Raw genomic sequence first — 56,289 nt, forward strand, 5'->3', positions numbered from 1 at the left:
GCCGTGGTCAACGTGACCGATCGTGCCCACGTTCACGTGCGGCTTGGTGCGGGTGAATTTACCTTTTGCCATTTTTCGACTCCGAAAAAAACGATTTCAACGTATGCAGATGGGTTGCAAACCTGCTGTTGCAACCCCCAAAAACTGGTGCCCTTTGCGGGAATCGGACCCGCGACCTCTCCCTTACCAAGGGAGTGCTCTACCACTGAGCCAAAAGGGCTTTGTCTAACCAATCGCTTCCGGCGTCGAACCGGGTCTCTGGAGCGGGAGACGGGAATCGAACCCGCGTCATCAGCTTGGAAGGCTGGGGTTCTACCATTGAACTACTCCCGCATCGGGGGCACTCAAAGGCACCCAAAGCGCTAGATCCAATCGCTCTTAGAAACCAAATTCATCGCTGGTGGAGAGGGCTGGATTCGAACCAGCGTACTCGTAAGAGGGCAGATTTACAGTCTGCTGCCATTAACCACTCGGCCACCTCTCCGGCGAACCTCGAAATATAGCACGGTTTTGTGATTTCACAGAACCTCCAGCACCAATAAGACGCAGGAACTGCACGAGGCGAACTGGCGGGAATTATCCGCGAAATCAGCCGCCCTGCTGGCGCGCCTCCCTCCAGGCACGCGCTTCGCCGAAATGCCCGCAGCCGATGAAAGGCACCGGCGGGCGCATCGCCGAAAGCGGCGAGGGGTGGTTCGACATCAGCACCTTGTGGCGGTTGATGTCGATCAACGCGCGCTTGCTTTGCGCATGCGAGCCCCACAGCATAAAAACAACAGGTTTGGCACCGTCTGATACATGCCGGATGACTGCATCGGTCAGCACTTCCCAGCCGCGCCCCGAATGGCTGGCCGGCTGCCCCTCCTCCACCGTGAGGCAGGTGTTGAGCAGCAGCACCCCGTGGGTCGCCCACTTCACCAGGCTGCCGCCGGGGTTGGGAAACGGCGGCGGGGGCGTTCCGAGGTCGCGCTGAAGCTCCTTGAAAATGTTGCGCAGCGACGGCGGCAGCGCCACGCCGGGCGCTACCGAAAAGGCCAGCCCCTCCGCCTGGCCGCGCCCGTGGTACGGGTCCTGGCCCAGGATCACCACGCGCACGTCGTCGGGCGGCGTCAGTTCCAGCGCCCGCAGCGGCTGGGGCGGAAAGATCACGGCACCGGCGTCGAGGCGCTCACGCAAAAAGCCCAGCAGCTTCTGCCCGACGATGCCGCCGAAGAATCCGTCGACCAGCGGCTGCCAGCCCGGCGCCACCGGCCAGTCGGCAGGATCGCTGCTCGACAGCTGATCGGGCCGGCTCATCTGAACAATGCGGCGAGTGCCTCGCCCGGCTCCTTGGCGCGCATGAACGCTTCGCCGACCAGGAAGGCGTGAACGCCGGCCGCGCGCAAGGTGGCGACGTCTTCACGCGTGGCAATGCCCGACTCCGTTACGGCCAGCCGATCCGCCGGCAACCGCGGCAGCAGGTCGATGGTGGCCTGGATCGACACCTCGAAATTGCGCAGGTTGCGGTTGTTCACACCGATGAGCGGCGTCTTGAGCTTGAGCGCGCGGTCGAGCTCGGCTGCATCGTGCACCTCGACCAGCACCGCCATGCCCAGCCCGCGCGCAATGGCTTCGTAGTCCTTCATCTGCGCGTCGTCGAGGCAGGCCGCGATCAAGAGAATGGCGTCGGCGCCCATCGCGCGCGATTCATAGACCTGGTAGGGGTCGACGATGAAATCCTTGCGCAGCACCGGCAAGTCGCAAGAGGCACGCGCCTGCTTGAGGTAGTCGACGCCGCCCTGGAAAAACTGCTTGTCGGTCAGCACCGAAAGGCACGCGGCGCTGATTTCGCCATCGCCCTCCGCATAGCTCTGCGCAATGTCAGCCGGAATGAACTCTTCGCGCAGCACGCCCTTGCTCGGGCTCGCCTTCTTGACCTCGGCAATCACCGCAGCCCGCCCCGCGGCGATCTTGGCGCGCAAAGCGCCTTCGAAATCACGCGTCAGCACGCGGCTCTCGGCGTCGAACCGCACGGCTTCGAGCGGGCTTTTCTTCTGCGCCGCAGCGATTTCCTGCCGCTTGACCGCGATGATCTTGTCGAGGATGTCGGACATGTTCTGTATTCGTCTTTAGCGGTTGTTCAAACCGATGTGGAAGCCTTGACCAGCTCGGCCAGCTTGTTCCGCGCCGCGCCGGAGGCCACGGCTTCGCGCGCGCGGTCGATGCCGGCGGCCATCGAATCGGCCACGTTGGCGGCATACAGGGCCGCGCCTGCGTTCAGCAGCACGATGTCGAGCGCCGGACCGGCCTGATTGTCGAGCACCCCCAGCAGCATGGCCTTCGACTGCTCGGGCGTTTCCACGCGCAGCGTGCGGTTGCTCGACATGGCAAAGCCGAAGTCTTCAGGATGCAGTTCGTACTCGCGAATTTCGCCGTCCTTCAGTTCACCCACCATGGTGGCCGCGCCGAGCGAAATCTCGTCCATGCCGTCGCGTCCGTACACCACCAGGGCGTGCTCGGTGCCAAGCCGCTGCAGCGCGCGCACCTGAATGCCCACCAAGTCCGGATGGAACACGCCCATCAGGATGTTCGGTGCGCCCGCCGGGTTGGTCAGCGGCCCCAGGATGTTGAAGATCGTCTTGATGCCGAGCTCCTTGCGCACCGGCGCCACGTTCTTCATGGCCGGATGGTGGTTCGGCGCGAACATGAAGCCGATGCCCACCTCTTCGATGGAGCGCGCAATCTGTTCCGGCTGCAGGTTGATGTTCACGCCGAGCGATTCCAGCACGTCGGCGCTGCCCGACTTGCTCGACACGCTGCGCCCGCCATGCTTGCTCACCTTGGCGCCCGCGGCCGCCGCCACGAACATCGAGCAGGTCGAGATGTTGAAGGTGTGCGAGCCGTCGCCGCCCGTGCCGACGATGTCGACCAGGTGCGTGGTGTCCTTCACCGGCACCTTGGTGGAGACCTCGCGCATCACCTGCGCCGCGGCCGTGATCTCGCCGATGGTTTCCTTCTTGACGCGCAGGCCCGTGATCAGTGCCGCCATCATCACCGGCGAGCACTCGCCGCTCATGATGAGCCGCACGATGTGCAGCATTTCGTCGTGAAACACCTCGCGGTGTTCGATGGTGCGCTGCAGCGCTTCCTGGGGGGTGATCATGAAGAGTCTCCTCGGTGTTTTCAGGGGCCGACGCGACCGGCCGGCGCGTCCGTAAATGCAAGCTTGAGGCCGAAGCCGATGAACAGCACGCCTGCCGCGCGATCGAGCCAGTGCATGCCCTTCTGCACGGCGCTTCTGCGCGCCATCCAGCCGGCGAATGCGGCCCATCCCACGACGATGGGAATGGAGTTGAGATTGAACAGCACGCCCAGCATGACGAAGTAAAGGCTCTTGTTGTCTGCGTCGGGTGCGATGAACTGCGGCACGAAGGCCAGGAAGAACAAGGCCACCTTGGGGTTCAGCACATTGGTCCAGAAGCCGCCGAGAAAGATCTCCCTGAGCCCGCGCTCGGCGGAGCCCGCAGCAGCCGCTTGCATATCCGCCGGCGGCTTGGCGCGCGACAGCACCATGCGCACGCCAAGGTACAGCAGGTAAGCCGCGCCCACGTACTTGAGCACGGTAAAGGCCGCTGCCGAGGTGGCCAGCAACGTGCCAACGCCGACTGCCGCCGCGAAGATATGGACGAAGCAGCCGGTGAGAACGCCGAACCCGCCCACAATGCCGGCGCGCACGCCAGAGCGCAGCGAATTCGTCACGATGTAGAGCACATCAGGCCCCGGGGTCAGGTTCAGCAGCCAGCCTGCGGCAATGAAAGCGAGCAGATGCGGAAGATCGGGCATCGCGGGCTCCTTGGTTCCCTGGTGTCAGGCGTTGAAGAAGCCGCGGATGGCGGCAACGGCGCGGTCCACGCCCGCCGCATCGACATCGAGATGCGTCACGAAGCGCAGCCGATAGAGGCCCGTCGCAAGAACGCCCTGCTGGTTGAGGTGCGCGAGCAGTTCCGAAGAACGCGCCTGCGCTTCGCCCGTCAGGTCGACGAACACGATGTTGGTGTGCGGCGCCTCGACCTTCAGGCCTTCGATGCCTTCGAGCCCCTGCGCCAGGCGCTGCGCGAGCGCGTGGTCATTGGCCAGCCGGTCGATGTGATGGTCAAGCGCGTGCGATGCCGCCGCCGCAAGCAGGCCTGCCTGCCGCATGCCGCCGCCCGCCATCTTGCGGACGCGATGCGCCCGCGCAATGAACTCGCGCGACCCCACCAGCGCCGAGCCGATCGGCGCGCCCAGGCCCTTGCTGAAGCAGACCGACACGCTGTCGAAGCACTGCGCAATCCGGCGGGCTTCCGCCCGGATGTCGTTGCGCTTGTTCAGCGCAGCCTGCGCTGTCGCGGCGTTGAAGAGACGCGCGCCGTCCAGATGCCGCTGCAACCCCTTGCTCTTCGCAAGATCGGTCGCGGCTTGAACGTAGTCGAAGGGCAGCAACTTGCCGCCCAGCGTGTTCTCCAGCGCGAGCAGCTTCGTACGCGCGAAGTGCGCGTCATCAGGCTTGATCGCCGCTTCGATCTGCGCGAGCGGCAGCGTGCCGTCGGGCGCATGGTCGAGCGGCTGCGGCTGCACGCTGCCGAACACCGCAGCGCCGCCGCCTTCCCAGCGGTAGCAGTGCGCCTGCTGGCCGACGATGTATTCGTCGCCCCGCCCGCAGTGCGAAAGAATGGCGCACAGGTTGCTCTGCGTGCCGGTCGGCACGAACAGCGCCGCCTCGAAACCCAGCAGCGCGGCGATCTTTTCCTGCAGCGCATTCATGCTCGGATCAGTGCCGAAGACGTCGTCGCCGAGCGGCGCCGCCATCATGGCCTCGCGCATTGCCGGGGTAGGCTGCGTGACGGTGTCGCTGCGCAGGTCGACGACGGAGGAACGGTCTGTCATGGCGGGTCAGTCCAGGAAGTTCTTGAGCATGGCGTGGCCATGCTCGGTGAGGATCGATTCCGGGTGGAACTGCACGCCTTCGATGCGCACGTCATGCGCAAACCCGGTGTGCCGCACGCCCATGATCTCGCCGTCGTCGGTCCACGCGGTGATCGCCAACGCCTTCGGGCAGCTCTCGCGCTCGATCGAGAGCGAGTGATACCGGTTGACGATGAACTTCTCCGGCAGCCCCGCGAAAACGCCTTCCTGGGTCGTCGTGATCTCGCTGGTCTTGCCGTGCATGAGCTGCTGCGCGCGAATGATCTTGCCGCCGAAGGCTGCGCCGATGGCCTGGTGGCCCAGACATACGCCAAGAATCGGCAGCTTGCCCGCGAAGGCCTCGATGGCCGCCACCGACACGCCCGCTTCCGCCGGCGAGCAAGGCCCCGGCGACACCACGAGCCGCGTCACGCCCGAAGCGATCAGCTCGCCGATCTGCGCCACGGTGATCTCGTCGTTGCGGTGCACCTGCACATCCGCACCCAGCTCGCCAAAGTACTGGACGATGTTGTAGGTGAACGAATCGTAGTTGTCGATCATCAGCAGTTTCATGGCTTGCTCACAATCCGGTGCACGCCCTTGACCACGGGGAACACGTTGAAGTTGATCAGAAGACCCAGCTTGAGGCCCGAGAGACGCAGCGCGGCAAGCACCTGCGCGCGGTGCAGGTCGGTCAGCACGTCGACCGCCTTGAGCTCCACGATGACCGATTGCTCGACCACGAAGCCCGCGCGGTACACCTCGCCGAGCGAACGGCCCTTGTAAGTGGCCGACAGCGCCACGCCCTGCGCAAAGCCGATCTCGCGCTCGGCGAGTTCAATGGCCAATGCGGCGGCATAGGCGTCCTCGCTCAGGCCCGTGCCGAGCACGCGCTGCACCTCGACTGCGGCGCCGATGATCTCGTGCGAAAAGTCGTTTTGAATATCAGGCACGTTGCTCATTCCAGCCCCTCCTCGACCAGTTCGGCAGCGCGCAGCAGTGCGCGCGCCTTGGCTTCAGTTTCTTTCCATTCCAGCTCGGGCACCGAGTCGGCGACCACGCCGGCCGCAGCCTGCACGTGCAGCATCTGGTCCTTCACGATGCCGGTGCGAATGGCAATGGCCACATCCATGTCGCCCGCATAGCTGATGTAGCCGCAGGCGCCGCCGTAGAGGCCGCGCTTGGTGGGCTCGAGCTGGTCGATGAGTTCCATCGCGTGCACCTTGGGCGCGCCGGTCAGCGTGCCGGCCGGGAACGTGGCCTTGAGCACGTCGATGGCCGTCATGCCGTCCTTCAGCGTGCCTTCGACGTTGCTCACGATGTGCATCACGTGGCTGTAGCGCTCCACCGCGAAAGCCTCGGTCACCTTCACGGTGCCGGTCTTGGCGATGCGGCCGATGTCGTTGCGCGCAAGGTCGATCAGCATCACGTGCTCGGCGCGCTCCTTCGGATCGTTGATGAGCTCTTCCTCCGCGGCCTTGTCGAGCTCCAGCGAAGCGCCGCGCGGACGCGTGCCGGCCAGCGGGCGGATGGTGATCTTCTGCTCGCCCTCGCCCGTGTTCTCCTGGCGCACCAGAATTTCAGGCGAAGCGCCCACCACGTGGAAATCGCCCAGGTGGTAGTAATACATGTAAGGCGACGGGTTGAGCGAGCGCAGCGCGCGGTACAGCGACAGCGGCGATTCGGTGTACCGCTTGCTGATGCGCTGCCCCACCTGCACCTGCATGAAGTCGCCGGCGGCAATCATGTCCTTGGCGCGCTCCACCGCAGCAAGGTAGTCGGCCTTGGCAAAGCTTCGCTCCGGCGGATGCGGCTGCGTGGGCTTCACGATGGGAGCGCTCACCGAGTACTTCAGTTTTTCCTTCAGCTCGCGCAGGCGGCGCTTGCCTGCCGCATAAGCCTCGGGCTGCTTCGGATCGGCATAGACGATCAGGTACAGCTTGCCCGAGAGGTTGTCGATGACAGCGAGTTCTTCGCACTGCAGCAGCAGGATGTCGGGGCAGCCCAGCGCATCGGGCGGGCAGCTTTTTTCGAGCTTGCGTTCGATGTGGCGCACCGTGTCGTAGCCAAAGTAGCCCGCAAGACCGCCGCAAAAACGCGGAAGCCCCGGACGCAGCGCCACCTTGAAGCGCTTCTGGTATTCGGCAATGAAGTCCAGCGGATTGCCTGCAGCGGTTTCGACCACCTGCCCGTCGGTCACCACCTCGGTCACTGCATCGGCACCAAAACCGCTGGCACGCAGCAGCGTGCGTGCGGGCAGCCCGATGAAGCTGTAGCGACCGAAGCGCTCGCCGCCCACCACCGATTCGAGAAGAAAGCTGTGCTTGCCGCCACCCTGCGAATGGGCCAGCTTGAGATAGAGGGAAAGAGGGGTCTCGAGGTCGGCAAAAGCCTCGGCCATCAGCGGAATACGGTTGTAGCCCTGGGCGCTGAGGCTCTTGAATTCAAGTTCGGTGATCACGGATTCGTTCTCCAGTTGCCTCGCGGCGCTTCTTGGCCGGTGGCAAGGTCATTCACTGGTGGTCCGGAGTCTGCAGCGATCCGGTACCGCGGGCGCACGGCGTGCGCCGTGCAATCAAACAGTCAGCGATGTATGGCTACGCCAGGGCCAGGCTCCCCGGCTGCCTTGACCTGTTTGAATGATGTGATGAACGAACATGGAGCGTGGAGTTTAGCCCACGAAAACGCCGCTCGCGCAATGGCCGCCTTCAGGGTTCCCCCGGAGAAGCAGGAGTAAAACGAAAAGATACATTCGAACGACCGTTCGCAAATCGAGGAGATCACGTGCCCGCTGTTTCGCTTTCATTCCTGCCGTTCTCCCGCTTTGCCGTGCTTGCCTGCGCAGCCGCCATCGCAACCACCGCCTCGGCCGCACAGGTCGACGTGGCCGGCGTGAAGCTGGACGACACCCTCGCCCTTCGCGGCACCACCCTGCAGCTCAACGGCGCGGGCGTGCGCTACAAGGCTGTCTTCAAGGTGTACACCGCCGGCTTCTACGTGGGCAAGAAAGTCTCCACGCCCGAAGAGGCGCTGGCGGCGCCCGGCCCCAAGCGCGTGGCCATCACCATGCTGCGCGACATCGAGGCCAATGAACTCGGCAAGCTCTTTACCAAGGGCGTGGAAGAAAACTCGCCCAAGACCGAAATGGTCAACCTCATTCCGGGGCTGCTGCGCATGGGCCAGATGTTCGCGGACCAAAAGCAGCTCAAGGCCGGCGACACCTTCACCATCGACTGGCTGCCCGGTACCGGCACGCTCATTACTGTGCGCGGCGTGCCTCAGCCCGATCCGATCAAGGAACAGGCTTTCTTCAATGCGCTGCTGCGCATCTGGCTCGGTCCCGTGCCGGCCGACTGGAAGCTGAAGGACGCGCTGCTAGGAAAGCAGTAGCCCGGCAACCAAGCGAGCACGCGCCGCGCGCGCTTTTCAGACGGCCGCGCGGCCCAGTTCGGCCAGCGAATCCACGAAGCCATCGGCATCCACGCCGCGCACCGGCTCGCCATGGTTGTAGCCGTAGGTCACCAGCACCACCGGGCATCCGACGGCACGCGCGGCCCTCGCGTCGTTGCTCGAGTCGCCGACCATCAGCGTGCGCGCGGGATCGGTGCCCAGCGCCTCGCAGGTCTTCAGCAGCGGCAGCGGGTCCGGCTTCTTGCGCGCGAAGGCATCGCCCCCGAACGCGAATTCGAAGAATCCGTCGAGCCCTTTTGCAGCCAGCAACGGCTTGGCGAACGAGGTGGGTTTGTTGGTGAGGCACGCCAGGCGCAGCCCGCGCACGCGCAGCGCCTTGAGCCCCTCGGGCACACCGGGGTACACCGCCGAGTGCTGCCCGTTGATGGCCAGGTAATGGTGCTGGTAGCGCTCCCAGGCGCGATCGAAAAGCGCCTCTGCCCGCGCGCGCAGCGCATTCGCGCCGGCCTCCGAAGCGCCATCGCCGCCGGAGTCCATCACATGGGCGAGCGCGGAAAGGATCAGGTGCTCCGAACCCTTGCCCACCATTTTTTCGACTGCCGCCGGAGGTACCGGCGGTAGCGAAAGATCAGTGAGCATGTGGTTCAGCGACACCGCGAAGTCGCCGAGGGTGTCGACCATGGTGCCATCGAGATCGACGATGGCAGCGTCGAAGCGGGTGTGGTCGAAGCTAATAGAGTTCAAAACAAACAAATAGAGTTCAAAAAACTGCTCGGTACTTTACCGGGCATGAAGAAATAGAGTTCAAAACATTTCGATGGCGTAGATGGAAGGCGAAGGTTCTAGACGTAACTCATCGACGATGGGAGAGCCGAGCCGCGTGAAGTGCTGCTTTCGCCGACGCAGTCACAATTAGACGATCAGATTTCGCACGTCGCCCGACTTGAGGAGGACGCGCGACGCGACATGTGACGAGCAAGTTGCGCGCACCGACCAGGCCCTCCCGAGAAACCGGTAGGCCCCGACCGAGAACCGAGGTTGAAGACGCCTTGATGTCACTCACTGACAAGCCAATAAGCCCTGGCTACGCCACCGCGCTTCGCGTAATCAACACCGAACATCATCAGGTCAGCCAAATGGGCGTCGACCGCCTCGCGACTTATGCCCGGTTGCACTCCAACAACGGTAAAGCTTCGTTTTGTGGCCACCGTATCTTGCAGCAGTTGAGCAAGTTCCGGGAGATTTCCGACAACGAAGCTAGAGGGAAACCGGTGTCGCTGATGCATACGGTCCCGCATATGAGCCAACAGCGTGGCTACATCACAGTAGTAAACCGATTTGACCAGTTGGCCGGCGACTTCGTATACATCACCGACTCGCCCTCCGGTCGGAGCGCCGCCGGCTCCTTTGCAGTGATAGAGACCGATATCAACATCTCCCTCAGCTGAGACGGTCACGGCAATGTAGTCCGCCGCCTCTCCAGAGCGATGATCGTAGAACAGAGCCACCAGACCCGGTACAGCCCGCAAGTGCTGCTCCAGATGCTCTTGAACCGTGGTTTGGCCAGCGAGCGCTGCACGCTTCCGCGCCGCGTCAGCCGTTCCATCGTTGGGTACAAACTCGACTCCGATGGAGCACCCGTTCCAGTCAATGAACTCTGCATCTCCAGGCGTCAATGCCGCGGCTTGAATTTGCGGTGCAGCCATAAGATTCATTCCCTCAAAAGAGGACTTGTCGGCCGCATAAAAAACCGGCGGATGCTCTCGCAACCATTCGTCGAGCGGCATCCAATCGTCCATTGCCGACTCGACCTGGATCTCTATCACCTCGTCCAGGAGAGAGACCATTGGGCCGTTCTGGATCGAGAATCGCATGAGAATGGAGTCTTCTTCATGGATGACCTTGAAGTCCATTCTTCCTTCCGCCGGCAAAGGGGCGAACTCAGCCAGCTCGCAGTCGGTGAGTCTCTTGTAGGAAGCATCGCCCCCGGCCCGCCAGTACCGTATGCGCGGATTCGTCTTGAACCCGGCTTTGGACCAGCTCCCCGCTATGACCACTTGGGGAATTTCTCGCAGTTGTGTTGCAGCGCGCACGATGTCCAGTTGCGTTTGGGCGAACGGGGCGTTCCCAACAAGCCGAGCATTCATCCGCTCGACCCAATCCATAAATTCGGACACCGAGAGATTCTGATTGCTCCATATGCGCGAACTGCTGCTTGCGCCGATGGTCTCCTTTTCGTTGCCGGCCATGCCGCTGCCGAAGAAGTGCCCCTGCGAATAGGCTCTGCCATCTCCAGCCGTGACCGCACGTTCCGCGGCGGGCCCCGTGAGGGTCCGATACGTCTCACCTTGAGAATTGAAAGTGGTGTTCTTCAATCCGACGTTGTAAAAGCGCACCTCATCCAGGCCAGCTCGAGCTCGACTGGTTTCCTCGTAGCTCAGGGGTCGCGAGCTTTCACAGACTTCGTTCATGAGGCCTTGATAAATTTTCTCGGTTCGCCTTGTTGACCCGATGTAGCAGAGCCCGCCGACTGGGAAATACATCAACAAGAATGCGTCGTGCCGGATGTTCATCAACACGTCAGAAGTCGCCCACTTGGGTGGATTCTCATCGACCGTCAGCACAAGGCTGACCGTTCCGTCCTCCGTTACCCATTGCTTGACGGCACGTAGTGCCTTGCCCACCGTATCGCCAATCTTCGAGAAGTCGGGGGCCTCTGAGCAACGAAAGACGCGAACGTGCGCATAGAGCTGAAGGACGAGCGGAGACACTGCGTCGTAGTCGGATTCTGCGACCTTGCTCACGGAGAATCGCTCAAGAACTGCCTGCTCCTCCGCATTTCCTTCAAGTTCTTCTTGAGCCGCGTTGTCAATCATGAGGGCAAGGTCAACGCCTTCTTTCAACAGCGCATTTGGAGCGTCAACAATACGCGCGAGAGGTGCGATCAGCGTTGCATCTCCGGTGGTGTCGTCGCTTCGAGCAAAGCGTCCTATGAACTGAATCGTCGGCACCAGGGAGCGGTGAGGCGCGTGCAAGGCGGCGACCTTCAACTTGGGAAAATCGTACCCCTCGCCAAACATGTCGACGCACACAATGCCTTGCAGCTCTCCAGACAGAAGCTTCTTTTCGTATTCGTCCTGCTTTCGCTTGCCAACTTTGCTGTCGATGGCTTCGACCGCGACCCCAAGGCCGCGGTAGATTGGTACAAGCTCCCGCGCGGTTTTGATGTTCGCCGCTCGAACAAACAATCGATGGTCCTTCCCCTGTTGCGCATCGGCTTCCAATTGAGCGACGGCGGTCACGGCGATGGATCGATCAATCTCAGCGTCGTTGAGGGGGTCAACAACCGGAGCAGCGCGGAACGACACTGGACGGAAAGCTCCTTCGTCAACCGCACGTGTCACTGGGTAGCGATAGACCAATTTTCCCGGAATAACGCGGCCGTCACGCCTGAATGGTGTTGCCGTGAGAAAGAGGAATCGAGCGCTCTTGAAATGCGCCAAGAAGGCGGCCCACGTATCTGCAGGGGCATGGTGAGCCTCATCAAAAACGATGAGGTCGAACAGATCTTCGCGCGCACCTGGCGCCAAGGAGGGAGAAGCGCTTGACGGCGTCGAGACTACAACGTCCTGTTCAGCAAGCTGCTCCCACGCGGCAGCATCTTCAGGCCGCCCTTCGAGCCTGGCGACCATTGGATTTGGAAACTCCGCGGGAATAGCACCGATTCTTCGAAGCGTGGAGAGCTCACGAAAATGAGAGGTGACTTGTTTACGCAGCGCATCGGAGGGCTCAACGATGAGAACACGCTGCGCGCCTGTAAGCAGCGGCAAGGCCATCATCAACGACGTCTTTCCGTAGCCAGTAGGCAGACACACGATGGCTGGGTCATCGTGAATAGTGGCGTGGGCAAGTACCGCATGAAGCGCGCCAAGTTGCCCGAGTCTGAAACCTTGATTCGGCGTCGAGCCCTGCTTTGCAAGGTTCAATGCGTCGCAATGTGCCGCGAAAAATCCAGCCATAGCCCCTCCAATATTTCTTCTTGTTTATACGCGCTACATAGGATGTAGGGACCTCCATTCCCATCAATATCATTTCAATCGCCTCTGACTCAACCGTCGTGCACTTGCAGGCAAACACCTGTTTAACCCATCCACCGGGTCAGTGTGCCGTCCCCCGGCCTTGCTGCTGGCCTCGCCCGCTTCCAGCTACATGACCGGGGCGATCATTCCGGTCGATGGTGGTACCTCCGCGCGATAGGAGACAGGAACCCCGCTACTTCAACGCGGCGCCGCCTCGCGCGAGGTATTGCACCGAGAGGCGCGCGAACTGGCCTCCGTCTGTGCTGATCGAGGTTTGGTGACCGCCGCCAGCGCTGAAGACCATTCCGATGGTATGCATCTCGCCGTATTCCTGGGTGTTGGTCAGCATGTAGTCGACGTGGTTGTCGCGGTAGTGCTGGTCGGTGCCGCCGGGCGTATCGGAAGGCACGCCCATCGGCGTCTGCCACCACAGGATCGGCAGGCCGTTGCCCAGGGCCGTGCGGTAGTCCGAATACTGCTTCTGGTTGTCGTGGAAGCTGGGGCTGGTCTGGTTGCTCACATCCCAGTAGAACGGGGCGCTTCCGTTCTGGCATTCTGCGGGTGGCGATGCTGCCTCCCGGCAGCCCGCGTCGCGGTCGCTGGTCTGCGCGACGATGAAGTCTGCCTGGTTCGCGCCGACGGCACGCATCATCGCGGCGACTTCGACGGGCGTGCCGCTCCAGAAGGCGGGCGGAAACCCGATCAGCGCCTTCGGGGCGACCTTGCGCCCCATCTGCACGAAGCACTGGCCGAGGCCCGCGACGGTGTCGGGCAGCGTGGCGCATTCGGGCTGGCCGCTCACGGCGGCGGCCATCTTCGTCAGGTCGCGGCCGGGCGCCTGCGATGCGGCGAAGCCCCAGAAGTCCGGCTCCACGTTGACGAGCGCAGGCTTGCCCCATTCCGCGATGCGCTGGTACATCAGGCGGACCTGGCCCCAGTACTTGTTCATGAAAGTCGCATCGCTGATGCCGCTCAGGTTGCCCTCACCGTTCGCGGTCATCTGGTAGAGCGTGAACATGGGCACCGCACCATAGGCATCGGCAGCCTGCGCGGTGTAGGTGACATAGGCCCCATCGGGGCTGTTCCAGGTGGGCCATGCACCCGAGCCGACGCCCACCAGGTACTGATCCACGATGTCGGGATGGATGTCCTGGCTCTTCATGTCGTCGATGGATGTCGTCCCCAGGCCGACCAGCACACGAGAAGGTTTGCCAAGCTTGTTGGCCATGGCGACGGTGGCAGGCACAGGTGCGGAGCCGCCGCTCGTGCCTCCATTGCCACCCTGGGTACCGCCGCCGGAGGTGTTGCCGGCCACCTGGCCACCGCTGTTCTGCCCGCCGTTGCTCTGGCCGCCATCAGATTGACCGCCGGTGCCGGACTGGCCCGCCAGGCTGCCGGCCAGCGGAATGCCGGCCCCTCCACCGCCGCCACCTCCACCGCCACAACCAAAGAGCAGCAAAGAGACCATTAGCGCGGAAGCGCACCGCCGAGAAAGAATGTCCATGAGAGAAATCCGAAAGGTCGAAGTCAAGCAAGCACCGGCGCGCCCGTGCATGCGCGCGCCGGTTCGGGTTCAGGGTGGTCCGGGCAGCGCGGCTGCCGGATGGCGCTCAGCGGGCGAGGTTCGCGATGAAGGCCGCGTCCTGCGCGCCGCTGTAGATGCGGAAGTCCTGCATGCGGCCCTTGAAGTACGGGTCGCCGCCGTACTGGGAACGGCCCAGCCAGGTCTGCGTGGTGCGGCCCAGCTGGAAGGGATTGATCCAGATGCCATCTGCGGTGGCGACCTGCGTACCGTCCACGTAGAGCGTGCCGACGGTGCCCGCGAGCGTGACCGCCACATGCACCCAGCGCCCAGCGGGCAGCACGTCGGTCGTCACCGACTCTTCGTTCCAGAACTGATTGCGCGAACTCGAGAAGCGCAGCTTGCCGCTGCCGTCGCGCGGGATGAGCCCCATGTAGGCCACGTCGTTGGAGCCGAAGTCGAAGATGCGCGCATTGACCACCGAAGCATCCCAATAGACCCACACCGCCACCGTGAAATCGCCCAAGGCCGACACAGCCCCGTCGGGCAACTGGACGTGACCGCTGCGGCCGTCGAGCTGCACGGCGCTTTCGCCGTTGCGTCCTTCGCCCCAGCTCGTGCCGCCCATCAACTGCCCATGCAGCCCGCGGCTGCTGGCATCGTTGGCATCGCCGTTGAGCGGCAGGTGCAGCCACAGCTCACCGGGCACCGCCACGCGCACGGTGTCCGCACCGGTCATCTCCCCGGCGTCGGTCACCGCGTCGATCCGGTAGTACCAGGTGCCTTGGCCGGGATCGTCGGTGTAGCTGCGCGGGTCGGTGACCGGTGCAAGGGTCGTGAACGGACCGTTCGGCGAAGCCGCCCTCTGCACGAGGTACTGGGAAGCGCCTGCGGTGCCCCACCAGGACAGCTGCACCTTTGCATCGCTCAGGAATGCGCTCAGGCCGCTCGGCGCTGCGGCAGGAACCGGATCGCGTGCATAGAGCAGCGTGCCGATGCCCGGCTGGTCGCCGCCATCGACGCGCTCCGGCCGTATCTTGTCGAGCATCGCCTTGGTCCAGGGTGCCGAGAGCCCCTTGCGGCTCACATAGTGGCTGTAGATGAGATCCCAGTTGGGCCGCAGCTGGTTTGTGCCCGCCGCAGCGGTGGCGGCCTGGTCGAATCCGTGGACGCCTTTGTAAGGAGCGAACGGCATCGTGAACCGGGCATTGCCGTTGGCATCGGCCAGGTTCGTCTTGGCCACATACTCCGAGCCGGCCAGCAGGCGGTTGTTCCCGTAGCCGAAGAGATCCTCACCTTGGTTCCAGGCCATTTGGCACAACATCCCGGCCAGCGCGATGCCGAGGGTCGAGTGGCCCTGGTCGCGATGGCTCTCCTGCCATTGCCCCAGATAGCCAGGATGCACGTAGTAGACGTTGTTGGCGCTCGCGCCGCTGCCACGGCCGCTCTTGTAATAGTTGCTCGCTTCGGCGATCAGGTCGCTCCGATCGCAGAACACGCCGATCGCGTAGACGGTGCAGATGTTGGCCAGGTCCCAGTTCGCCCAGTAGTGGGTGACCTTTCTGGTCTCCGTGCCGTTGTGGTTGACCAGGAAGTCGTGCGCCTTCGGGTAGAACACGTTCAGCAGCATGGTCTGGAAACGCGCGACGTCCTCCTTCGCCCAGCCGGGGTAGGTCCGCATCAGTTCCGCGGCGTTGGCCCATTGGTTGCCGTAGAGGCCCGAGGCGAGGTAGACGTTGGAGTCGCCGCCCAGTTCGGTCAAGGTCGACGACCATGCGTTGAGGAACTCCACCGCCTTCTTCGCGTAGCTCTCGTCGTTCGTGATCTTCCAGCGCAATGCGAGGTGAAGGGCGCGCACAAAGTCGCCGACCATCTGCCAATAGTTCTCGCCGTCGACACCGCGCGTCACCAACGCCAGGGGGCGCGGCTTCGCATCGAGGTTGGTGTTGTTCGTCTTGAGCATCATGTTCAAGCCGCCCACCCAGAGCTCCGCTTTGGCGGCCAGCTTGTCTCGGATGCGCTGCAGGTCGACCTCGGTGACCAGCAGGCCGGGGTGCGTGATCTTTTGTACTCCGGGCTCAGGGGTGGTCGGCCCGGGCGCTGGGGTGTCGGGAGTATCGACACCTGCGACGGCATCAGGGGTGGCACCCGGTGGCTGCTGCGCGGCAACTCCCCCTATCGGCGAAAAACTTCCGCTGCTGCCACCACCGCAAGCCGTCGTGCCAAGGGCGAGTGCACTCGCGGTGCCGATGAAGAAGGTGCGGCGATCCAGCAGGGCGACATCTTTGTCGTCATTCGAAAAGTGCGTCATTTGTCTAAAATGTGTAAACAAATAATTCTGCAAACTGCATGCCATCCGCCTCGATGGCCCGATGAAATGAAATCGGTAAAACCGATGGACGCATTGCGCGCGTTGCGAGAGACATGCAGCGGCAAGAAGTGACATTCGTTGTCACATGAGACGCCGACGACACGACATTGAATGTCACTGCCTCTTGCCATGTACGCACCGATTCAGAAGCCCGTGCGGTATCGACCTGCGCGACAGGACAAGGCGCTCATGAGTGTGAGCTGTACAGAGGCCGCAATGAGCCTTGAATTGCCTCTGAAAATGAGCGACTGAATTTCATTTTCGGAATGACCAAGAGCACTGCAACTTGCTTGCGTTCTCTCCATTTCGATGACGCAGCGATGCCGATGCTGAACACTGGCTCACCCGTTCGCGGTATTCGGGAACTCCTCGATGTATCCAAGCACTTCCTCCGCCGAGAAGCCGTTCGTCGCTGCCGTGTCGAGGTTGTACCGTGCTTCCTCATGAAAGAACTGAAGCGCCGAGTCGAGTCTCAAGCAGCCGATGGGACTGAAGGCGCCGACCATGAAGAGCGGCAGGACCAAGCTATCTGAGTCCCGCAGTCCTGAGCGCTGGAGAATGTACTTTCTCCCCTCGCCTTTCGTTGATCGCCTTGGAATCCGACCTCCGCAAGGAGTCCTCAATCATGCAAAGCAGTTCGCCCAATATTTGGAGACTGCACTGGCCGATCTTTCCCCTGCCGATGAAGATGACCGAGTTTGGTTGACCGCGAGGGTCTCCGGCCCGCATAGCCTTTTGGCAAATCGAGCTTCTACTGGTATTCGTTGTACCAGCCCTTCAAAGAACCCTTTGTTGGATAGCCCAGTTGCCGGATGGTGGGTCTGACGCGCTCTCCCAGCTTGATGTAGAGCTCAACGGCTCGAATCCGACCTTCGTAGGAGTACATGAACCACCTCCTGGCAGTCCAATTTTTCGTCCGCTCCCCGATCCGGGGTCGGGCCATCATTCGCCATCAATGCTGGTATGTCTACTTATCACCAATGACCGCGACAGCAGACACCTCGATCATCATTCCGACGAAAGGCAGGCTATGCACCGTGATAGACGTGCTCGCAGGGAAGTTGCCATCGGGCCAGAACTCGTGGCGAATCGGAATGAGCGGCTCCAGAAGCCTAGGGTCGGTCAGATAGACAGTGATGTTGACGACGTCTTTCATGCTGCCACCAGCGCGTTTGACCGCTGCGTCGATGGCTCGGAAGATCACGCGAGCCTGGCCTTCAAAGTCGCCGGCCATCGATTTTCCCTGTTCATCCCTTATGCCGACTTGACCCGATATCCAGACAGTCTTTCCACCTTGCGTGGCCACTGCGGTGGAATACCCCCGGGGCTGCCCAGCTTCTGATTTGAGGTACTCGCGGGCGTTCGCGGTCGTCGCCAGAAAAAGCGAACTGCATAGTGTCGCGAGCAGTGCATGACGAAATTTCATATCCACTCCTAATTTAGAGAGCAAGTTTCAATGGGGCGATGGAGGTAATGCGCACTTGGTATCGATGCCCGCAAGCCTTCATCGCCCCATCGCGGCAACACCGCCAGTTGCTACGACCGAGTCCTGATCCGGGGAACCACCCGAAGCGCCGATAGCACCGACGATCAGGCCCCCTTGCATCAGCGGAATACCGCCTTCAACAGCATTCGCGTGGGGCAACGTGAGAATGCGCAGGCCGGCGCCGCCAGCTGCCAGCGCATCCTGGAACGCCTTGGTCGGACGGCGGTACATCGCGGCTGACACCGCCTTGTTCTGGGCGACCAGAATGCTGGCGTTCTGCGTGTTGTCCATCTTCTCGAAGGCCACGAGGTTGCCGCTGGTGTCCACCACCGCCACGGCCATGGGAACGTTGATTCGACGGGCTTCGGCAATCGCAGCACCAATGGCACGACGGGCCTGCTCGAGATTGATGTTGCCGCCGTACTGCGGGACTGCTGCCGCGGCAGGTGCGGCTGCAGGCGTGGGTGCTTGCGCGATGGCCAGCCCGCTTCCGCCGCATACAGTGAGCGCAGCGACGAGGGATACGATGTTGCGGATAGTGATCATGGTTAATTCCTCCGGGTGAAAAATGACAGAAGCGCGCGCACGCATGTGCATTTCTCGGCGGTGCGCACTTCCCTTTGTTGATGCAAGTCGTCCAGTTGCGACCGCTGCCGCGACATCCCCGACATTCGGTCTTCGAGCTCTGATCTCGCAGCTTGGGCTTATGCGTGTCTTCACTCTGCTGAGATCTTGTTGTCCTTTACCACTTTCTCCCAGCGACGAGAATCGTTGGTCAGGAAACTCGCGAACTGGACCGGCGAATCGCCCGCTGGAACAAGACCCATATCAGCCAGGAACTTACTGAACTCCTCGGAGGCAGTTACGCCGCGCGCGGCCGCAGCCAACTGGTCGGCGATGCTCTGTGGAGTGCCCTTCAGGACGAAGAGCGCGTGCCAGGAGTCACCGTCGAATCCCGGGAACATTTCAGCAACGGCCGGGACTTCGGGCAGGCTCTTGATGCGGGCAGCACTCGAGACGGCGAGCGCGCGCAGCTTTCCTGTCTTGAGATACTGCAGGACGTCGGCGACGGGGCTGAACGCCGTGTCGATCGAGCCGCCAAGGAGATCAACCAAACCGCCGTCCTTGTAGGGCACGTGGGTCATGGATACTCCCGCGTTGTTGCAGAAGTAGGTCATGGCCACATGAGGGGCAGTCGCGACACCGTAGGAGCTGTAGTTCAGCCGCCCGGGAGTTCGCTTCGCTTCCTGGATCAGGTCGGACAGGTTCTTGAGCTTCGAGTCGGACCTCACGACGAGCACAAACGGAATTGCCAGCGTTCGAGTGACCGGGATCAGATCACTGACCTGGTACGGCAACTTCTTGTACACATGCGGGTTGATCGAGAGCGTGACATTTGCCGTGTACAAGAGGTTGTAGCCGTCCGGTCGCGTGGCGACGAACTGCTGTGCACCCACGATGGTGCTTGCCCCGGGCTTGTTGTCGACGATGACGGGTTGGTCCAGCGTTTTTGACATCCGCTCTGCGACAAATCGGGCGGAAACGTCAGGCGCGGTGCCCGCGGGAAACGGCACGATCATGCGTATCGGACGGCTGGGGTATTTCTCTTGCGCAAACGCGGGCGCTTGCGTCAGTCCGTACACGACAGCCGGAGTCCCTACGGCATGAGTAAATAACATCGAAGCAAAATCTCTGCGATTCATGTGAATACCCTCAGCTTGATGGATGGCCGGTTTTTCCGTTGTTGGGAGATAGAAGCAAGATGAATTCGAGGCTGTCGCGGCGGCCCACTCAATGCGGCAACGCAGCCTTGGCATGTACGATCCATGCTTGGGGCGTGCCGATCTCGAGCTGTATGTCTGACCGGTAACTGCGCTCGGCGACGGGATGAGCGCAATTCCTGCGGAGGCTGAAGCACCTTTCGGATTCCTCATTTCGGCATCCATGACGCACAAGCCCACGAGCCGCATTCCGAGACTTAGCTGTTCATCGCGCTGGGCTTCAGTTCTGCCGCGCTCAAGGTTGGCGGAAGCATCTGGAAGCGGTCGGTGATTCGGGCGTACGTGCCGGGGCTCGAAAGCCGCCCGATGGTGTCGAGCGCTCCCAAGTTCACGTGCAGTTGTTCGTTGAACACGCCCTCGCGGTAGTGCGCATAAACGACTTCACCCACCACGAGTCGGTGGCCTGAACCGCCGAGATCGTGCATCTGGGACAGGACGCACTCGAACTGGATCGGGAAGTTCACGATGCGCGGAGTCTGCACCTTCACGGACGGCTCGAGCGTGAACTGGGCCACCTCGAGTTCGCTGACGTCCGCAGGATATTCAGGACCGCAGGCGTTCATCCCCTCCCGGTTCTCATAGTCAACGAGATGCGCCACGAACTCGCGCGACGCTTCGATGTTGACCAGCGTGTCTTTGGGCTCGCCTGCGCGTTGATACTGCGTAGGCGCAATGGAGAACATCACCATCATCGGATTGATACTGGCGATGTTGAAGAAGCTGAATGGCGCCGCATTCAGCCCCGCGGGGCCCTTCGTGCAGATGAGCGCGATGGGACGCGGAACGATCGCGCTGGTGATCAGCTTGGCTTGCTGCGAAGGATTGAGTGCCCTGCAGTCGAGCCCGTGGAATGCGTGTGAAGGGGGCGATTGCGGCATGGCTGCTGTCCGTGACATTTATCAGGCCGTTCGGCCCTGGTCGGTTGTTCGACGATTCCTTCGTCGATCCTTGACAATGGTGATCGCCTCGATCTCCACGCGCCCCCCATGACCAAGCCTGCGGTTTGGAATATTCGGGTTAGGCGTGAGCGCTGAGCGATGAACAATGAGCTTCACTCTATAGATTCAGTGATCGGGTGCAAAGCGACGATCTTGGAAATCATTTTTCCTTGAAATGGAAAATTTGATTCACTCACTGAGCTATCGCTGTTGGTCCAGGCTGCGGGACATGGTGGCCTCAGCGGTGCATCCAGAGCGCTGGGGCTGTCGAATCCCGCGGCAACACGCTACCTGGCCGCGCGTGAAGTCTGGGTCAGGGTCGGCTGGTGGAGCGCAAGCCGTCAATCAACCACGCCCTTGCGCGTGATACGCCAGCAGAAGTGTGCGCAGCGATCTATGCGTCACCGAATTGGACATTCCAAGGCAGCATCGCCTCGTAGTCGTCGCGCCGGTCAGCGCGTAACGCTCGGCAATGAGCGCAGCGAGTTCTTCTACGGTGATGAAGGCAGTGACTGGCGGTGGCGACACGCCCGCTTGGATCGGACTGCCCCATCACCGCTCCTTCAGGCCACACGGAAAAAGCGCGGACGGGATTAGTGCTGCACCACCGCGATGTCGATGCCCTCCAGCAACCAGTGCAACTGTTCGGCCGTGGGGGTGAGAACCACCTCGGCCGAGGGCCGCTTGAGCAACAGCAAGGATCGTTACGCTAACAACACAGGATCCTTACCGCAGCAGCGCCTGCGGTTGCTGAACACATAGGCACGCGAGCCGAACGGATCCGGGCTCTTGCGCCCCACAACCAATCAGCCTCTCAATTCTGCGCACTTGCTCTGATGCCTACGTGTCCATGTAGCTCTACGCGGACGCGTAGCCTCGCGGCTCATCGCTCACTCAACAAGGGCGCGACTGATCGGCCGCGTCGAGACGGAGCATAAGGATTGGTTCCGCAGGCAGCCGCCCGAGAGGGAGATGGGGCGCTGAGCAGTTGTAGACACTTCAGCAGGCCAGAGCGTCACATCCTCCCGGTCCACTTCCGCTCGTATTCATGGGCCGCAAATTCATCAACCATGAAGTTGATGAAAGAGCGAACCTTCGCAGACAAATGCTTCCGGCTGGGGTAGGCGATATTGATCGTGAGCTCTGGCAACTCCCACTCGTCCAGCACGGGCACCAAGCGACCGGCAACAACATCGTCATAGAGGATGTAGCTGGGCTGCACCAGGATTCCATGGCCGTTCAGTGCGGCTGCCCTGAGCACTTGACCATCGTTTGACTCGAGCAGCCCGTGAACCGTCACTGACTCGCGCTGCGCGCCGCGAGTGAAGCTCAGCTCATTCGGATTCTTCGCATAGACGTATAGCAAAAGCGCGTGCAGTGGAAGCTCGCGCGGATGCTTCGGCACGCCTCGGTTGGCAAGGTATGCCGGGGATGCCGCCAGGAATCTCCGTGTCGTCCCCAAGCGACGAATCGTGATGGTGCTGTCTGGTTCCAACTCCCGGGTGCGGATTGCGACATCGATCCCGTTGTCGATCATGTCCAAGTATCTGTTCGCAGTTTCGATGTGCACCCGCAGTTGGGGATACAGCTGGTGGAAGCGCTGCAAACGAGGCGCAATGATCTGCATCGCGAAAGACAGCGAAGCGCTTACTCGTAGAACGCCTGAGGGATTGAGCGTTGCGCTTTGGAGCGCCGATTCCGCATCTTCCAGCTCATCGAGGATGTGCCGCGCACGTTCAAGGAACTCCTGACCCTCGCGTGTCAGGTACAGGCGACGCGTGTTTCGCTCGACTAGCCGCACCTTGACGCGGTTCTCGAGAGAAGCCAAGGTGCGACTCGCGGCAGGATTGGACAAGCCCAACGCCTCGGCGGCCTTGCCGAGCCCCCCGCGCTCAGCAACCTGGATGAAGAGCGATAGCTCAGTGAATCGATCCATTTTTCCGACTTTTGGAAATGTGAATTCCGGGCTGGGTGGTTTGTGTCCTGATTGTGAAATTCTAAAGTGTGGCTCCCCGGTTCGGTACATGGGTCTTATCCGAATCGTCCACTTTGGAGAAAGTATGAGCATCAATCGTTTCCGTGCGGTTCTTTCCCGCCGTACCGCGTCTGTACTCACGGCAGCAATGCTCGTCGGCGGCTCTGTCTTTGCCCAGACGACGTTTCCGACGAAGCCCATCCGGCTGGTCGTCGCGACGCCGGCAGGAACGTCACCGGACGTTTCAGCCCGATTCGTTGCAGAGCGCCTCTCCAGGGATCTCGGACAGCCGGTACTCGTGGACAACAAGCCGGGGGCGAGCTCGATCATTGGCGCGGACGCGGTAGCCAAGGCCCCCGCCGACGGATATACGCTTTTTTACGGCACAGCTCCGGCGATCTCGCTCAACCCGCATTTGTTTACCAAGCTGCCATACAAGTCTTCCGACTTTGCACCAATCATCCACCTCGTGGATGTTCCTTTTGTGTTGAGCGTTCGCGCGAACTCCCCGTACAAGTCGGTCGATGAGGTATTGCAAGCTGCCAAGCAGCAGCCCGGTAAGCTGACCTACGCGTCACATGGGCCGGGCACCCCAAACCATGTTGCGATGCTGGAGCTATTGCAGAAGACGGGCGCAACGATGACGCACGTGCCATACAAGGATGGAGGCATTCTGGACCTCATGAGTGGAGTCGTGGATTGGGCGTTCGTCGCCTCGGCCGATGCCATTCCTCAGATCAAGGGAGGAAAGCTGCGAGCGCTGGCAGTTTCCGCGAACGGACGTATGCCGAGTCTGCCTGGCGTCCCCGCCTTGTCCGAGAGCTTTCCCGGCAGTCAGCTCTACTCGTGGAACGGCATTCTGGCGCCGCGTGGCACCCCTGCGGAAGTCGTGGATCGCTTGTCGGCGCCACTGCAGAAGATCGCAGCGTCGAATGAGTTTCGGCAGTACCTGCTCGAACTTGGCTTGATTCCCGCCGGGGGAACACCAGCAGAGTTTCGTTCGTTCCTGGCCAAGGATTTTGAAAACTGGGGAGCAGTCGTAAAACAGAACGGAATTCGGCTCGACTGATGGAGCCAAACGGAAAGCGTCAATCTCACCAATTCAAAAACGGAGTTTTTAGTCATGACTTTCACGATCATTGCGCGCGACAAGCAGTCGGGTGATTTCGGTCTCTGCATCTCGAGCTTCTCGCCGGCGGTGGGTTGGGTAGCGCCGTTCGGGTCGGCGCAGGCCGGTGTGCTCTCTTACCAATCGTCCGTGGAACCTCGGCTGGGCAAGGTGGCGCTGGGCTTGCTCGAAAGAGGATATTCGGCCCAGAAGGTGCTCATCGACATGGAGCAGATGGACAAACACTGGGAATACAGGCAGGTCGGCGTCCTCGATGCGCGCGGCGGGATGGCCGTCTTCACGGGCAAGAAGAACTATCAATGGGCGGGGCACCGCATCGGCTCCGACTTCATCGCTTTCGGCAACGTGCTCGCCGGCGAGAAGACCATCGATGGGATCTGCGAGGCATGGGAGAGCAACCGTGCCGCGAGTTTCGACGACCGCTTGCTGCGCGCCATCGAAGGTGGCCGCGATGCCGGCGGCCAATTGGAGGGCCAGACCTCGGCGGCCATCAAGACGTTCGGCCGCAAGGGCACGGCGCGGCTCGATCTGCGCTGCGACCACGCGTCCGAGCCGATCGCGGAACTGCGGCGGATTGTCGACTGGTACATGCCGCTGGTGGAGTACTACGAGGCGCTGGTCGATGACCCGTCGGTCATGCCCCGGCACAAGGACTGGCTCAAGGCGCGCGGTATCGAACGCGAGTACGGCAAGCCGCCGCCGCACCTGGCCTGAACTTCATCCCATTTCTTCCGTGGAGCCAGATATGAGCATCAATCTTTTCCGTTGCGCCGTTTCCCGCCGCACCGCGTCTGTATTTGCGGCAGCGGCACTCCTGTCCGCGTCCGTCTTCGCCCAAACGCCGTTTCCGACAAAGCCAGTGCGGCTGATCGTCCCCTGGCCTGCAGGAGCTTCGCCGGACGTCACAGCTCGATTCATTGCAGATCGCCTCACCAAGGATCTTGGACAGCCGGTCCTCGTCGACAACAGGCCAGGGGCAAGCCAGATCATTGGGACGGACCTTGTGGCCAAGGCTCCTGCCGATGGACACACGCTTCTCTTCACCGCGGCTCCGTCGGTCTCCCTCAATCCGCATGTGTTTAGCAAGCTGCCATACAAAGCTTCGGATCTGGTGCCGGTCATCCATGTCGTGGAAGTTCCCTTTGTGATGATCGTTCGCGCCAATTCCCCGTACAAATCGGTTGATGAGTTGGTGCAAGCCGCCAAGCGGGAACCGGGCAAGCTGAACTACGCGACCTACGGAGATGGCACTCCAAGCCATATTGCTGCCCTCCAGCTGGTGCAGAGGGCCGGCATAGCCATGACGGCCATTCCATACAAGGATGGAGGCATCCTTTCTGTCATGAGTGGAGACGTGGAGTTTTCGATGGAAGCGTCGGCCGCTGCCATCCCTCAGATCAACGGAGGCAAGCTGCGAGGGTTGGCAGTGTCTGCAAATGGGCGCGTGCCGAATCTGCCTGGCGTCCCGGTCTTGTCGGAGATTTTTCCCGGCAACCAGTTGCATTCATGGAACGGCATCCTGGCGCCGCGCGGTACCCCTCCGGAAGCCCTGAATCGTCTGTCGGTGGCATTGCAGAAGATCATTGCCTCGAGCGAGTTCCAACAGAAGGCGATCGATCTCGGCTTGATTCCGGTAGGCGGAACACAGGCGCAGTTTGCTTCATTCCTGGCCAAAGACTACGAAGAGTGGGGAGCGGTCGTGAAGCGCAACAACATTCGCCTTGACTGAGCCTATACCTATTACCCCGACAAGAAATTCATCGTGACCTACACAGTAATCGGGCGCTGCCCTCGGACTCACCAGATCGGCGTCGCCGTTGCAACGTATTCAGTCGCCTTCGGGTCGTTCACTCAAGGAGCGCACAGCGCCTACGGCGTCGTTATGTCACAGGCCAACGGGCGCAGGCGGAATGCCCCTCTGGGGCAGAACCTGCTGCAGCAGGGGCTAACGAGCAAAAGCGTGCTTGCAGCGCTGGTCCAGGACGACGCCCACGAGAGCCTTCGCCAGATCGCCGTGATGACACGAGACGGTTTGGGCGTGGTTCACACGGGCGCAAGCGTCACGGGTTGGGCCGGAGACAAGACGGGAACGGACTACACCGTCTTCGGAAATGTTCTAGCAGGCGAATACGTGCTCAAGGCAATGGAGGCGAAGTTCAACGAAGATCCGACCCAGCCGCTGGTTGAACGACTCATCAGCACGCTGGAGTCCGGCAGGGACGCAGGTGGTCAGACCGCCAACGACCGACATTTGCCCGAGCGATCGGCCTGTGTGGTCGTGATGGATCGCGAGAGCTACGCGGCATGGGACCTGCGCGTCGACATGCACGGGACCGCGGTGGAGGAACTGCGTCGCATCTACAACCTGTACAAGCCGTATCAGCCCTACTACGAAGCACGGGAGATCGACCCCACCAGCTGCCCGACCCAGCTGGCATGGGAGCGCGAGAGCCTGACCGGCGCTCACCTCCAGGAAACGCTGAAGTGATCAGAGGGCAGATGCCGGCCCTTTGTGCCGCCTCTCCGAACGCCTTGCGCAATCGACGAAACCCCTGACCATTCCGTCTTCATGAACTTCGCCGGCAACCTCGGCCACTTCGCGGTGAGAGCTGGATCGAGGGCCCGGCAACTGTGAGCGGACAACCCAAGCGACCGCCAACGGCGCCATGACGGTCCCCCTCCTAGCTGGCGCCGCGTTTTTCAGCGCGGCCGCCTTGCGCATCTGCGATGCGATGCTGCCGCGCTTGGCCAGCGACTTCGGCGTGACGCCAGGTGCAGCCGGGCAGGTCATCATCTGGTTTGCCGTCGCCTACGGCCTGGTGCAGCTGCTGTTCGGCCCGATGGGCGACCGGTACGGCAAGGCACGCTTGGTGCGTCTTGCGCTCGCCGGCTGTGCGGTGGCATCGCTGGCGTCGGCGCTTGCGCCCGACTTCCAGGTTTTGGTCTGGACCCGCGTCGCATGGGGCATCGCCGCCGCTGGCGTGATTCCCCTGGCCATGGCCTGGATCGGCGACGCCGTCCCCTATGACCAGCGCCAGGCCACGCTGGCGCGTTTGCTCACAGGCACCATCTCGGGAATGATGGCGGGCCAGCTGGCCGGCGGGTTGTTTTCCGAATCAGCCGCCGGTTGGCGCGGCGCCTTCTTCAGCCTGAGCGTGGGATATTCCGCAGTGGCGCTCCTGCTGATGATGCGAGCGCGCCAGGCACATGCCTCGATTGCCGCGCCCACCGGTGCTGCTTCTCAGGTGCCGATGGCGCAGCAGTTGCTGGCCGTTCTGCGCGTGCCTTGGGCGCGTGTCGTCCTGCTGGCAGTGCTGACAGAGGGGTTCTTCCTGCTGGGGCCGCTGAGCTATCTGCCCACATACCTGCATATACACCACAACCTGCCGCTGTCCACGGCCTCTGCCCTGGCGGCTCTCAATGCGGTCGGCGGCCTTGCATACGCCTTCACCGCCAGTCACATCGTGGCCCGCTTCGGGGAACGGCGCATGGTGCTGGCGGGCGGTTGGCTGATGGGGTGCGGCTTCCTAGCTTGGTGGATCTCGGTGCTGCCCTGGCTGGCCGGCCCCATCGCCCTGGTGGTGGGTTTCGGCACCTTTCTGTACCACAACACCTTGCAAACCCACGCGACCCAGATGGTGCCCGCGGCACGGGGGACATCCGTGGCCTTGTTTGCGTCTTTTCTATTCACCGGGCAGGCGCTGGGCGTGACCGCCACCGGGTATGTCGTAGACCACTTCGGCTTTACCCCGATTCTGCTGTCGGCGGCTGTCGCATTGCCTGTTGTGGGCTGGGGTTTTGCGCGTGCGCTGCGGCGCCGTTCGACTGGCGATTGAGCGCACCCAGCCCCAATTGCGCACCACCGTGAAGTGACCCACCTTTCCAAACTCAGGAAATATCATTTCCACTTCAGCGGCTTTCCATCTGCTTTGTGAAATTTTAAAGTTTGACTGCCCCACCCGGAAAACGGGCTTTTTGTGAACCATGCGAAACCTCAATCAAGACAACATCACTCAGGCCGTGATCGCCAGCTTCGCCGATGCGGGGACTCCTCGTCTCCAGCACATCATGACGAGCCTGGTACAGCATCTCCATGCCTTTGCGCGTGACGTGAAGCTGACAGAGGAAGAGTGGGCCCAGGGAATCGACTTCCTCACGCAGTGCGGACACATCACGGACTCGAAGCGGCAGGAGTTCATCCTGCTCTCCGACGTGTTGGGGTTGTCCATGCTCACGGTTGCGATGAATACCGAGAAGCCGCGAGGCTGTACGGAGTCGACTGTCTTCGGCCCGTTCCATGTCGAAGGTGCTCCGAAGTATGAGCTTGGAGATGACATCGCCAACGGGGCGAGCGGCACGCCTTGCCTGGTGCGCGGCACCGTCCGTGACATCTCCGGAAGCCCCATCCCGCAAGCCGTTCTGGACGTGTGGCAATCCGACGAAGACGGGCTGTATGACGTACAGCATGAGGGCCTGGATCAGGCCCAGGCGAGAGGCGTATTGACGGCGGATGGCGACGGGACGTTCTTCTTCCGATCCATCCTCGCCGTTCCGTACGCAATTCCTCACGATGGCCCCGTGGGCCGGTTGCTGGAAGCCACGGGACGCCATCCCTGGCGCCCTGCGCACCTTCATTTCATGATCAAGGCGCCCGGATACGAGACGCTGGTCACGCATGTCTTTCGCGACAAGAGCGACTACCTCGATTCGGATGCCGTATTCGGCGTGCGCCAGTCGCTGATCTGTGAGTGGAAGGAGCAGGCGGATGGCAGCTACCTGCTGGAATTTGACTTCGTGCTCAACCCGACTCGGGGGCACTCAGGTTGATGGACATGAAGGACTTCGTCTATACCGCACAGCCCTCGCGAGTGGTTTTCGGTGCCGGAAGCCTATCGCACCTCGAGCGGGAGATCGATCTACTGGGCGCCAGGCGGGCGATCGTGCTTTCGACGCCCGAGCAGGCCGAACAGGCCCGCGCGATTGCCGAACGCATCGGCAACCGAGCTGCGGGGGTGTTCGCACGTGCGGTGATGCATGTGCCGATCGAAACCGCGCGGGAAGCCCGTGAGTTCGCGCGTCAGCTCAATGCCGATTGCGCCATTGCGATCGGCGGCGGATCGACGACTGGTCTTGGCAAGGCGATCGCCCTCGAATCGTCCCTCCCCGTGCTTGCAATCCCGACGACATACGCTGGAAGCGAGATGACGCCGATCTATGGCATCACCGAAGCCGGGCTCAAAAAGACTGGCAAGGATCTGCGCGTGTTGCCTCGCACCGTGATCTACGACCCCGAACTCACGCTGACGCTTCCAGTCGGCATGAGCGTCACCAGCGCGATGAACGCCATCGCGCATGCCGCAGAGGGTTTGTACGCACAGGACAGCAATCCGGTCATGGATTTGATGGCCGAGGAAGGAATTCGCGCACTTGCGCAAGCGCTGCCGGGCATCCGGGCGGATGCCACAGAGATAGCGGCCAGGAGCGATGCGCTGTACGGGGCATGGCTGTGCGGCACCGTGCTCGGAACGGTCGGCATGGCGCTGCACCACAAGCTTTGCCACACGCTTGGCGGAACATTCAACTTGCCCCACGCTGAAGTCCATACCGTCGTGCTGCCCCACGCGATAGCCTTCAACTCGACCGCGGCCCCACAAGCAGTCAGACGCATCGAGCGTGCGCTCGGAAAAAATGGGGTGAGTGCGGCGGCTGGCATTTTCGACCTCGCGCAGCAAAGCGGTGCCCCGATGGCATTGAAGGACATTGGCATGCGCCAGGAGGATCTCGACAAGGCAGCTGACCTCGCAGTTGCAAACCCGTATTGGAACCCGCGTCCGATCGGCAGCGCCCAGCGCGCCGAAATCCGCGACCTGCTGCAGCACGCCTATGAGGGCGTGAGGCCGAATTCGATTGGCGCACAAGTGCCTTAACCGCCTGCCTCTCGAGGCAGATTTAACCAACCTTTAGGAGAGCAATATGAAGAGAACCGTCATCCACACGAACAAAGTCCCGCCTGTAAAGGTACCGCTGTCACAAGGCATCAAGGTTGGCGACTGGATCTACACGTCCGGCATGCTCGGCATGGACCCCGCCACGGGGCAACTGGCCGTAGGCGGCATGGAGGCGGAAACGCGCCAGGTCTGTGAGAACCTGAAAGCTGTTCTCGAAGCCGGCGGTTCGTCGCTTCAAGACGTTCACAAAGTCGTCATCTATGTTGCCGACCTTGCGGAAATGCTGCCGATGAACAAGGTGTTCAGTGAGTATTTCCCGAACGATCCGCCGGCGCGTACGACGTTCCAAGCGGCAGCGCTGGTCATGGGCGCACGAGTGGAGATCGAGGCGATCGCCACCGTCAAGGACTGACCTCGAAGACCCACCGACTGCAGCCTTGAGGTTTCAGTCGGTGTTGGACGGAGACGCCGAGATGCCGCAAATGCCCTCAACGTCCAGGCTCCACGGCCTCGATGCGGGGGACTGGACGAGTCGCGGCAAACGAACCCGATCACCGGCGCCGCCGTTCCTCGTCCGATCGCCCTTGTTTGCACCGGAGGAGCGTCAGGGTTGACCGCCGCGCCTTTCACTTTCAGATTCTCCAAAATTGCGAGCGTTAACCCGTCGATCGTGATGTTCCCTGTCCACGGCGCCTGCGACGAGGTGATACCCCCAAAATGCTCTACACATTCTTCCTGCTCGACAAGCCCGGTTCAAAGGAGCTGCGTCTTCAACTTCGACCCGCTCACAAGGCCTATCTGGCCCAGGTGGCCGAACGGATCGCCTTTGCCGGGCCCCTTCTCGCGGACGACGGAACGTCGATGATCGGGAGCCTGCTGTCGATCGACTTCGCCTCCCGGGACGATGCGCATGCATGGCTCGCAAACGAGCCGTTCACACGCGCCGGTGTCTACGCGTCAAGCAGCATCCATGCCTTCGAGAATCTGTGGCCTCAGAAGGCCGGCTTTCCGCCCGCAGAGTGAGTCATGGAAAGCAATGTGATCAAACACATCGTCATGTGGAAGCTGTGCGGCGAAACGCCTGAGCAGCGCCGCCAGAACGCGAACCAGCTCGTGGAGAGCTTCCATAGCCTTCGCGGCCGAGTGCCTGGTCTTCTCCACCTGGAGGTCGGAATCGACACAAGCGGCGTGGACTACGCATGCGACGTCGTGCTGTACAGCGAATTCGCCTCTCAAGCGGCACTGGAGGCCTACGCGAGCCACCCCGAACACCTGCGTGTAAAGCGCGAGCTCGGCAATCTGCGCATCACGCGCCATCAGGTGGACTACTCCACTACGACACACGCGGCTTAGCTCCGCAGACGTCGCTTACTTTCAATTGGAAATCCGATGAATATTCTTGGCCTGTCCGGCAGCCTCCGCGCCGGCTCTTACAACACACTGGCACTCAAAGCGGCTCAGAAGCTCGCACCCGCAGGAGTCGTGGTTGAAATCGCAACCATCGGCGATATTCCCATGTACAACGACGACCAGCGCGCTCAGGGGGAACCCGCCGCTGTTGCCGCGCTGAAGGAAAAAGTGCGCCAAGCGGATGGAGTGCTGATTGCCACACCGGAATACAACTTCTCTATCCCTGGAGTACTGAAGAACACCCTCGACTGGATGTCGCGCCCGCCAGAGCCGCCGTTCATCGGAAAAATTGTCGGCATCATCGGCGCAAGTCCAGGGCCAGTCGGCACAGCGCGCGTGCAGTACGACCTGCGGAAGGTCATGGTGTTCATGGATGCGTTCACGGTGAACAAACCCGAGGTGTTCATCAATCATTGCGCGGGCAAGTTCGACGCGCAAGGACAGTTCACCGATGAGGCTGGCGGCAAACTCATCGTTGATTTGCTGCTCGCCATGCAGGACCTGAAGCGGCGGCTTGGCTAAGCCCTGAGCGGCCACGCCGCTCGCGCACCGTCGCGCTTCTACGGCAGCACTCGTCTCGCAAACAACCAAGACAGCCAACTGAAACACATGAATATGGACCAAATCATCGCAACTGATCCAATACGGCTGCTCTCCATCCTCTGCGGATTGATGTTCATCCCGCACAGCGTTGCGAAGTTCACCGCGCGCCAGGCCGTCAACAAGGTCTTCGAATCCGCAGGGCTGCGTCCAGTGGCCTTCTTCGTCATCTTGTCGCTGATCATTGAGCTCATTGCAGCCATCGGTCTCGTGTTCAATGTACTGCAGCCATACGCTTCGTGGCTAGGTGCAATGTTCATGCTCGCTGCGGGAGCGGCCTCGTACAAGATTTCAGGCGGCAAATGGAACTGGAGCTTGGGGGGCTGCGAACTGCATGTCTTCTGGGCGCTATGCATGATGATCGTCGCCGTCCATAGCTAGGGAAGGTCTGATCGAGTCCGCCGACAGAAGATCTGAATGTTGATCAAGCAGCGCCGATGATGAGCCAGATCAGTTCTTCGGATGCCGAGCATGCGGGCAAGAGAAAGAGGACGCGTCGGACAGTCTTCCTCACCGAGATGGAGCTGGTGGTGCCCTGGAAAGCACTGCTTAAAGTCATCTAACCACACTATCCGCCTCCGGTGCGCTTGTCGGTGGTGTCACGGACGAACCGTTCGACTATGCCCAGTGCGTGCCGCTGATTGGCTGCTCGTGCAGGGTGATGTGCAAGATGAGCGACTCCGGCCGGGTCGTCTCCGGGGCGCCTCAAGTGCGGCGCATCTTTGCAAAGCGCATCGATGCCCCGTCCGGGAAGCGTTGCCGCCATAGCGCGATCTCGCACTGGTCCAGCCCGGCCTCCACAGGCGATGCACTTGTTCTGCAGGCCCTGCTCCACCAGCAAGATCACATGCGCCCGCAACCGCAATCGAGCCTCCACTCGTCGGCCCATCTGCCAGAACATGGAGCTCTCTCTCGCTGTGCTCATTCAGTCCGATCGTCTTGACAACTCGTATCGCTCCAGCCTCCTGGATCCACAGAGTATTTAAGACTCCCGCGCTCGGCAACTTTGATGAGAAGAGCATTCGGTGAATCGATTCATTCTTCCGATTCACGTAAATCTAAATTCCAAGTTTTGCGCTTTTCTTAAGAATGTGGAAATCATAAATTTCGTCTCATGGGGCCAGTCAAGGCACATTTTCATCCCCGTCCAACCCATACGATCATGAGGACAACATGAGCTCTGCCATTACGCGCCGTACTGCGCTTAGATTTGCTGCGGCAACATGCCTGACTGGAGGCGTTGCTGCCTGCGGAGGCGCTGAAGCCTCCGATCTAGGCCTTCCACTGGTGGGGCCGCTGGCACCAGCCCCTCGCAGGATTCTGATTCGAGGCGCCACGATCGTCAGCATGGATGCCAAGGTCGGCAATTTGACCAAGGGCGATATCCTGATTGCCGATGGCACCATTGCCGCCATCGGCTCGCAGTTGGATGCTGGTGATGCCGAAGTGATCGACGCCGCGGACATGATCGCCATTCCGGGCATGGTCGATACCCATCGCCATTCCTGGGAAGGTCAGCTGCGCCGCATTAACCCCAATGCGGCAACGCTTGGGGACTATAGCAACGCCACCCACCTCTCATTTGCCAAATACTACCGTCCGCGTGACATCTACGTAGGCAACATGATCACGGCGCTGGGTTGCATCGATGCCGGTATCACCACCGTGGTCGACGATTCCCACAACAGCCGTACGGCCGCGCACTCCGACGCCGCAGTTGACGCACTGCTCGAGTCAGGCATCCGGGCGGTGCACGTCACCGGGGCACCAGTCGCCGGCGACTGGGACAAGGCACATTGGCCGGGCAACCTTGCACGCCTACACGCCAAGTACCTCGCCAACAAGCCTGCAGGCTTGTTGACACTGGGCGTGATGGACGCTTTTCCGAAGCTCGAAACGGACCAGTGGGCCGTTGCACGGGAACTGGGCGCTGTCATCGTGACAGAGTTCATTGGCGCCGACCTGGCAGCCCAGCTCCCGGACCTGCACCGCAAGGGGCTGCTGCGTAGCGACAACATCTTCAACCACTGCATCGGACTGCCGGAATCCGCCTGGAACATCTTGCGCGAGGCAGGTGTGCGCGTCAGTGTGACCCCACGTTCGGATGCCCACTACGGAATCGAGGATGGCATGAATGCGTGGCAGAAGGCGCTCGAGCACGGCATTCGTCCTGGCCTCAGTGTCGACAACGAGACCTCCTACAGCGGTGACATGTTCATGGAAATGCGCGTGGCCTTCTACCTGCGACGGGCCCTGGGACACGGTGGCAATCCCGATGTGGCGGCGTCAACCAATGCCTCCCGGTTGTTGCAAGCTGCCACGATCGACGGCGCCGCAACCGCGGGACTGGAAAAGCGCACTGGCAGCCTGACGCCGGGCAAGCAGGCCGACGTGGTTCTGATCCGCACAAAGGACCTCAACATCTACCCGGTTAACAACGCGATCGGTACCGTGGTGCACGCGGCTGAGCGCAGCAATGTCGATACCGTCATCATCGGGGGGCGGCTGCGCAAACGCGATGGTGTCGTGCTGGGCGTGGACCAGGCAAAGCTGCGCTCCGCGATCGACGAGTCCCGCGCTTATCTGTTCAATGCCGCCGGTTACCAGCCGGATCCGTTTTCGGAATCGTTCAAGCCGCTTGAGCGTACGTAGGCAGCGCCTGATTAATGCGCTACTGCTACTGTTACCAATCGCTTTGCAGACCGCCTTGAATGGTCTGCTTGTGCGGGGCATCGGTGGCAGCTCTCTGACTGGGTCGCAGGTGTCTCTCGTCATCGGCGCGCTCTGTCTGGCTGTGATCGCGCTACTTCGTGCGCTACCGTGGCTTCATCATGGAAGCGCTGATCAGCGCGGTGATTTTGGATCGTGCGCCGTTGTTGGATGACCATTGGGTGCGATGTCGGAGGGATGAAGCGCCCTATCGGCTTCTCGAAGTGCCGTTTTGCGCCTCGCGGGCGTACCTATGCCCGCGAGCCACAAAGTAGTGGATGCCTGCCCGCTTATTGCTGATGTCGCCGTCTCAGCGGCCGCATCCACCGTTGGGGACAAAAGAAACCGCATTCAGTGACTGGCAAGCGTTGCGTCACAGTTGAACTCCACGGGTCAGCGCTCCATCAACTACCAAGTTGGTGCCAGTAATGAAGCTCGCAGCCGGACTGGCAAGAAACACCGCTGCATTGGCCATTTCCTGAGGGGTTCCCATCCGCCCTGTCGGATTCAATGCAAGGGCCTCCGCAAACAGCTTGGGATTGCCTGTTTCGATCTGCTTCCAGACACCGCCTAGGAAGTATGTGTTTCCCGGTGAGACGGAGTTGGCGCGGATGCCCTTGCCCGCCAAATGAAAAGCCAAGCCTTGTGTTTAGTGCACGATCGCGGCCTTGAAGGCGCCGTACGGGCCAGAGGCAAAGTCGATCTCTCGCGCCGACAAACTGGCGATGGTGACCACGGCCGGGTGCGCACTCTTTTCCACCGAAGGCATGGCTGCCTCCACCAGACGGACCGTGCCCATCAAGTCCACCTCGAACCCGCTGCGCCAGGCAGCTTCGCCATGCGAGATGGCGAGCGCACTGACATTGGCGACGACGATGTCGATGCCGCCGAAGTCGGCGTCGACCTCGGCCACCCAAGCTTTGAGTGCGTCACCATCGCCCACATCCAACGCATGGCCCCGAACCACCGCGCCGCCGGCCGAAAGCTCGGCCTGCACTTGCGTCACCTCGGCACCGTGGCGCGCGCAGAAGGCGACCTTTGCGCCTTCGGCCAGAAGCGTTTCGACGATCGCTCGTCCAATGCCCTTGGTGCCGCCGGTGACGACCGCTTTCAATCCTTGCAATCGCAGGTCCACATCGATCTCCAATGTTTGAGCAACGGATTCAAGCCAGATCAGCGAGGTACTTCTTTTCCACGCCGGCAGCCACGGAGTACTTCGGGTCCACAAAGTTGCCCAAGCGAACCTTGCCGCACTGGCTGAGCATCATGTAGGCATCCCATTGGTCGTAGCCGTACTCCTGAGCCATCCAGAGCACCAGCTCACGGTAGGCGATGCGGGTAGCGTCCTCGAGCGGACGCGCACTGCCGATCACCATGATTTTGTCCTCGGTCTCCAGGCGGGGCCAGTCGATCTCCCAAGCCTTGATGAGGTCCACGTGGATCGTGGTTCTGCTGGCGTATTCCACCGCCGTGCCGCAGACCTCGCCGTCGCCCTGGCAGGCGTGCGCATCGCCGATGAACAGCCGCGCGCCAGGCGAACGAACCGGCAGGTAGGTGATGCTGCCCGGCCCCATGTCGGGGATGTCCATGTTTCCCCCGTGATTGTCGGGGGTGAGCGAATTGATGGAGTCGATCTCGGGCGAGAGGCTCAGGGTGCCAATGTGTGGCCGGTAGGGCAGCGTGACGCGTCGGCTCCAGTACACGCCCTCTTCATCCAAGTCGATCTTGCGAGTGATCTCCGGCAGTGGATCGTTGAGCAGTGCCGTGAAGTCCGTGGCTGCGAGTCCGCCGAAGCGCGGGATCAGGCAACAAGTGCCTCGGGGGTTGGTGCCACGCGGCAACATCGACTCGATGTAGACCGCTACCACGTCGCCCTTTTCAGCACCCTCGATCATGATCGGTCCGCTTTGGGGATTGAGGAACGGCACTCGCAGCTTCTGGCTTGGGAGATCCTTTTCGGTCTGGATCTTCCCGTCGAACGCATCACGGGTGTCCACGACGATACGGTCACCCGGCACGACTTGCATCACCGGCTGCGAGTAGGGGCCGATCGTGTAGTGAAAGGTGCCTTGACGGGCCTCGCTCAGCTCATGAGTCTGCCCCACTTGACCGCGGGCGACACCTCGCATGTGCATGATCGATTGTTTGAGCCAGTCCATTTTTTTCCTTACTGTGGTTAAGTTGAAATTGGGGATGGTCTGCCGGGGTGGTCAGACCGAAATCAGGGAACGAATGTCGGTAGCCGCCATGTCACGGCCTTCACCACTGGCCACGACTTGTCCCCGCACTAGCACGGTGAAACGGTCGGCCACCGACTCGGCAAAGTCGACGTATTGCTCCACCAGAAGAATCGACAACTGCCCCTTGAGCGAGGCGATGACGGCCTGGATCTCCTGCACGATGGAGGGCTGGATGCCTTCCGTGGGTTCGTCGAGGATCAGCAGCCTTGGCTGGGTCAGCAGCGCCCGTGCAATAGCCAACTGCTGTTGTTGCCCGCCCGAGAGATTCCCGGCCAATCGCCGCCCCATGCTCTTGAGCACGGGAAACAGGTTCACGACGTCTTCGTAGGTGTGGCGAGGCCGGCGATCCTGTCCGGCACCGTCTCCGGGCCTTCCCGGCCTGCGCCGCCGCTCAGCGGTGATCTCACCCACGAGCAGGTTTTCACGCACGGTAAGTTCCGGAAACACCTCGCGGCCCTGAGGCACGTAGCCCATGCCTGCCTGCGCCCGGGCTTCGGGTGTCCAGGATGCAACCTCCTGACCACCCAACGTCACCTGGCCCGAACGAATGGGTAGCAGCCCCATGAGACAGCGCAACAGGGTGGTTTTACCGACGCCGTTGCGCCCTAGCAGCACCGTGCAGCCGCCGTCGGCCACCTGGAGTCTCACCTGCCGCAAGACGTGGCTGCTGCCGTAGTACTGGTTCAGTCCTTCAATCTTGAGCATCACCATCACCTTCCCAGATAGACCTGGATGACCTTCGGGTTGGTCCGCACCGCCTGCATCGACCCTTCGCCCAGCAGGCGACCTTCGTGCAGCACGCTCACCAGGTCGGCCACGCGATCGACAAACTCCATATCGTGTTCGACGACCACGATGGCCCTGTCGGGGGATCGCAGCGAGGCAATCAACTCGACCGTTCGCTCGGACTCCGCCTCGGTCATGCCCGCCACTGGCTCGTCGAGCAACAACACCTTGGGCTCGGCCACCAGCAACATGCCGATCTCCAGCCACTGCTTTTGCCCGTGCGAGAGTTCAGCTGCCTTGCGCTGGCGATCTTCCTGCAATCCAATCGTCACGAGCACCTCTTCGATGCGCTCCCGCTGCGCCACGCTCAGCCGCGACATCACCATCTCACCCCAGCCCAACCCGCGCCGCACAGCCAGTTCGAGGTTCTGCGCCACCGGCAATGCCTCGAAGACGCTGGGTTTCTGGAACTTACGCCCGATGCCGCTGCGGGCGATCTCCGCCTCACCGCGCGTGGCCAGATCCAGCTTGCGGTCCAGAAAAACCTCGCCACTGTTGGGCCGTGTCTTACCGGTGATGACGTCCATCAAGGTGGTCTTGCCAGCACCGTTCGGCCCGATCAGAGCGCGTGATTCGCCGTAACGAATTTCCAGTGTGAGATCGGTGATGGCAGCAAAGCCGCCGAAACGAACGTTCAGCCCGTTGATGTACAAGGCGATCGTCTGGCTCATGACGCAGCCTTCCAGGTACGCAACTGCTGCACACCACCCCACAGCCCGTTCTGCAAGGTCACCGTAATGAGCAGCGTGATGCCAGCCAGCACGAAAGGCCAAGCGCTGGGAATCTCGGCGCTCAACCAGAACTTGAGGCAGCTGAGGATGACCGCCCCGAGCACCGCACCGGTCAGTGTTCCACGCCCACCGATGGCCACCCACACCGCGATCTCGACCGAGAGCGTGGGCGAAACGATGCCTGGATTGATGATTCCGACCTGGGGCACGTACAGCATGCCGGCCAGCGCGGCTACGGCAGCCGACAGGCACCAAGCTGCGAGCTTGATGCGGTCGGTCCTGAAACCCAGGAAGCGCAACCGCGCCTCATCGTCCCGCACGGCCACCATGGCTTGCCCGAAGCTGGACAGTGCCAGCCAGCGCAACAGAAAGAACACCGCCGCCAGCACGACAGCCGACAAACTGGCCAACGCCACCTGGGTCGATTCGTGGGCCAAGTTGAAGCCGGCCAGCAGCGTGAAACCCGTCAAGCCGTTGTTGCCACCAAGACCCAGGTCGTTGTTGAACAGCAGGAGCATCAACGCGTACGTCAAAGCCTGGGTGATGATGGAGAAATACACACCGTTGATGCGGGACCGGAACGCTGCCAGCCCGACCACGCCGCCCACCAGCACCGCCAGCACAAGACCTAAGAGCAGGGCCATGGGGAGATCGGCAAAAGGCTTCAGCGCCGTCGGGAATGTGCTCCACCCCATGAACTGCATGAAGTCAGGCAACACCTTCGTGTCTGCATAGGCCGAGTTGAGAAGGTGGAACCCCATCACGTAGCCACCGATGCCGAAGAAGATGCCGTGTCCCAGGCTCAACACGCCCAATAGACCCCATACGAAGTCCAGCGCCAGCGCCAGCAGCGCGAAGCACATCATCTGCCCCACCAGATTTACGACGAACAAGGACAGATGCAGCGGGTGGCCAGGGGAAAAGACTGCGTTGAAGAGCGGTAGCGCAAGCGCCACGCACACCAGCAGGGCAGGCAAGCCGATGCGGCTGGCTGGGCGAAAAGGGGATCGAAGGGAAAGGACGGACTTCTGCATGGTTCAACCCCGGGTCTTGAGCGCAAAGAGGCCTTGCGGGCGGCGCTGGATGATCAAAACGATGAGCAGCAGGACGGCCACCTTGGCGGCCACAGCGCCATGGAATGGTTCGATCAACTGGTTGACCTCGCCCAGGATCAGTGAGGACACGGCCGTTCCCACCAAGCTCCCTGCCCCGCCGAGCACCACCACCATGAAGGCATCGATCACGAAGCTGGTGCCCATCGAGGGATTCACGCTGGCGATCTGGGTGAGCACAACGCCAGCCAGGCCGGCCAGGCCGCTGCCCAGGCCGAACGCCAGACGGTCGATGGAGGGTGCAGGAATTCCCAGTGCCCGCGCGGTATCGCGTCGCTGCGTGGTGGCGCGGATCAACAGACCGAACCGTGTTTGGCGGATCAGTCCATAGGCGGCCGCAAAGATCACCAGCCCCAGCGCAATGGCGAACACGCGATTCCAAGTGACAAAGAAACCGGGATACAGCTGCACCCCTCCCTGCAAGAACGACGGCGTGATGAACTCGACGTTCTGTGAGCCGAAGAGAATCTGCACCAGCTTGATCAGGGCGATGCTGACCGCCCAGGTCGCCAGCAGCGTCTCCAGCGGCCGCTTGTAGAGGTGGCGGATGATGGTCATCTCGAGCAAGATCCCGATCAGCGCGCACACGACGAAGGCAAAGGGAATGGCGACGAACACGTACGCATCGAACCAGCCGGGTGCGTAGGCCTGTAGCCATTTCTCGATCACGAAGGTGGCATACGCACCGATCATGATGAATTCGCCGTGCGCAAGATTGATCACACCGAGCAAGCCGAACACGATCGACAGCCCCAGGGCGGTGATGAGAAGCACCCCCGCATAGCTCAGGCCGCTGAAGATGATCGAAGCTGCCTTTCCCACCTCCAGTGCACGATTGATCTGCGACAGTGACTGCGTGAGTACCGTGCGCTCGCCGGGACTCATATCCGGGCGATCCTCCTGGTACTTTTGCAAGAGCGTGCGTGTGCTTTCGCTGGGCGCATTGCCCATGGCGCGTATGGCTTGGACGCGAACTTCGACAGATTCGCTGGCGAGGCTGCGCTTGGCCAGGGCCAGCTCAAGCGTCGCCATGACTTCGGGGTCCGCGGCCTTGGACAGTGCCAATCGCACGAGAGGCTCGTTGATCTGCGCATACGCCTGACTCATGCGCTGGGCCGCTGTCCGGCGAACGAGCACATCGGGACTGAAAAGCTCAATCTCTGCCTGCGACGTTTTCAGCAGTCGTGCCAACACCAGCGTTGGCACCATGGGTAGCTCGTCGACGGTCTCCGTGACTGGTTCAAGCGTGGCTGCGTCCACAAGGCCATGGTCCACCTTGAACACCGGGGCACCTTGCTCGCGGCAGATCAACGCTACTGCTTGAAGCCGCTCCAGAAATGTCTTGCCCCAGGCAGCGTCATCCGAAGAAGTGCCAACAACCGCTTGAACGATGCGATCCAAAGCGCTCCGATACGACGCCGGATCGGTACAGATGGACACGGCGATGGAGCTGCGCTCTTGCACGGGCATGGCAGCCTGCGCCTGCAGCAGCGGTGCGCACAGGCACGCGACCATCAAATGCTGGAACCAGGGGCCCCACCGCACGAATCCGCGCGAGCGGTCGAACAGAGACTTCATGAAAACGCTCCGCAGTCAGAAGAATCCGACGTGCCACGCACGTCGGCTACACGCCGGGCAATCACGCCTTGACGAAAGGGCTGTACGGAACCGGAGCGACGATGTCCTTGGACTTCCAGAGAATGTCGAAACCTTGCTTGGCGTTGATCGAACCGATCATGGTGCCGCGCCACAGATACTGATTGGTCGCATCCATCTTCGCGATGTAGCCAGCGGGGTCCGCAACCGCCATGCCCGCCATGGCTTTGCGCACGGCCGCGGGCTCGAACGACTTTGCTTTGGTGGCGGCCTGAGCCCACAGCTGGATGCCCATCACCGTGCTCACCATGGGGTCGATCACCATGTCCGGGCGGTGCTTGAGCTGCTTGGCCTTGACGTAGCTCGCCCAGTCGGACTTGAGCTGACGATTGGCAGGCGTGTCGATATTCTGGAAGTAGCACCAGCAGCTCAGATGCCCCGCCAGCGGTGCGGTGTCCAGGCCTTCGAGATCGCTGTCCACCACGTCCAGGCCAAGGATCGGAATGTCTGTGGCGCGAATGCCCTGGTTGATGGCCTCTTTGAACATGGCAGGGATCGAATCTCCCACCACCGTCAACACCACGATGGCCTGGCCGCCCGGCTGCGCTGCAAAGGCTTTGATGTCGCGCACGATCGACTGGAAGTTCGAGTGGCTGAAAGGAACGTACTGCTCGCGGATAGCGCTTTCGGGCACACCCTTGGTCTTGAGGTAACCCTTGAGCATCTTGTTGATAGTGCGTGGCCAAACGTAGTCGCTGCCCACCATGAAGAAGCGTTTGGCCTCGCCGCCCTGGGGGGTCATCAGGTATTCAACCGCGGGAAGCACAGAGCTGCTGGGCGGAGAGTTGAGGTAGACCACGTTCTTGGACTGCTCCTCGCCCTCGAAGTGCAGCGGGTAGAACAACAGGCTATCCTGCGCCTCCACCACCGGCAGCACTGACTTGCGCGACACCGAGGTCCAGCAACCAAAGATGGCCGCAACCTTCTCGCTGAGGATCAACTGCTTGCTCATCTGCGCATACATCGGCCAGTCACTCGCGGGATCCACCACGACACCTTCGACCTTGCGTCCCATCACGCCACCTTTGGCGTTGATCTGATCGATCGTCATCAGGGAGATGTCCTTCAACAACGACTCGTTGTTAGCCATGGCGCCGGATTGCGAGAACAGCAGGCCCAGCTTGACGGGACCGCTGCCCGAAGGTGTCGCCGCCAGCGCAGTCTGGGAAAGACTGCCAGCCGAGGCCGCCACGACACCCGAGCCCACTGCAGACAGGAAATTGCGTCTTTTCATTGCTTCACTCCGACCGAAGAAATTCGCAAACAAAAAAAAGAGCCCGCACCCCTTGCGGGGTTCGGGCTCTTTTGCCGTTGTCGCCATGGACGCCTTTGTCCGCAGCAACGTGTCCTGGGTGCTTGACGATGGTGCGCAATCCAAAGACTCTTTCCACGATGCAAGCGGCGTGCCACCCTTTGACATGGCTGCAGGTGGACAGTCCTCACGTTATGCATCTTCTGTCCGTCTGCCCCATAGCTGGAAACGCTGGGAGCCGGTGGCTCACTTCTTGCGCCGGGAACTGCTTCATGGCGGCATGCACCGCATACACGCACCCACACCGCACCATCGCGGTGCTGCACGGTGAATCTGTACAGCACATCCATACACATGGCACCCATAGAGATCGGCGTTCTTTATTCCTCAACCGGCGTTACGGCAGCTGTCGAGGAGACGCAGCGCAGAGCCGTATTGATGGCCATGGAGCTCATCAACGACGCCGGCGGCGTGCTCGGCCGGGAGATCATCCCGGTGTGTGTCGACCCCGCCTCCAACCCGCGCCTGTATGGGCAGTTGAGTGAGCAACTCATCATCGAACGCGGCATTCGTCTGTTCATGGGTTGCTACATGTCGAGCAGCCGAAAGGCCGTCATTCCGATGGTGGAGCGCCATGACGCACTGCTGTTCTATGGCACCGCCTACGAGGGCTTCGAGTTCAGCCGCAATGTGTTCTACGGCGGCGCTGTGCCCAACCAGAACATCTTGCCGCTGGCGGGCTACATGCTTGAACGCCATGGCAGCCGCGTCGCCCTGATCGGATCAGACTACGTGTGCCCCCACGAAGCCAACCGCGTGATGAGCGAACTCATCCACGAGCGTGGCGGCAGCAAGGCCTTGGAAGCCTACCTGCCACTTGATGCCAGTGCGCATGACTACGAAGCTCTGGCCCAGGCCATCCAGCGCAGTGGTGCCGATTTCATTTACTCCACCGTGGTGGGGGAAGGCATGGCCCGGCTGCACCGAGCCCTGGACCGTGCCGGCGTCGATCGTCAAGTGACGCCGATCGCCAGCCACATGAGCTGCGAGGCCGACGTCCAGGCCATGGGCGCCGAACTGGCCGAGGGGCTGATCACCTGTTCGACCTACTTCGAGTCAGTGAACACGGAAGCCAACCGCGAGGCCATCCAGCGTTATCGCCAGCGTTTCGGGGCCGACGCGCGCACAAACTCCTGCTGGGAGGCGGCTTACGTGCAAACCCATTTGCTCGCCCAAGCCATGAGCACGTGCGGCAGCACGGAGCCGGTTCATATCTCGCGCGCCATGGCGGGCCTGGAAATGAACGCACCCCAAGGGCGGATCCGCGTGGACGGCAACAACCACCACACCCACCTGAACCCCCGCATCGGACGTTGCAACGCCAACGGCAGTTTCGACATCCTGGCGGAAGCGCCCGAACCCGTGATCGCGGACCCTTACGTTATGTCGCACATCCCGCCTGCATGGGCAGGTCGCTCGCAACCGCGATACAACGGCGCAGCAGGCAAGGTCGCAGTGGGGGCCGCATGACGAGGATCAACGACAGCCAGGCCATTTTCAAGGACATCCGCCTGCTGCGGCTGTTGGTGGTCCACCCCGATGACGGAGATCGGGAGGAGCTCACGGCCCAGCTTTCGCGCATCGGGTGTTCGTTTACCTGCGCATGGCCTCTGTTGGAAACACTGCCGCAAGGTACTGACATGGTGCTCATGTCCGTTCACCCGGATACGCTGTCGCAACCCTGCCCGTGGCTCGAAAGGCCGAATTCACCTCCCGTCATTCCCATCGTTGCGTTCGAGAATCCAATCACCCTTGCGGCGGTGTTGCACTTGAACGCATTCACGACGATTGCTTCGCCCGTGAGACCTGCTGGCGTACTGACCGCACTCGCACTAACACTGCACCAGAGTAAGCAACGCCGATCGAGGGAACACTACATCCAGCGCCTGGAGCAGAAGGCGGCCCACCAGCAAGTCATTCACAAAGCCACGCGCGCACTCATGGATGCGCGTCGACTCAAGGAAGACGAGGCCTACGAGGTCCTGCGCGAACGAGCCATGCTGCAACGCGAGCCGATCGAGAGTGTGGCTCGTCAAGTTCTGAAAGCCACCGAAGCGTTGGGTATGTGATCCTGCAGCGCGCGCCCGTCCTCGACGATCGTGAGCCAGGGAAGCGCCCGGCGTGGTGGACTGCTGGTTCACAGCCTTGCCGAGCGCAGCTTGACCGTGAAGCTCACCGCATCGGCGTTCTTCACGTTGGCCAAGTAGATGTTGGCCGCGCTGTTGCCTCCTCGCCGGTGCGCGGTCCGGCTTTTTTATCAGCACGCGCGTGCTGCTCGACTACTGGAGCCTGCGCGCGTCAACGCCGGCTGCGCTCGACTAGCTCCCGCCTCGCAGCAACTCCCAGGCCGAGCGCGAAATTTCCTCATCCGCTAACCCATAGCGCTTTTCGCTGATTTATTTGCCCTGCCAGACCGGCTTGCGCTTCTCCGCAAAAGCCTTGGGCCCTTCGATCCTGTCGGCGCTAGAGTACAGAGCAGCGACCGTCGGCAATTGCTTCTGCTTCGGATACGTTCGATCAATTTCCGGGTCCCACAAGCCGGCGTTTACCAGCGCCTTTGATGCACGGATGGCAAGTGGCGATCCCTTGAGGATTTCTTGTGCCCAGCGAATTGCCACTGGGAGCACTTGGTCCTTGGGTACCACTTCGTTGACAAAGCCCAAAGACTTCGCTTCGGTGGCTCCAACGCGCCGGCTTGTCAAAATGATCCCCATCGCTTGCTTGAGTCCGATCTGCTGTGGCAGACGCAGGAGTCCGCCACAGACTGCAGCCAGCCCAACTTGCGGCTCAGGTAGAGCAAACTCCGCGTGCTCGGCTGCAATGATCAGGTCGCACGCCAAAGCAATCTCGAAGCCTCCACCCAACGCGACGCCGTTCACAGCTGCGATCACGGGTTTTTCAAGTTGATGCCGAGCAGTCAGACCACCGAATCCGCTGGGCGGCCAGGTGTTGTCATTGCCCGCCGCTTGAAACTTCAAGTCATTGCCAGCACAGAACGCTTTGTCGCCTTCTCCGGTGATGATCGCCACCCAGGCTGAAGGATCTGCGGCGAAACGGTCGAACACCTCTTCAAGTTCAAGGCATGCAGGCCGATGCAGTGCGTTTCTTACTTCCTGCCGACAAATCGTGATGAGGGTGATGGGCCCACGATGTTCCACGCGGCAGTACTGCAGTTCCTGAATCGAGGAGGCGTTCATTCCTTCAACCTCGCAACCTTGGAGAGCGCGCGAACGGTCGCTTGGTCGGACTGCAAACGTTTCAAAAAGTCGGCACCCGTACTGCCTACGCCAGTCACACCTAAGGTGGAGACTGACTTCGTGAACTCCGGCGTCTTGACGACGTTCATGGCCGCTCGCTCAAGCTTTTCCAAAACTGCCTTTGGCGTTTTGGCGGGCGCTACGATCCCGTACCAGACGTTGAAGTTCATGTTCTTGACCCCGGCTTCGTCAAAGGTCGGGACATCAGGCAGCAGCGGCAGACGGCTGCTTCCTGTCACTGCCAGGGGACAAATGCGCTTCCCAGTGATGTGGGGCATCGCAACCGGGCTGACGAACGTAAACTGCACCTCGCCACCGATGAGGCCTGTGATTGCAGGTGCCTCGCCTTTGTAGGGGACGTGCAACGCCTTGATGCCGCTGCTCTGTTTGAACATCTCTCCCACGAGATTGCTCGCGCTCCCATAGCCCACCGACGAATAGTTGAGCGCATCCGGCTTGGCGCGTGCCGCCTCGACCAACTGCGCAACAGTCTTCGGGCCATTGCGGCACTCGACGACCAGGAGCCATGGCAGGTCAGTCGCAAGACTGACCATGGCGAAGTCCTTCGCTGGATCAAAGCCGGCCTGGTCGTTCAGCACAGGCTCTGCCGCGAGCGAGGATGTGCTGCCGAACAACAACGTATAGCCGTCGGCTTCAGCTTTGGCGACGAAACGGGTGCCGATGGCGCCAGAGGCTCCCGCTTTGTTATCAACGATGACCGGCGTTTTGAGCTGCGCCTGCAGCCCGCGCGCGACCAGCCGTGCTTGCACGTCGGTGCTTCCACCGGGTGGGAAGGGAACGACGAGAGTGATCGGCTTTGTTGGGTAGTCTTGCGCTGAAGCCGCCAGCGCAAGAGTTCCCAATGTCAAAGCAAGAATGCTCTGTCGCGGCCAGCGTGGTTGATTCTTTTTGATGAACATAACGTGTCTCCTTTTGAGTTGAATTTCAGCCAGCGGGACATCCAGCGATGGCCCTGCAAAACGGGCATGCATTTCAGATCAGGTCAGGTCGATCGGCCGCTGGCCGCCCGCGACTTGCGAAACTCTGGCCTGACCGCCCGGTCTCCTATGACGCCAGCCTCCTGCAGCGCGTCGATTTGGGTCTTGTCGAGGCCCAGCAGATCGCTCAAGACTTCGTGGTTGAACTGGCCGAGCGTCGGTGCTGGACGCAATGGGGGAAGCGTTTCCAGGGAATCGCGATAAGGTGGAGAAGGCTGAGGATGCAAGCCGACCAGTTCCCGGTCGATCCACTGCCAGAAGCCTCTCGCCTTGAGATGAGGGTCGTTCAGCAGTTCCAAGGGTCGACGGCTCACCCCAGCCGGAACACCCGCACGCTGCAGCTCCTCCATCGCCATCTGCGGCGTGCGAGTGGCCGTCCAAGCGGCTATGACATCGTCGATACGGGGAAGCGCCCCGCGCCGCCCTGCCGCAGTGGCCAGCGTGCTATCGCTCGCCAAGTCGGGCCTGGCTATCACTTCGCACAGTTGCAGCCATTTGACGTCGTCGGTGACGGCAACCAATAACCACTCGTCCTTGCCCATGCAGCGGTAGAAGCCGTGGGGCGCATGATGAGGGTGGCGGGTGCCCATTCGGTCAACAACACAGCCATTGGCGGACTGCTCCACGATCCACGGCGCCGCCATGGACATCATGCACTCGACCTGCGAAAGAATGATGCGTTGACCGCACCCAGTCCGCTGCTTGTGAAAGAGTGCCACTAGCAACGCTGACGCCGCATGCAGGCCGCCGATCGGATCGCCGTACGCGATGTGCACCATTGAAGGCGGATCTTCCGGACGCCCGGCCACCATGGGTAGTCCAGAAGCTTGTTCAAGGGTGGAGCCGTAGGCTCGGCATTCCCGCCATGGTCCGTCAGTGCCGAAAGCCGGCATCGACAGCATGATGATTTCCGGATTGGCTTGCTTCAGATCTACGTAGTCAAGACCCAATTTCGAGAGCACGCCAGCAGAATAATTGTCGATAACGACGTCCGCGTCTTTCACGAGCGCCTTCACCAGCTGCCGACCTTCCTCCGTCGTCAGATCGAGTGTGATGCCGCGTTTGCTGCGGCTCAGCACGTTGAAGTAGGGGCTTTTCTCGTACAACCGCTGTTCAAAGACAATCGCACGGTCGTCGACCCCACGCCACCAGTCGGGATATTGGCAAGCCTCAACCTTCACGACGTCGGCACCAAGTTCGGCGAAGTGACGTGTGGCGAGTGGGCCAGCCCAACCCATGGACAGGTCGACAACACGGATGCCAGCCAGCGGCGCGCGTGAATCGCCGCGATCCAGCGGTACTTCGGCGCGTGGTTGTGAAGATTCGCGCCAACGCGCTTCGTCTGCGCACGCCGCGGGAACCGAACCGCCACGCAGCGGCGGCGTGCCCTGCAACCGTAGCGGAGAAGCAGGCTGCTCGTGTGTGCGGCTACCGTGACGAATAGTCTCAAAGACCTCGCGTCGACGATGCTCGGGCGTATTCAGCAATTCTTCGATGCTTGGAACCACAACGAGCGGAAGCATTCTCTGCAGCGCCAGGGAGAACCATTCTTCCGCAGTTTTTTCCAGAAAGCGGGAAACGAAGCGAGCCTCCAGTTCGTCAGCACATTGCAATCGACCGCTGCGCTCCACGAAGCGCGGATCGCTCCCCAAATCTTCCACGCCGAGCATCGAGCAAAAAGTCCTCCACTGGACTGGAGTAACGACGGTCACTCCCACCCAACCACTCTTGCAACGGTAAATACCGAGTGGGAAATTGGGTGAGAAGCGGTTGACTCCCCAACGTTCATCCAGTCCGTTTGTCGCCCAACTCAGCGCGACGTTGTAGTCGGCCAGCGTAATAGCCGCGTCGAACAGCGGCAACTCGAGCCGTCGTCCACGGCGCAAAGGTGCCTGCACGGACGAAAGTGTGGAGATGAACGCGGTCAGTCCGCCGACAAGGCCAGCCTGATAGTCGTACAGCGCAGTTGGCGGGCCTTCATTGGGCCCTACCAATTGGGTGCCACCGGCAAGGGCTCGGCATACTGCGTCGCTGCCACTGAACTCGCTGTACGGACCGTCGTCTCCAAACCAGCTCATGGCGGCGATGACAAGACATGGATTCGACGTTGCGAGCGCTGAATGGTCAACCCCCAGCTCCTGACGCTGAGCCGGCGAAAGCGAATCGATCAGGACGTCAGCCTCGACCAATAGGTTGGCAAGGGCTTCGCGAGAGAGGAGTGCGCTGCGCTTTCGTGTATTGAGAAAGGAGAAAAACGCGCCTTCGCCCTCCCCCTCGCCTGTGTTGATCAAAGGTGCAATGAGGCGCCCTGGGTCGCCGGTAGAGGGCTCCAACTTCACAACGTCCGCGCCGAAATCAGCGAACATGCGAGCGCAAAGGGCACCGGCAGGTAGATCGCCGATTTCTAGCACTCGCAGTTCGGAAAGAGCAGATCGCGCTGACGTCATGCCCCCAGCCCCGTGAGTCGTGCCCCGTCTTGGCGGTCAGACTGGCCATGCCCTGACTGCACGCCCAACGTTGAAAATCTCTTTTGTTTAACTGCTGCAGCATTAATGCCGCTGCAAAAAGCGTGTAGGGGGGGAATTGCCTCAAGCGTTCGGTGAGCAAGGGGCGGCGTAAGCACAGCCATAGATTTTCTTTCCAGATATGTCTCGTTGGGTGGGAGCCCATACGGCGATCCAGAAATCAGGCGACATGAAAGAGCGTGGCTTTTTCAATTCGGCGCTTGGCATCCCACTGGCGATCAGCATAAGGAAGCTCGGATCTACTGTGCACACAATGCGCGCAAGCCTGCATTGCGCAAACAAGCAAACCAGTTGGAGCGGGAGCCGCAGACTTAATCGCCATCACCGATTTGGTCCCACATACCCTCCCTCCTCTGGTCTTCAATGATTTTTGTGATTTCTTTGGCGACCGCCGATACAGCGCGAGCGGGCCCCTTCTTCCTCGATAGGACCATCGAAACGATACGCTTGACTTCAGGCGAAATTATTTTCACAGCCTGCAGGCGGTTTTCCTGAATTTGAGACCAAACGGCGTGAATCGGCAATACGGTGTATAAACCTGAATCTGCCACCCCAGCCCGCATGAGTGGCAGAGAATCAGCTTCAATCACGGCATTAAGCGATATATGGTTTAGTCGCGAAAGCCTGTCGAGTGCCGCCCTCAAGCCATTCGGAGCACTAGGTAAAATAAAGGGCAATCCGTGCAACGATGAAAACGGGATCGCCGTCGCTGAGGTCAGCCGATCGCCAGGTGGGCCCACGAGATAACTATCGATTCTCGCCAAAGCCTGTTCGCCTTCTAATGGAAGGTCGCTGTACCGATACAAAATTCCTATGTCGACTCGCGTCCCGGTCAGCAATTCCTCGACTTGGCCACTAGAACCTTCTTGCACCTTGAGTTGAATGGCGGGATATCGTTCTCGCACACGCTCGAACAAGCGTAATGCGATAGCGCTTGCAATAGATGGCAGCAAACCTAGGGTGACAAGACCTGCAGGCTCGAGTGCATCACCATGAATTTCAGTTTCGAGTTGCTCCGCATCAGAAAGCAAGTCTTTAACAATCGGGAAAATGCGTAATCCGACGTCCGATAGAGTTAGGCCGCGCCCCGTGCGATTAAATAGGCGAGTTTTGCAATCACGTTCTAACGAGTTAAGGTGACGACTCAGATGCGACTGACTCGTGCCAAGAAAGATCGCTGCGTGTGTCAGACTTCCAAGCTCTGCAATTGCCAAAAAGGCACGCCATTTGCGAAGGTCAGATGTAAGATTGAGCTGGATCTGGGTCGCATTTTTAGGGTGCATCTGAAATACCTCTGATTTCACAAATCGGCGTATTGCAATTAAGCACGCCGATAAGATGCCTCAGTACGAGCTCTATGCAACAAATGTAATTCCACTTCGCTTTCAACTCGCGCGTTTGAAAAATGGATCGAGGAGACTTTCTCCAGCGCATCGTATGGTTTGTAATCCCTTGGCGCACCAAGCCTGCCGATTACTGACGATGTGTGATTGCTGTGCACAGATTTTCGACCGAGCAGACGCGGATCATTCCCGATGCCGGCATCTGTGAACACAGGACTGAACCGCCAACGCGGCTGGCCGGGATGAGCCATGAAGCAAATCCTCGCAGGCGAGGATCGAAGCCAAGTCACCTTGCTATCGCCGTGCCTTCACAACTTCGTCGCCGGAGACGACCCGATACGTGACGTCTGATGTGCCGCAATTCGAAGCCCGAAGCCGTTCTCCCTGAGCGTCGTGGCCATCGACAGCAGCAAATTCAAGTTGGTCATCCAGCGAGATCGCAACCTCGCTCCAGCCGAGGTCGATCGCCATCAGGAGCAACTCGAACAGAGCACTGATCCGCGCGCTCCATGGAAGCAGCCGGCTGGGATCAGCCCTCGGGCGTCCAGGCGGCCGTCGACACCAAGGATCGCCTCATCGAAGTTTGCCTAGATGGTGTCGGGTCGGACTCACGACTACTTGCCGCGGCCCGAAGCAAGGTTTGCATTGATCCACGACGCCACGTCGGTGACCGGGATGGCGCGCCGCTGATTGAACGTTCCACTCTTGTCCCACGCGACACCCCGCCCTTGAGCAAAGGCCGCACGATACTTGCGCATCATGTTGTGCGGGTCACGCGCCAGCTCATCCAGCAAATACTGCTCGCTCCACTCCGAACGACTGAAGGGGCGGTCGAGGCCCGCCTGCAGCTTGTCAGCGACCTCCCCGTAGGTCACGGTGTCACCGGCCAGATACACGATCTCGTTTCGGATACGGGGTTTGGTGAACACGATCTCAGCGGTCAGCGCTCCAATGTCATCGGGCGTCGTCAGCGTCACAGCGGTGTCGAGGCTGCCTAGAGCGTGGACTGCGTCGTTCTGCAGGTCGACAACACCGAATTCCGGCTCGAGCAGGTAGCTCATGAACATGCCGGTCGAGATGATGACCCACTCGGTCTGCTGCTGACTACGCAGCAACTCGCGCACGTCCAGTTGCGCGTCGAAGATGTCCTGCGGACTGCCGCGACCGATCACGTCGAAATCGACTCCGAACTGCCAGGGGAAGTACCTCGGGATTCGCGCCTGCAAGGCAGCCCGCGCCAGCTTCATTGGCGTATCGATTCCGGCTGCATAGCCCGCGCAGCCGATGACCGTGTCATATCGAGCGAACGCTGCGGCGAGCTCATCGATGGAACTCTTCACGAGATCGCCTATGACGATCTCGATTCCGAGATCTTGGATCTCGGCGATGTCTTGTTGCTTGCCTGGTGCACTGGACTCCACTGCGCTTGCGCGCAGCAGCACACTGATCTTCGCACCGGCCACGTCCTTCGCGCGGCGTGCCAGGTTGCGTAGCACCGGGAGGCCGAGCTCCCCCGCACCGAGCACGAGAATGTTCTGAGACGTGGCGTTAGGATCTGTTGGGTTCATCGTATGGCTTGGCGGCACTGGCAGCTGACGGTCTCGATCGGGCATTGTTGATTTCTCATGTACGTGTGATGTGCACGCACTGTAGCGGGGGCATCAACACAGAAAAAGCAGCCCTGGCCGTTCTCCATATTCAGAAAATCCGAACAATGCCGGTTTGTGGCGCCGCTTTCCTTTATCGCTAGCAGGACAAGACAATGGATCGCGTACAAGCAATGCAGGTATTTCTTCGTGTAGTCGAAAGCAAGAGCTTTGTGCGCGCAGCAGAGACCCTGGGATTGCCGGCGTCATCGGTCACCGACATCATCAAGAGGCTTGAAAAACATCTGCAGACACGCCTACTGAACCGTTCGACCCGAAACCTCAGCCTGACGCCAGAAGGTGAGCGGTACTTCTATCGCTGCCGCGAAATACTGGACCTGATCGACGACACTGAATCCAGTCTGCACTCCGCCGATCGTCCGCAGGGGCGACTGCGCGTGGACATGCCGGGCGGCATTGCACATGCATTGATCCTGCCGCAGTTGGAGCAATTCCAACGACGGTACCCGGATATCTACCTCATGATCGGAGTCAATGATCGCCAGGTGGATTTGATCCAGGAGGGAGTCGATTGCGTCATCCGTACTGGAAGCCTCAATGACTCAACGTTGGTCGCGCGCCGCTTGGTCGAACTGCGGTGGATCACCTGTGCAGCGCCGTCCTATCTGGACGAAAGGGGTGTCCCCGAGGTTCTGGAGGATCTCAAACGACACAGAGCGGTCCACTACTTTTCCAACACGACGCGCCGGGAAAACCAGTTGCATTTCGTCAAGGACGGAGTCGGCATCGCAGTGCCAGTCCCTGGCACGGTAGCGGTCAACGAGACGGGGCTGTACATGAAGCTGGGCCTCGATGGCCTCGGATTGATGCAGTTGCCTGAGATTCTGGTGACGGACCATTTGCAGTCCGGAGAATTGGTCGAGGTGCTGGCCGACAGCCGGCCCGCGCCGGTGCCCGTATCACTTCTCTACCCGCATCACAGCTTTCTTTCTCCGGCGATGCGGGCGTTCATCGACTGGACGATCGAGCTCTTCGGCAACCTCGAGTTGAAGGGAAATCATTTGCCAGCCGAAACAAGCCGTCAGGCTCGGAGCCAGCGGCCCACCTAAGGAACGTCCGATATGGGCGCCTCCCGGATCACAAGTAATGTGAAGAAGCAGGAGGCAGGGTTGCAGTGCGGCTTGTTATGCAGGCTGATATGCCCGCTGGCCCTGATAGTTTTCGCTGACGAAGTTCCCATCTGAACATCGAGCTTGGTGCTCTCACTCCCTATCGGAGTGTTCTCGTCCCGGCCCGACCTGTCTGGCCCATTACACGCAGGGTCGCTTGCTGCGCATATCCGTAGATTGGTTGCTGGCAATTCATTGATTCGTCGCGAGCCTGCCTCGCTCTAGAAGTCGTGGGGCAAGACGCTTCATGCCCTATGTGCTATTACGTGGCCAGGCGCTCGGCGACTTCGCGTGCACCGAATTCCCGTACTGTCGCGAGGCGTTCGAGTTGTGCGGCCCGCGGACGAGCCTTCCCTTGCTCCCAGTGATAGATCGTCTGCCCAGACACACCAACTAGCTGTCCATAACTCGCTGCGGACAGTTCGAGCTTTGCGCGATGTGCCGCCAACCTGGTTGCGCTAAAGCGGCGCTTCGGGCCCGCTGCAGCTTCATGGCCCGAAGCGGGCGTCGTAGCGGAGCGCGCTGCTCCCTTCGCAACACGACGCAGTTCCTTTTCGAGCGCATTCACTTGGCGACGGAGTTCAGCAATCGACGCGCGATGTGCGACGGACGCTTTCTTGAGTGTTTCGATCTCGGCGCGCACTTCCTTGCGAGCAACGCGGGAGATTTCAGCTTTGAGGATTGAGGCGATGTTGGGCATGGACGCATTGTGCCGTGCCACTACAGCCCCGACGCTCCGCCGGCGTTGCCTGCGAGCCCGAAGTTGAATTTGCGCCAGGAGTGGGAGGAATTCCAGGATTCGCAGGGGACGACCGTAGACACGGTGTGGCGTAGCGCTGCCGCTGCCGCTGCCGCTGCCGCTGCCGCTGCCGCCATTCGCATTGAACGGCAACTCGGACACGGCAATGTCGGGCCGTGGACCGACTTCGAGTGGGGCATGATTACCGGGAAGTTGTCCGCGCTGCGTTGGGCGCTGGGCGCTGGGCGCTGGGCGCTGGGCGCTGGGCGCTGGGCGCTGGGCGCTGGGCGCTGGGCAGCGATTGGGACATGCTTGACACCTAGTTGAGGCCACACTCCTGGCGAGACAGAGAAAAGAACAATGAGAGCGTAGCTGCGGCTGACCTCGGTCAGTCAGCTAAGGCGCTGGGATCTCGAGCCGCTCTGATAGGGCAGGAGTGTTTCACCGACGTATGCGGAACTCCGCCGCCTTGCGAAAAAAACCATGGTTGGAGTGCTCGATGGTTTTGCCTGCACATGCGACAAAAGGAGCGTCAAGCGAGCCTATTGCACGTGGCGAGCAACTGCTCATGCGATTGAAGAAATGCAGGTAGCTTCGCGTCAATAGCTTTGGCTTCATCTCGAACATATGCTGGAAGGTTCTCCGGATCCATATCCCGTGTAATCACGCTAACGTAGCCTCTGCCGTCTGGAACGGTGTAGCGAACCAGCTCCGCGGCCAATTCGTTGGCTGCCTTGATGAAAGCGGCTTGTTTAAGGCGAAGTTCTTGGTGCGTGAAGTAGTGGGCTTCGTTGGTCCAAGTTTCAACAACTGTGTATAGCGGGGTAGTGGCTTTCGCCCTGAATGGAAGCAAGAAGTCATGCTGTTGATACTCCCGGAATAGACCCGAGTCAGCGAAGAGCGAACGAAAGGTCTTCGCAAGCTCGCGATCATGACCAGAGAGTGCGCTGACGGTCGTCCCTTGAGATGTCGCGGATGAAGGCGCTGAAGCTCTCCAGCCAAGCATGGTGAGGAACTTGGTCCTAGTCTTACTGTGTCACAAGAGTAGCTTTGCGCTTGCCCTTCCGCAGCAGGGGCACTGACCGAGACGAGCGATCAGTTGGTAGCTCAGTCGATGGCGCAGTGTTGTGATCGACGTCGGCACGTGGCGCTGCGCGCGCAGGACTTCCGCGGGGGATGTAATCCTCGGGAAGGGTAGGCACCTGGCGTTCGATGAAGTTTTTTTTACCGCCGACAGACTTGTCGGCGACGAGGCGTTCGGCCATGAGGAACCCGTAGGCCGCGATGCTCAACGCGGCGTGATGATGAAACCCCCGCCACCCTCGGCCCTCGTAGTGGCCGAGGCCGAAATCCTGCTTCAGATCCTGGTAGTCACGCTCGATGCGCCAACGCTGATGGGCGATGTCGACCAACTCGTTGATCGGTGTGTCCTCTGGCAGGGTGGACAAGAAGTACTTGCTCGGCTCAGCGTCGCTTGCCGGCCACTCGATGAGCAACCACTGCTCGGGACGCAGACGTGCCTTGCCCGTATTGCCGCCGGCGTGGCGCACCCGCACGGCCGCGAAGCGGCCGTTCAGTGTGTCGCTGGTTCCCTCGCGCCAGCTGATGTTCTGGAATGCCCGACTTGGAAGCGACTGCGCCAATGCCTTGACGCTCATGGGCTGTAGCGTCGCCGTGCGCCTGGGCATTACTGGCGGGCGGCCCATGCCGCTGTAAGGCTCGGGTGGCAGCGGCTGCACGCCAGGCGGCCAGACCACGACGGCAGATGTGACGCCCACCGCGTAGAGCAAGCCCATGTCGCTGAGCGCCTGGCGGAAGGCGTTGTCCACGCCGTAGCCGGCATCGGCCAGCACGCAATGGCGCGGTGCGCCTTCGTCCAGCAGCGTACGCAACTGCTGCAGCGCGATCTGCGTCTTCGTGGCGAAACGCACTTCATCGGGAACGCCAGCCTTGGTGCGGCGTTCAGCATCTGCCGCCCAGTCCTCGGGAAGGTACAGCTGCCAAGCGACGGGCAAGCTGCCCTGTTTGCTTGCCAGCGAGATGCTCACGGCCACCTGGCAGTTGTCCTGCTTGCCCAGCATCCCGCAGTACTGGCGCGTGACACCGACCGAATGGCGGCCCTTTTTCGGGAACCCGGTGTCGTCGATGATCCACCAGCCACCCTGACTGAAGTCCATCTTGGGCATCACCCACTGGCACACCCGCCGCAGCATCTGCGTGTCAGACCACTCGGCCTTGGCCACGAAGTGGTGCAGTGCTTGGTGCCGCGCGCTGGCATGCGTCGGATCCACCCGCGCGGCCATGGGCTCTACGCTCTTGCGCGACAAGGGAAGCATCAGGCCCGTGCAGTACCCACGAAGGCCTGCGTGCCGATCCGTGTGACCCAAGCCTGCGCTCAGGTGCTCCAGGTAGCTATCGAAGCGCTCGACTGCGTTCATCAATCCTCCGGTGCGAAGACTAGGGCCTGTTAACACAATCGAAGTCCGTCGGCGATCAGCGCAAAGCTGATGAAGCCAAGGAACATTACGTCGA

Annotated in this window: 51 protein-coding genes, 3 tRNA genes and 3 pseudogenes; 18 read left to right on the forward strand and 39 right to left on the reverse strand. The window is 61.0% G+C overall.

Annotation, left to right across the window (positions count from 1 at the left end; genetic code table 11):
- The 12 genes and pseudogenes from V9L20_RS24950 to trpE all read right to left on the reverse strand — a co-directional run.
- A pseudogene (locus V9L20_RS24950) lies at positions 1–72 on the reverse strand (GTP-binding protein); the annotation flags it as partial.
- Between the two features lie 73 nt (positions 73–145).
- Positions 146–220: transfer RNA gene (locus tag V9L20_RS24955), tRNA-Thr, on the reverse strand.
- Positions 221–259: 39 nt separating this feature from the next.
- A tRNA-Gly gene (locus V9L20_RS24960) sits at positions 260–333 on the reverse strand.
- A 65-nt stretch (positions 334–398) separates the two neighbouring features.
- Positions 399–484: transfer RNA gene (locus V9L20_RS24965), tRNA-Tyr, on the reverse strand.
- Between the two features lie 104 nt (positions 485–588).
- Positions 589–1,296 carry a uracil-DNA glycosylase gene (locus tag V9L20_RS24970; RefSeq protein WP_337298631.1) on the reverse strand — a complete coding sequence of 236 codons (708 nt, stop codon included), beginning with the start codon at positions 1,294–1,296 and terminating at the stop codon, positions 589–591.
- A complete protein-coding gene (gene trpC / locus V9L20_RS24975; protein ID WP_258503823.1) occupies positions 1,293–2,093 on the reverse strand; it encodes an indole-3-glycerol phosphate synthase TrpC in 801 nt (266 codons plus the stop codon). The genes V9L20_RS24970 and trpC overlap by 4 nt, the downstream gene beginning before the upstream one ends.
- A gap of 26 nt (positions 2,094–2,119) precedes the next feature.
- Entirely contained in the window at positions 2,120–3,142 is a 1,023-nt protein-coding gene (gene trpD / locus V9L20_RS24980) for an anthranilate phosphoribosyltransferase (RefSeq protein ID WP_337298632.1), read from the reverse strand.
- Between the two features lie 20 nt (positions 3,143–3,162).
- Positions 3,163–3,822, reverse strand: a complete 660-nt coding sequence (locus V9L20_RS24985) for a LysE family translocator (RefSeq protein ID WP_337298633.1) — start codon at positions 3,820–3,822, stop codon at positions 3,163–3,165.
- Positions 3,823–3,846: 24 nt separating this feature from the next.
- Complete coding sequence (gene ltaE / locus V9L20_RS24990) at positions 3,847–4,905, reverse strand: low-specificity L-threonine aldolase (protein ID WP_337298634.1); 1,059 nt, start codon at positions 4,903–4,905, stop codon at positions 3,847–3,849.
- Positions 4,906–4,911: 6 nt separating this feature from the next.
- Complete coding sequence (locus V9L20_RS24995) at positions 4,912–5,496, reverse strand: aminodeoxychorismate/anthranilate synthase component II (RefSeq protein ID WP_337298635.1); 585 nt, start codon at positions 5,494–5,496, stop codon at positions 4,912–4,914.
- Positions 5,493–5,885, reverse strand: coding sequence for a GxxExxY protein (locus V9L20_RS25000; RefSeq protein ID WP_337298636.1), 393 nt, complete (start codon positions 5,883–5,885; stop codon positions 5,493–5,495). Before V9L20_RS25000 ends, V9L20_RS24995 begins: the two co-directional genes overlap by 4 nt.
- Entirely contained in the window at positions 5,882–7,384 is a 1,503-nt protein-coding gene (gene trpE / locus V9L20_RS25005; RefSeq protein WP_258503819.1) for an anthranilate synthase component I, read from the reverse strand. Before trpE ends, V9L20_RS25000 begins: the two co-directional genes overlap by 4 nt.
- A gap of 323 nt (positions 7,385–7,707) precedes the next feature.
- Between trpE and V9L20_RS25010 the strand changes: the two genes are divergently transcribed.
- The gene (locus V9L20_RS25010) at positions 7,708–8,313 is read left to right on the forward strand and encodes a chalcone isomerase family protein (protein WP_258503818.1); all 606 of its coding nucleotides are present in this window, start codon (positions 7,708–7,710) and stop codon (positions 8,311–8,313) included.
- Between the two features lie 36 nt (positions 8,314–8,349).
- On the opposite strand, the gene gph is transcribed toward V9L20_RS25010, so the two are convergent.
- The 11 genes from gph to V9L20_RS25065 all read right to left on the reverse strand — a co-directional run bounded on the left by gph (position 8,350) and on the right by V9L20_RS25065 (position 22,447).
- Entirely contained in the window at positions 8,350–9,078 is a 729-nt protein-coding gene (gph, locus tag V9L20_RS25015) for a phosphoglycolate phosphatase (protein ID WP_337298637.1), read from the reverse strand.
- A 311-nt stretch (positions 9,079–9,389) separates the two neighbouring features.
- On the reverse strand, positions 9,390–12,353 hold the full coding sequence (locus tag V9L20_RS25020; protein WP_125967186.1) for a DEAD/DEAH box helicase: 2,964 nt from the start codon (positions 12,351–12,353) through the stop codon (positions 9,390–9,392).
- A 253-nt stretch (positions 12,354–12,606) separates the two neighbouring features.
- Positions 12,607–13,917: a hypothetical protein gene (locus tag V9L20_RS25025; RefSeq protein ID WP_337298638.1), complete on the reverse strand. Its 1,311-nt coding sequence runs from the start codon at positions 13,915–13,917 to the stop codon at positions 12,607–12,609.
- Positions 13,918–14,023: 106 nt separating this feature from the next.
- Positions 14,024–16,246: a LamG-like jellyroll fold domain-containing protein gene (locus tag V9L20_RS25030; protein ID WP_337298639.1), complete on the reverse strand. Its 2,223-nt coding sequence runs from the start codon at positions 16,244–16,246 to the stop codon at positions 14,024–14,026.
- Positions 16,247–16,647: 401 nt separating this feature from the next.
- Positions 16,648–16,830, reverse strand: a complete 183-nt coding sequence (locus V9L20_RS25035) for a hypothetical protein (protein ID WP_125966960.1) — start codon at positions 16,828–16,830, stop codon at positions 16,648–16,650.
- A 227-nt stretch (positions 16,831–17,057) separates the two neighbouring features.
- Entirely contained in the window at positions 17,058–17,192 is a 135-nt protein-coding gene (locus V9L20_RS25040; protein ID WP_276312029.1) for a hypothetical protein, read from the reverse strand.
- Between the two features lie 81 nt (positions 17,193–17,273).
- Complete coding sequence (locus V9L20_RS25045) at positions 17,274–17,732, reverse strand: RidA family protein (RefSeq protein WP_125966961.1); 459 nt, start codon at positions 17,730–17,732, stop codon at positions 17,274–17,276.
- A 78-nt stretch (positions 17,733–17,810) separates the two neighbouring features.
- Positions 17,811–18,338, reverse strand: coding sequence for a GlcG/HbpS family heme-binding protein (locus tag V9L20_RS25050; RefSeq protein WP_125966962.1), 528 nt, complete (start codon positions 18,336–18,338; stop codon positions 17,811–17,813).
- Between the two features lie 170 nt (positions 18,339–18,508).
- The gene (locus tag V9L20_RS25055; protein WP_125966963.1) at positions 18,509–19,495 is read right to left on the reverse strand and encodes a Bug family tripartite tricarboxylate transporter substrate binding protein; all 987 of its coding nucleotides are present in this window, start codon (positions 19,493–19,495) and stop codon (positions 18,509–18,511) included.
- 275 nt (positions 19,496–19,770) lie between these two features.
- Complete coding sequence (locus V9L20_RS25060) at positions 19,771–20,451, reverse strand: flavin reductase family protein (protein WP_164547944.1); 681 nt, start codon at positions 20,449–20,451, stop codon at positions 19,771–19,773.
- Positions 20,452–21,526: 1,075 nt separating this feature from the next.
- Complete coding sequence (locus tag V9L20_RS25065; protein ID WP_125966965.1) at positions 21,527–22,447, reverse strand: LysR family transcriptional regulator; 921 nt, start codon at positions 22,445–22,447, stop codon at positions 21,527–21,529.
- 124 nt (positions 22,448–22,571) lie between these two features.
- Between V9L20_RS25065 and V9L20_RS25070 the strand changes: the two genes are divergently transcribed.
- From V9L20_RS25070 to V9L20_RS25135, 14 genes and pseudogenes are all read left to right on the forward strand, one after another.
- A complete protein-coding gene (locus V9L20_RS25070) occupies positions 22,572–23,555 on the forward strand; it encodes a Bug family tripartite tricarboxylate transporter substrate binding protein (protein WP_164547946.1) in 984 nt (327 codons plus the stop codon).
- A gap of 54 nt (positions 23,556–23,609) precedes the next feature.
- Positions 23,610–24,329 carry a DUF1028 domain-containing protein gene (locus V9L20_RS25075; RefSeq protein WP_125966967.1) on the forward strand — a complete coding sequence of 240 codons (720 nt, stop codon included), beginning with the start codon at positions 23,610–23,612 and terminating at the stop codon, positions 24,327–24,329.
- Between the two features lie 31 nt (positions 24,330–24,360).
- The gene (locus V9L20_RS25080; RefSeq protein ID WP_164547947.1) at positions 24,361–25,344 is read left to right on the forward strand and encodes a tripartite tricarboxylate transporter substrate binding protein; all 984 of its coding nucleotides are present in this window, start codon (positions 24,361–24,363) and stop codon (positions 25,342–25,344) included.
- A 33-nt stretch (positions 25,345–25,377) separates the two neighbouring features.
- Positions 25,378–26,103, forward strand: a complete 726-nt coding sequence (locus tag V9L20_RS25085) for a DUF1028 domain-containing protein (RefSeq protein ID WP_164547948.1) — start codon at positions 25,378–25,380, stop codon at positions 26,101–26,103.
- 178 nt (positions 26,104–26,281) lie between these two features.
- On the forward strand, positions 26,282–27,451 hold the full coding sequence (locus V9L20_RS25090; protein WP_125966970.1) for an MFS transporter: 1,170 nt from the start codon (positions 26,282–26,284) through the stop codon (positions 27,449–27,451).
- Positions 27,452–27,599: 148 nt separating this feature from the next.
- Positions 27,600–28,442: an intradiol ring-cleavage dioxygenase gene (locus V9L20_RS25095; RefSeq protein ID WP_125966971.1), complete on the forward strand. Its 843-nt coding sequence runs from the start codon at positions 27,600–27,602 to the stop codon at positions 28,440–28,442.
- A gap of 5 nt (positions 28,443–28,447) precedes the next feature.
- Positions 28,448–29,542, forward strand: a complete 1,095-nt coding sequence (locus V9L20_RS25100) for a maleylacetate reductase (protein ID WP_125966972.1) — start codon at positions 28,448–28,450, stop codon at positions 29,540–29,542.
- 46 nt (positions 29,543–29,588) lie between these two features.
- Entirely contained in the window at positions 29,589–29,975 is a 387-nt protein-coding gene (locus V9L20_RS25105) for a RidA family protein (RefSeq protein ID WP_125966973.1), read from the forward strand.
- Positions 29,976–30,280: 305 nt separating this feature from the next.
- Positions 30,281–30,586, forward strand: a complete 306-nt coding sequence (locus V9L20_RS25110) for a YciI family protein (protein WP_125966974.1) — start codon at positions 30,281–30,283, stop codon at positions 30,584–30,586.
- Between the two features lie 3 nt (positions 30,587–30,589).
- Positions 30,590–30,916 (forward strand): Dabb family protein, encoded by a 327-nt coding sequence (locus V9L20_RS25115; protein ID WP_206168909.1) that lies wholly within the window; start codon positions 30,590–30,592, stop codon positions 30,914–30,916.
- Between the two features lie 36 nt (positions 30,917–30,952).
- Positions 30,953–31,495: an NADPH-dependent FMN reductase gene (locus V9L20_RS25120; protein WP_125966975.1), complete on the forward strand. Its 543-nt coding sequence runs from the start codon at positions 30,953–30,955 to the stop codon at positions 31,493–31,495.
- 87 nt (positions 31,496–31,582) lie between these two features.
- Entirely contained in the window at positions 31,583–31,954 is a 372-nt protein-coding gene (locus tag V9L20_RS25125) for a DoxX family protein (protein ID WP_125966976.1), read from the forward strand.
- Between the two features lie 59 nt (positions 31,955–32,013).
- Positions 32,014–32,133 (forward strand): annotated as a pseudogene (locus V9L20_RS25130) (IS5/IS1182 family transposase); the annotation flags it as partial.
- A gap of 727 nt (positions 32,134–32,860) precedes the next feature.
- Positions 32,861–34,225 (forward strand): amidohydrolase family protein, encoded by a 1,365-nt coding sequence (locus V9L20_RS25135; protein WP_276312028.1) that lies wholly within the window; start codon positions 32,861–32,863, stop codon positions 34,223–34,225.
- A gap of 430 nt (positions 34,226–34,655) precedes the next feature.
- On the opposite strand, the pseudogene V9L20_RS25140 reads toward V9L20_RS25135, so the two are convergent.
- The 7 genes and pseudogenes from V9L20_RS25140 to V9L20_RS25170 form a co-directional block, all read right to left on the reverse strand.
- Positions 34,656–35,417 (reverse strand): annotated as a pseudogene (locus V9L20_RS25140) (SDR family NAD(P)-dependent oxidoreductase).
- 28 nt (positions 35,418–35,445) lie between these two features.
- Positions 35,446–36,441, reverse strand: a complete 996-nt coding sequence (locus V9L20_RS25145; RefSeq protein ID WP_125966978.1) for an acetamidase/formamidase family protein — start codon at positions 36,439–36,441, stop codon at positions 35,446–35,448.
- A 51-nt stretch (positions 36,442–36,492) separates the two neighbouring features.
- Complete coding sequence (gene urtE / locus V9L20_RS25150) at positions 36,493–37,227, reverse strand: urea ABC transporter ATP-binding subunit UrtE (protein WP_125966979.1); 735 nt, start codon at positions 37,225–37,227, stop codon at positions 36,493–36,495.
- A 5-nt stretch (positions 37,228–37,232) separates the two neighbouring features.
- Positions 37,233–37,979, reverse strand: coding sequence for an urea ABC transporter ATP-binding protein UrtD (gene urtD / locus V9L20_RS25155; protein WP_125966980.1), 747 nt, complete (start codon positions 37,977–37,979; stop codon positions 37,233–37,235).
- Complete coding sequence (urtC, locus tag V9L20_RS25160) at positions 37,976–39,073, reverse strand: urea ABC transporter permease subunit UrtC (RefSeq protein WP_125966981.1); 1,098 nt, start codon at positions 39,071–39,073, stop codon at positions 37,976–37,978. Before urtC ends, urtD begins: the two co-directional genes overlap by 4 nt.
- A 3-nt stretch (positions 39,074–39,076) precedes the next feature.
- Positions 39,077–40,729, reverse strand: coding sequence for an urea ABC transporter permease subunit UrtB (gene urtB / locus V9L20_RS25165; protein WP_125966982.1), 1,653 nt, complete (start codon positions 40,727–40,729; stop codon positions 39,077–39,079).
- Positions 40,730–40,790: 61 nt separating this feature from the next.
- On the reverse strand, positions 40,791–42,041 hold the full coding sequence (locus V9L20_RS25170; protein ID WP_125966983.1) for an urea ABC transporter substrate-binding protein: 1,251 nt from the start codon (positions 42,039–42,041) through the stop codon (positions 40,791–40,793).
- 372 nt (positions 42,042–42,413) lie between these two features.
- Here V9L20_RS25170 and V9L20_RS25175 point away from each other — a divergent pair, with 372 nt between their 5' ends.
- Complete coding sequence (locus V9L20_RS25175) at positions 42,414–43,589, forward strand: transporter substrate-binding domain-containing protein (RefSeq protein ID WP_125966984.1); 1,176 nt, start codon at positions 42,414–42,416, stop codon at positions 43,587–43,589.
- Positions 43,586–44,188, forward strand: a complete 603-nt coding sequence (locus V9L20_RS25180; protein ID WP_125966985.1) for an ANTAR domain-containing response regulator — start codon at positions 43,586–43,588, stop codon at positions 44,186–44,188. The genes V9L20_RS25175 and V9L20_RS25180 overlap by 4 nt, the downstream gene beginning before the upstream one ends.
- Before the next feature lie 327 nt (positions 44,189–44,515).
- Here V9L20_RS25180 and V9L20_RS25185 read toward each other — a convergent pair whose 3' ends face one another.
- The 6 genes from V9L20_RS25185 to V9L20_RS25210 all read right to left on the reverse strand — a co-directional run bounded on the left by V9L20_RS25185 (position 44,516) and on the right by V9L20_RS25210 (position 51,810).
- Entirely contained in the window at positions 44,516–45,316 is an 801-nt protein-coding gene (locus tag V9L20_RS25185) for an enoyl-CoA hydratase-related protein (protein WP_125966986.1), read from the reverse strand.
- Positions 45,313–46,296, reverse strand: coding sequence for a Bug family tripartite tricarboxylate transporter substrate binding protein (locus tag V9L20_RS25190; protein ID WP_164547950.1), 984 nt, complete (start codon positions 46,294–46,296; stop codon positions 45,313–45,315). The genes V9L20_RS25185 and V9L20_RS25190 overlap by 4 nt, the downstream gene beginning before the upstream one ends.
- 83 nt (positions 46,297–46,379) lie before the next feature.
- A complete protein-coding gene (locus tag V9L20_RS25195; protein WP_125966988.1) occupies positions 46,380–48,821 on the reverse strand; it encodes a CaiB/BaiF CoA transferase family protein in 2,442 nt (813 codons plus the stop codon).
- 389 nt (positions 48,822–49,210) lie between these two features.
- Positions 49,211–50,203: a LysR family transcriptional regulator gene (locus V9L20_RS25200; RefSeq protein WP_337298640.1), complete on the reverse strand. Its 993-nt coding sequence runs from the start codon at positions 50,201–50,203 to the stop codon at positions 49,211–49,213.
- Between the two features lie 333 nt (positions 50,204–50,536).
- The gene (locus tag V9L20_RS25205; protein WP_164547951.1) at positions 50,537–50,713 is read right to left on the reverse strand and encodes a hypothetical protein; all 177 of its coding nucleotides are present in this window, start codon (positions 50,711–50,713) and stop codon (positions 50,537–50,539) included.
- Between the two features lie 143 nt (positions 50,714–50,856).
- The gene (locus V9L20_RS25210) at positions 50,857–51,810 is read right to left on the reverse strand and encodes an aromatic alcohol reductase (protein WP_125967004.1); all 954 of its coding nucleotides are present in this window, start codon (positions 51,808–51,810) and stop codon (positions 50,857–50,859) included.
- A 194-nt stretch (positions 51,811–52,004) separates the two neighbouring features.
- Between V9L20_RS25210 and V9L20_RS25215 the strand changes: the two genes are divergently transcribed.
- Positions 52,005–52,958 (forward strand): LysR family transcriptional regulator, encoded by a 954-nt coding sequence (locus tag V9L20_RS25215; RefSeq protein WP_125966990.1) that lies wholly within the window; start codon positions 52,005–52,007, stop codon positions 52,956–52,958.
- A 322-nt stretch (positions 52,959–53,280) separates the two neighbouring features.
- Here the strand turns inward: V9L20_RS25215 and V9L20_RS25220 are convergent, their stop codons facing one another.
- From V9L20_RS25220 to V9L20_RS25230, 3 genes are all read right to left on the reverse strand, one after another.
- The gene (locus V9L20_RS25220; protein WP_125966991.1) at positions 53,281–53,718 is read right to left on the reverse strand and encodes a helix-turn-helix domain-containing protein; all 438 of its coding nucleotides are present in this window, start codon (positions 53,716–53,718) and stop codon (positions 53,281–53,283) included.
- Between the two features lie 571 nt (positions 53,719–54,289).
- On the reverse strand, positions 54,290–54,763 hold the full coding sequence (locus tag V9L20_RS25225) for a hypothetical protein (RefSeq protein WP_125966993.1): 474 nt from the start codon (positions 54,761–54,763) through the stop codon (positions 54,290–54,292).
- Positions 54,764–54,785: 22 nt separating this feature from the next.
- The gene (locus tag V9L20_RS25230; protein ID WP_125966994.1) at positions 54,786–56,195 is read right to left on the reverse strand and encodes an IS701 family transposase; all 1,410 of its coding nucleotides are present in this window, start codon (positions 56,193–56,195) and stop codon (positions 54,786–54,788) included.
- Positions 56,196–56,289 lie beyond the last annotated feature (94 nt).

The organism is Variovorax sp. CCNWLW225 (genome assembly GCF_037204045.1).
Lineage (GTDB): Bacteria > Pseudomonadota > Gammaproteobacteria > Burkholderiales > Burkholderiaceae_C > Variovorax.

Bases quoted from the DNA above. Each gene is read 5' to 3' on its own strand.
- V9L20_RS25185 (WP_125966986.1), bottom strand. From the start codon at position 45,316: ATGAACGCCTCCTCGATTCAGGAACTGCAGTACTGCCGCGTGGAACAT.
- V9L20_RS25105 (WP_125966973.1), top strand. From the start codon at position 29,589: ATGAAGAGAACCGTCATCCACACGAACAAAGTCCCGCCTGTAAAGGTA.
- V9L20_RS25175 (WP_125966984.1), top strand. From the start codon at position 42,414: ATGGCACCCATAGAGATCGGCGTTCTTTATTCCTCAACCGGCGTTACG.
- V9L20_RS25170 (WP_125966983.1), bottom strand. From the start codon at position 42,041: ATGAAAAGACGCAATTTCCTGTCTGCAGTGGGCTCGGGTGTCGTGGCG.
- V9L20_RS25000 (WP_337298636.1), bottom strand. From the start codon at position 5,885: ATGAGCAACGTGCCTGATATTCAAAACGACTTTTCGCACGAGATCATC.
- trpD (WP_337298632.1), bottom strand. From the start codon at position 3,142: ATGATCACCCCCCAGGAAGCGCTGCAGCGCACCATCGAACACCGCGAG.
- V9L20_RS25215 (WP_125966990.1), top strand. From the start codon at position 52,005: ATGGATCGCGTACAAGCAATGCAGGTATTTCTTCGTGTAGTCGAAAGC.
- V9L20_RS25040 (WP_276312029.1), bottom strand. From the start codon at position 17,192: ATGTACTCCTACGAAGGTCGGATTCGAGCCGTTGAGCTCTACATCAAG.
- V9L20_RS25075 (WP_125966967.1), top strand. From the start codon at position 23,610: ATGACTTTCACGATCATTGCGCGCGACAAGCAGTCGGGTGATTTCGGT.
- V9L20_RS24970 (WP_337298631.1), bottom strand. From the start codon at position 1,296: ATGAGCCGGCCCGATCAGCTGTCGAGCAGCGATCCTGCCGACTGGCCG.
- V9L20_RS24985 (WP_337298633.1), bottom strand. From the start codon at position 3,822: ATGCCCGATCTTCCGCATCTGCTCGCTTTCATTGCCGCAGGCTGGCTG.
- V9L20_RS25190 (WP_164547950.1), bottom strand. From the start codon at position 46,296: ATGTTCATCAAAAAGAATCAACCACGCTGGCCGCGACAGAGCATTCTT.
- V9L20_RS25115 (WP_206168909.1), top strand. From the start codon at position 30,590: ATGGAAAGCAATGTGATCAAACACATCGTCATGTGGAAGCTGTGCGGC.
- V9L20_RS25050 (WP_125966962.1), bottom strand. From the start codon at position 18,338: ATGATCACTATCCGCAACATCGTATCCCTCGTCGCTGCGCTCACTGTA.
- V9L20_RS25070 (WP_164547946.1), top strand. From the start codon at position 22,572: ATGAGCATCAATCGTTTCCGTGCGGTTCTTTCCCGCCGTACCGCGTCT.
- V9L20_RS25030 (WP_337298639.1), bottom strand. From the start codon at position 16,246: ATGACGCACTTTTCGAATGACGACAAAGATGTCGCCCTGCTGGATCGC.
- V9L20_RS25225 (WP_125966993.1), bottom strand. From the start codon at position 54,763: ATGCTTGGCTGGAGAGCTTCAGCGCCTTCATCCGCGACATCTCAAGGG.
- V9L20_RS25195 (WP_125966988.1), bottom strand. From the start codon at position 48,821: ATGACGTCAGCGCGATCTGCTCTTTCCGAACTGCGAGTGCTAGAAATC.
- V9L20_RS25120 (WP_125966975.1), top strand. From the start codon at position 30,953: ATGAATATTCTTGGCCTGTCCGGCAGCCTCCGCGCCGGCTCTTACAAC.
- V9L20_RS25095 (WP_125966971.1), top strand. From the start codon at position 27,600: ATGCGAAACCTCAATCAAGACAACATCACTCAGGCCGTGATCGCCAGC.
- V9L20_RS25220 (WP_125966991.1), bottom strand. From the start codon at position 53,718: ATGCCCAACATCGCCTCAATCCTCAAAGCTGAAATCTCCCGCGTTGCT.
- urtC (WP_125966981.1), bottom strand. From the start codon at position 39,073: ATGCAGAAGTCCGTCCTTTCCCTTCGATCCCCTTTTCGCCCAGCCAGC.
- V9L20_RS25230 (WP_125966994.1), bottom strand. From the start codon at position 56,195: ATGAACGCAGTCGAGCGCTTCGATAGCTACCTGGAGCACCTGAGCGCA.
- V9L20_RS24995 (WP_337298635.1), bottom strand. From the start codon at position 5,496: ATGAAACTGCTGATGATCGACAACTACGATTCGTTCACCTACAACATC.
- V9L20_RS25110 (WP_125966974.1), top strand. From the start codon at position 30,281: ATGCTCTACACATTCTTCCTGCTCGACAAGCCCGGTTCAAAGGAGCTG.
- V9L20_RS25020 (WP_125967186.1), bottom strand. From the start codon at position 12,353: ATGGCTGGATTTTTCGCGGCACATTGCGACGCATTGAACCTTGCAAAG.
- urtE (WP_125966979.1), bottom strand. From the start codon at position 37,227: ATGCTCAAGATTGAAGGACTGAACCAGTACTACGGCAGCAGCCACGTC.
- V9L20_RS25145 (WP_125966978.1), bottom strand. From the start codon at position 36,441: ATGGACTGGCTCAAACAATCGATCATGCACATGCGAGGTGTCGCCCGC.
- V9L20_RS25205 (WP_164547951.1), bottom strand. From the start codon at position 50,713: ATGGCGATCGACCTCGGCTGGAGCGAGGTTGCGATCTCGCTGGATGAC.
- V9L20_RS25055 (WP_125966963.1), bottom strand. From the start codon at position 19,495: ATGAATCGCAGAGATTTTGCTTCGATGTTATTTACTCATGCCGTAGGG.
- trpC (WP_258503823.1), bottom strand. From the start codon at position 2,093: ATGTCCGACATCCTCGACAAGATCATCGCGGTCAAGCGGCAGGAAATC.
- V9L20_RS25045 (WP_125966961.1), bottom strand. From the start codon at position 17,732: ATGAAATTTCGTCATGCACTGCTCGCGACACTATGCAGTTCGCTTTTT.
- V9L20_RS25060 (WP_164547944.1), bottom strand. From the start codon at position 20,451: ATGCCGCAATCGCCCCCTTCACACGCATTCCACGGGCTCGACTGCAGG.
- V9L20_RS25100 (WP_125966972.1), top strand. From the start codon at position 28,448: ATGAAGGACTTCGTCTATACCGCACAGCCCTCGCGAGTGGTTTTCGGT.
- V9L20_RS25210 (WP_125967004.1), bottom strand. From the start codon at position 51,810: ATGAACCCAACAGATCCTAACGCCACGTCTCAGAACATTCTCGTGCTC.
- ltaE (WP_337298634.1), bottom strand. From the start codon at position 4,905: ATGACAGACCGTTCCTCCGTCGTCGACCTGCGCAGCGACACCGTCACG.
- V9L20_RS25080 (WP_164547947.1), top strand. From the start codon at position 24,361: ATGAGCATCAATCTTTTCCGTTGCGCCGTTTCCCGCCGCACCGCGTCT.
- urtD (WP_125966980.1), bottom strand. From the start codon at position 37,979: ATGAGCCAGACGATCGCCTTGTACATCAACGGGCTGAACGTTCGTTTC.
- V9L20_RS25065 (WP_125966965.1), bottom strand. From the start codon at position 22,447: ATGGATCGATTCACTGAGCTATCGCTCTTCATCCAGGTTGCTGAGCGC.
- V9L20_RS25090 (WP_125966970.1), top strand. From the start codon at position 26,282: ATGACGGTCCCCCTCCTAGCTGGCGCCGCGTTTTTCAGCGCGGCCGCC.
- urtB (WP_125966982.1), bottom strand. From the start codon at position 40,729: ATGAAGTCTCTGTTCGACCGCTCGCGCGGATTCGTGCGGTGGGGCCCC.
- V9L20_RS25180 (WP_125966985.1), top strand. From the start codon at position 43,586: ATGACGAGGATCAACGACAGCCAGGCCATTTTCAAGGACATCCGCCTG.
- V9L20_RS25125 (WP_125966976.1), top strand. From the start codon at position 31,583: ATGAATATGGACCAAATCATCGCAACTGATCCAATACGGCTGCTCTCC.
- V9L20_RS25025 (WP_337298638.1), bottom strand. From the start codon at position 13,917: ATGGACATTCTTTCTCGGCGGTGCGCTTCCGCGCTAATGGTCTCTTTG.